The 57,671-nt window shown below is 70.5% G+C and carries 52 protein-coding genes (2 of these 52 cut by a window edge); 36 read left to right on the top strand and 16 right to left on the bottom strand.

The genetic code is table 11. From position 1 onward, the window contains the following. Together O6P37_RS05370 and O6P37_RS05365 are read left to right on the top strand one after the other, a co-directional pair. Positions 1 to 2,166, top strand: partial view of a TPR repeat region-containing protein gene (locus O6P37_RS05370; protein ID WP_269893056.1) — the 3' portion only. Its footprint begins 111 nt before the window's first position; 2,166 of the gene's 2,277 nt are visible here — the last part of the coding sequence; its start codon lies beyond the left edge, outside the window; it ends in the stop codon at positions 2,164 to 2,166. Between the two features lie 19 nt (positions 2,167 to 2,185). Then, complete coding sequence (locus tag O6P37_RS05365; RefSeq protein ID WP_269893055.1) at positions 2,186 to 2,965, top strand: hypothetical protein; 780 nt, start codon at positions 2,186 to 2,188, stop codon at positions 2,963 to 2,965. Positions 2,966 to 2,980: 15 nt separating this feature from the next. Here O6P37_RS05365 and O6P37_RS05360 read toward each other — a convergent pair whose 3' ends face one another. Both O6P37_RS05360 and galE read right to left on the bottom strand, forming a co-directional pair. Then, the gene (locus tag O6P37_RS05360) at positions 2,981 to 4,732 is read right to left on the bottom strand and encodes a hypothetical protein (protein WP_269893178.1); all 1,752 of its coding nucleotides are present in this window, start codon (positions 4,730 to 4,732) and stop codon (positions 2,981 to 2,983) included. Continuing rightward, complete coding sequence (galE, locus tag O6P37_RS05355) at positions 4,729 to 5,721, bottom strand: UDP-glucose 4-epimerase GalE (RefSeq protein WP_269893054.1); 993 nt, start codon at positions 5,719 to 5,721, stop codon at positions 4,729 to 4,731. The genes O6P37_RS05360 and galE overlap by 4 nt, the downstream gene beginning before the upstream one ends. 88 nt (positions 5,722 to 5,809) lie before the next feature. On the opposite strand from galE, the gene O6P37_RS05350 reads away from it, so the two are divergent. After that, the gene (locus tag O6P37_RS05350) at positions 5,810 to 7,597 is read left to right on the top strand and encodes an N-acyl-D-amino-acid deacylase family protein (protein ID WP_269893053.1); all 1,788 of its coding nucleotides are present in this window, start codon (positions 5,810 to 5,812) and stop codon (positions 7,595 to 7,597) included. 1 nt (position 7,598) lies between these two features. After that, positions 7,599 to 8,192 carry a TetR/AcrR family transcriptional regulator gene (locus tag O6P37_RS05345; protein ID WP_269893052.1) on the top strand — a complete coding sequence of 198 codons (594 nt, stop codon included), beginning with the start codon at positions 7,599 to 7,601 and terminating at the stop codon, positions 8,190 to 8,192. On the opposite strand, the gene O6P37_RS05340 is transcribed toward O6P37_RS05345, so the two are convergent. The 3 genes from O6P37_RS05340 to O6P37_RS05330 are packed head-to-tail and all read right to left on the bottom strand — an operon-like array spanning position 8,170 to position 14,677. Then, on the bottom strand, positions 8,170 to 9,435 hold the full coding sequence (locus tag O6P37_RS05340) for a hypothetical protein (protein ID WP_269893051.1): 1,266 nt from the start codon (positions 9,433 to 9,435) through the stop codon (positions 8,170 to 8,172). The genes O6P37_RS05345 and O6P37_RS05340 overlap by 23 nt on opposite strands. Then, positions 9,432 to 10,766 carry a M1 family metallopeptidase gene (locus O6P37_RS05335; RefSeq protein ID WP_269893050.1) on the bottom strand — a complete coding sequence of 445 codons (1,335 nt, stop codon included), beginning with the start codon at positions 10,764 to 10,766 and terminating at the stop codon, positions 9,432 to 9,434. Before O6P37_RS05335 ends, O6P37_RS05340 begins: the two co-directional genes overlap by 4 nt. Continuing rightward, positions 10,763 to 14,677, bottom strand: coding sequence for a Pls/PosA family non-ribosomal peptide synthetase (locus tag O6P37_RS05330; protein WP_269893049.1), 3,915 nt, complete (start codon positions 14,675 to 14,677; stop codon positions 10,763 to 10,765). Before O6P37_RS05330 ends, O6P37_RS05335 begins: the two co-directional genes overlap by 4 nt. Positions 14,678 to 14,968: 291 nt before the next feature. On the opposite strand from O6P37_RS05330, the gene O6P37_RS05325 reads away from it, so the two are divergent. From O6P37_RS05325 to O6P37_RS05300, 6 genes are all read left to right on the top strand, one after another. After that, the gene (locus O6P37_RS05325; RefSeq protein ID WP_269893048.1) at positions 14,969 to 16,045 is read left to right on the top strand and encodes a TerC family protein; all 1,077 of its coding nucleotides are present in this window, start codon (positions 14,969 to 14,971) and stop codon (positions 16,043 to 16,045) included. 36 nt (positions 16,046 to 16,081) lie between these two features. Continuing rightward, positions 16,082 to 16,486 (top strand): hypothetical protein, encoded by a 405-nt coding sequence (locus tag O6P37_RS05320; RefSeq protein ID WP_269893047.1) that lies wholly within the window; start codon positions 16,082 to 16,084, stop codon positions 16,484 to 16,486. Positions 16,487 to 16,662: 176 nt separating this feature from the next. Beyond that, the gene (locus tag O6P37_RS05315; RefSeq protein WP_269893046.1) at positions 16,663 to 18,258 is read left to right on the top strand and encodes an aldehyde dehydrogenase (NADP(+)); all 1,596 of its coding nucleotides are present in this window, start codon (positions 16,663 to 16,665) and stop codon (positions 18,256 to 18,258) included. A gap of 29 nt (positions 18,259 to 18,287) precedes the next feature. Beyond that, positions 18,288 to 19,223 (top strand): 5-dehydro-4-deoxyglucarate dehydratase, encoded by a 936-nt coding sequence (locus O6P37_RS05310; RefSeq protein WP_269893045.1) that lies wholly within the window; start codon positions 18,288 to 18,290, stop codon positions 19,221 to 19,223. After that, a complete protein-coding gene (locus tag O6P37_RS05305) occupies positions 19,223 to 20,488 on the top strand; it encodes a glucarate dehydratase family protein (protein ID WP_269893044.1) in 1,266 nt (421 codons plus the stop codon). The genes O6P37_RS05310 and O6P37_RS05305 overlap by 1 nt, the downstream gene beginning before the upstream one ends. A 67-nt stretch (positions 20,489 to 20,555) precedes the next feature. Beyond that, positions 20,556 to 21,485 (top strand): LysR substrate-binding domain-containing protein, encoded by a 930-nt coding sequence (locus tag O6P37_RS05300; RefSeq protein ID WP_264016168.1) that lies wholly within the window; start codon positions 20,556 to 20,558, stop codon positions 21,483 to 21,485. Positions 21,486 to 21,496: 11 nt separating this feature from the next. Here O6P37_RS05300 and O6P37_RS05295 read toward each other — a convergent pair whose 3' ends face one another. Both O6P37_RS05295 and O6P37_RS05290 read right to left on the bottom strand, forming a co-directional pair. Beyond that, positions 21,497 to 21,787: a CDGP domain-containing protein gene (locus O6P37_RS05295; RefSeq protein WP_269893043.1), complete on the bottom strand. Its 291-nt coding sequence runs from the start codon at positions 21,785 to 21,787 to the stop codon at positions 21,497 to 21,499. Positions 21,788 to 21,855: 68 nt separating this feature from the next. Beyond that, the gene (locus O6P37_RS05290) at positions 21,856 to 22,509 is read right to left on the bottom strand and encodes a TetR/AcrR family transcriptional regulator (protein WP_269893042.1); all 654 of its coding nucleotides are present in this window, start codon (positions 22,507 to 22,509) and stop codon (positions 21,856 to 21,858) included. 70 nt (positions 22,510 to 22,579) lie between these two features. Here O6P37_RS05290 and O6P37_RS05285 point away from each other — a divergent pair, with 70 nt between their 5' ends. Beyond that, the gene (locus tag O6P37_RS05285; RefSeq protein WP_269893041.1) at positions 22,580 to 24,022 is read left to right on the top strand and encodes a carotenoid oxygenase family protein; all 1,443 of its coding nucleotides are present in this window, start codon (positions 22,580 to 22,582) and stop codon (positions 24,020 to 24,022) included. Here O6P37_RS05285 and O6P37_RS05280 read toward each other — a convergent pair whose 3' ends face one another. Next, the gene (locus O6P37_RS05280) at positions 24,023 to 25,030 is read right to left on the bottom strand and encodes a 2-hydroxyacid dehydrogenase (protein WP_269893040.1); all 1,008 of its coding nucleotides are present in this window, start codon (positions 25,028 to 25,030) and stop codon (positions 24,023 to 24,025) included. It abuts the gene before it with no gap. A gap of 325 nt (positions 25,031 to 25,355) precedes the next feature. Here O6P37_RS05280 and O6P37_RS05275 point away from each other — a divergent pair, with 325 nt between their 5' ends. From O6P37_RS05275 to O6P37_RS05235, 9 genes are all read left to right on the top strand, one after another. Beyond that, positions 25,356 to 26,948 (top strand): ABC transporter substrate-binding protein, encoded by a 1,593-nt coding sequence (locus O6P37_RS05275; RefSeq protein ID WP_269893039.1) that lies wholly within the window; start codon positions 25,356 to 25,358, stop codon positions 26,946 to 26,948. A gap of 14 nt (positions 26,949 to 26,962) precedes the next feature. Continuing rightward, positions 26,963 to 27,892, top strand: a complete 930-nt coding sequence (locus tag O6P37_RS05270; RefSeq protein ID WP_269893038.1) for an ABC transporter permease — start codon at positions 26,963 to 26,965, stop codon at positions 27,890 to 27,892. Between the two features lie 10 nt (positions 27,893 to 27,902). Then, positions 27,903 to 28,892, top strand: a complete 990-nt coding sequence (locus tag O6P37_RS05265; RefSeq protein WP_269893037.1) for an ABC transporter permease — start codon at positions 27,903 to 27,905, stop codon at positions 28,890 to 28,892. After that, positions 28,889 to 29,908 carry an ABC transporter ATP-binding protein gene (locus tag O6P37_RS05260; RefSeq protein ID WP_269893036.1) on the top strand — a complete coding sequence of 340 codons (1,020 nt, stop codon included), beginning with the start codon at positions 28,889 to 28,891 and terminating at the stop codon, positions 29,906 to 29,908. The genes O6P37_RS05265 and O6P37_RS05260 overlap by 4 nt, the downstream gene beginning before the upstream one ends. Continuing rightward, on the top strand, positions 29,901 to 30,920 hold the full coding sequence (locus O6P37_RS05255) for an ABC transporter ATP-binding protein (RefSeq protein ID WP_269893035.1): 1,020 nt from the start codon (positions 29,901 to 29,903) through the stop codon (positions 30,918 to 30,920). Before O6P37_RS05260 ends, O6P37_RS05255 begins: the two co-directional genes overlap by 8 nt. Continuing rightward, positions 30,917 to 31,636: a sulfite exporter TauE/SafE family protein gene (locus O6P37_RS05250; RefSeq protein WP_264016176.1), complete on the top strand. Its 720-nt coding sequence runs from the start codon at positions 30,917 to 30,919 to the stop codon at positions 31,634 to 31,636. Before O6P37_RS05255 ends, O6P37_RS05250 begins: the two co-directional genes overlap by 4 nt. An 11-nt stretch (positions 31,637 to 31,647) precedes the next feature. After that, positions 31,648 to 32,454 carry an IclR family transcriptional regulator gene (locus tag O6P37_RS05245; RefSeq protein ID WP_269893034.1) on the top strand — a complete coding sequence of 269 codons (807 nt, stop codon included), beginning with the start codon at positions 31,648 to 31,650 and terminating at the stop codon, positions 32,452 to 32,454. Positions 32,455 to 32,541: 87 nt separating this feature from the next. Beyond that, positions 32,542 to 33,888, top strand: a complete 1,347-nt coding sequence (gene gudD, locus O6P37_RS05240) for a glucarate dehydratase (protein WP_269893033.1) — start codon at positions 32,542 to 32,544, stop codon at positions 33,886 to 33,888. A 7-nt stretch (positions 33,889 to 33,895) separates the two neighbouring features. Further along, on the top strand, positions 33,896 to 34,861 hold the full coding sequence (locus O6P37_RS05235; RefSeq protein WP_269893032.1) for a 2-hydroxyacid dehydrogenase: 966 nt from the start codon (positions 33,896 to 33,898) through the stop codon (positions 34,859 to 34,861). 83 nt (positions 34,862 to 34,944) lie between these two features. Here the strand turns inward: O6P37_RS05235 and alc are convergent, their stop codons facing one another. From alc to O6P37_RS05220, 3 genes are all read right to left on the bottom strand, one after another. Further along, positions 34,945 to 35,976, bottom strand: coding sequence for an allantoicase (alc, locus tag O6P37_RS05230; protein ID WP_408633102.1), 1,032 nt, complete (start codon positions 35,974 to 35,976; stop codon positions 34,945 to 34,947). Positions 35,977 to 35,998: 22 nt separating this feature from the next. Next, positions 35,999 to 36,520, bottom strand: coding sequence for a 2-oxo-4-hydroxy-4-carboxy-5-ureidoimidazoline decarboxylase (locus tag O6P37_RS05225; protein ID WP_269893031.1), 522 nt, complete (start codon positions 36,518 to 36,520; stop codon positions 35,999 to 36,001). A 76-nt stretch (positions 36,521 to 36,596) separates the two neighbouring features. Then, the gene (locus tag O6P37_RS05220; protein WP_264016181.1) at positions 36,597 to 37,085 is read right to left on the bottom strand and encodes an inorganic diphosphatase; all 489 of its coding nucleotides are present in this window, start codon (positions 37,083 to 37,085) and stop codon (positions 36,597 to 36,599) included. 160 nt (positions 37,086 to 37,245) lie between these two features. Here O6P37_RS05220 and dacB point away from each other — a divergent pair, with 160 nt between their 5' ends. From dacB to O6P37_RS05195, 5 genes are read left to right on the top strand one after another with little or no spacing between them, the layout of a single operon-like run. Continuing rightward, positions 37,246 to 38,634 carry a D-alanyl-D-alanine carboxypeptidase/D-alanyl-D-alanine endopeptidase gene (gene dacB, locus O6P37_RS05215; protein WP_269893176.1) on the top strand — a complete coding sequence of 463 codons (1,389 nt, stop codon included), beginning with the start codon at positions 37,246 to 37,248 and terminating at the stop codon, positions 38,632 to 38,634. After that, the gene (locus O6P37_RS05210; RefSeq protein ID WP_269893030.1) at positions 38,631 to 39,680 is read left to right on the top strand and encodes a zinc-dependent metalloprotease; all 1,050 of its coding nucleotides are present in this window, start codon (positions 38,631 to 38,633) and stop codon (positions 39,678 to 39,680) included. The genes dacB and O6P37_RS05210 overlap by 4 nt, the downstream gene beginning before the upstream one ends. Next, positions 39,659 to 40,630 (top strand): tRNA lysidine(34) synthetase TilS, encoded by a 972-nt coding sequence (tilS, locus tag O6P37_RS05205; RefSeq protein ID WP_269893029.1) that lies wholly within the window; start codon positions 39,659 to 39,661, stop codon positions 40,628 to 40,630. The genes O6P37_RS05210 and tilS overlap by 22 nt, the downstream gene beginning before the upstream one ends. Then, positions 40,605 to 41,258, top strand: a complete 654-nt coding sequence (gene hpt / locus O6P37_RS05200; protein ID WP_269893028.1) for a hypoxanthine phosphoribosyltransferase — start codon at positions 40,605 to 40,607, stop codon at positions 41,256 to 41,258. The genes tilS and hpt overlap by 26 nt, the downstream gene beginning before the upstream one ends. Positions 41,259 to 41,261: 3 nt before the next feature. Then, positions 41,262 to 43,481: a molybdopterin-dependent oxidoreductase gene (locus tag O6P37_RS05195; protein ID WP_269893027.1), complete on the top strand. Its 2,220-nt coding sequence runs from the start codon at positions 41,262 to 41,264 to the stop codon at positions 43,479 to 43,481. Here the strand turns inward: O6P37_RS05195 and O6P37_RS05190 are convergent. Genes O6P37_RS05190 through O6P37_RS05175 form a run of 4 tightly spaced genes read right to left on the bottom strand, consistent with a single transcriptional unit; the run spans position 43,478 to position 47,415 of the window. Beyond that, entirely contained in the window at positions 43,478 to 44,206 is a 729-nt protein-coding gene (locus O6P37_RS05190; protein WP_269893026.1) for an SIMPL domain-containing protein, read from the bottom strand. The genes O6P37_RS05195 and O6P37_RS05190 overlap by 4 nt on opposite strands. 16 nt (positions 44,207 to 44,222) lie before the next feature. Then, a complete protein-coding gene (locus O6P37_RS05185) occupies positions 44,223 to 45,239 on the bottom strand; it encodes a zinc-binding dehydrogenase (RefSeq protein ID WP_269893025.1) in 1,017 nt (338 codons plus the stop codon). Continuing rightward, positions 45,239 to 46,426 carry an LLM class flavin-dependent oxidoreductase gene (locus O6P37_RS05180; protein WP_269893024.1) on the bottom strand — a complete coding sequence of 396 codons (1,188 nt, stop codon included), beginning with the start codon at positions 46,424 to 46,426 and terminating at the stop codon, positions 45,239 to 45,241. Before O6P37_RS05180 ends, O6P37_RS05185 begins: the two co-directional genes overlap by 1 nt. Further along, positions 46,423 to 47,415, bottom strand: coding sequence for an alpha/beta fold hydrolase (locus O6P37_RS05175; RefSeq protein ID WP_408633101.1), 993 nt, complete (start codon positions 47,413 to 47,415; stop codon positions 46,423 to 46,425). Before O6P37_RS05175 ends, O6P37_RS05180 begins: the two co-directional genes overlap by 4 nt. 170 nt (positions 47,416 to 47,585) lie before the next feature. On the opposite strand from O6P37_RS05175, the gene ftsH reads away from it, so the two are divergent. The 11 genes from ftsH (at position 47,586) to O6P37_RS05120 (ending at position 57,560) form a co-directional block, all read left to right on the top strand. After that, positions 47,586 to 49,913: an ATP-dependent zinc metalloprotease FtsH gene (gene ftsH / locus O6P37_RS05170; RefSeq protein ID WP_269893022.1), complete on the top strand. Its 2,328-nt coding sequence runs from the start codon at positions 47,586 to 47,588 to the stop codon at positions 49,911 to 49,913. A gap of 26 nt (positions 49,914 to 49,939) precedes the next feature. Continuing rightward, entirely contained in the window at positions 49,940 to 50,542 is a 603-nt protein-coding gene (gene folE / locus O6P37_RS05165; protein WP_269893021.1) for a GTP cyclohydrolase I FolE, read from the top strand. Positions 50,543 to 50,592: 50 nt separating this feature from the next. Continuing rightward, the gene (gene folP, locus O6P37_RS05160; protein ID WP_269893175.1) at positions 50,593 to 51,396 is read left to right on the top strand and encodes a dihydropteroate synthase; all 804 of its coding nucleotides are present in this window, start codon (positions 50,593 to 50,595) and stop codon (positions 51,394 to 51,396) included. Beyond that, complete coding sequence (gene folB, locus O6P37_RS05155; RefSeq protein ID WP_269893020.1) at positions 51,389 to 51,769, top strand: dihydroneopterin aldolase; 381 nt, start codon at positions 51,389 to 51,391, stop codon at positions 51,767 to 51,769. Before folP ends, folB begins: the two co-directional genes overlap by 8 nt. Then, entirely contained in the window at positions 51,766 to 52,290 is a 525-nt protein-coding gene (gene folK, locus O6P37_RS05150; protein WP_269893019.1) for a 2-amino-4-hydroxy-6-hydroxymethyldihydropteridine diphosphokinase, read from the top strand. Before folB ends, folK begins: the two co-directional genes overlap by 4 nt. After that, positions 52,290 to 52,769, top strand: a complete 480-nt coding sequence (locus O6P37_RS05145; RefSeq protein ID WP_269893018.1) for a DUF3180 domain-containing protein — start codon at positions 52,290 to 52,292, stop codon at positions 52,767 to 52,769. Before folK ends, O6P37_RS05145 begins: the two co-directional genes overlap by 1 nt. A gap of 77 nt (positions 52,770 to 52,846) precedes the next feature. After that, positions 52,847 to 54,370, top strand: a complete 1,524-nt coding sequence (locus O6P37_RS05140; protein ID WP_269893017.1) for a DUF6779 domain-containing protein — start codon at positions 52,847 to 52,849, stop codon at positions 54,368 to 54,370. A gap of 82 nt (positions 54,371 to 54,452) precedes the next feature. Next, on the top strand, positions 54,453 to 55,400 hold the full coding sequence (locus O6P37_RS05135) for a Rossmann-like and DUF2520 domain-containing protein (RefSeq protein WP_269893016.1): 948 nt from the start codon (positions 54,453 to 54,455) through the stop codon (positions 55,398 to 55,400). Continuing rightward, entirely contained in the window at positions 55,397 to 56,344 is a 948-nt protein-coding gene (panC, locus tag O6P37_RS05130; RefSeq protein ID WP_269893015.1) for a pantoate--beta-alanine ligase, read from the top strand. The genes O6P37_RS05135 and panC overlap by 4 nt, the downstream gene beginning before the upstream one ends. After that, positions 56,344 to 56,751: an aspartate 1-decarboxylase gene (gene panD, locus O6P37_RS05125; RefSeq protein ID WP_269893014.1), complete on the top strand. Its 408-nt coding sequence runs from the start codon at positions 56,344 to 56,346 to the stop codon at positions 56,749 to 56,751. The genes panC and panD overlap by 1 nt, the downstream gene beginning before the upstream one ends. Positions 56,752 to 56,756: 5 nt before the next feature. Continuing rightward, entirely contained in the window at positions 56,757 to 57,560 is an 804-nt protein-coding gene (locus O6P37_RS05120) for a type III pantothenate kinase (RefSeq protein ID WP_264014204.1), read from the top strand. Positions 57,561 to 57,565: 5 nt separating this feature from the next. Here the strand turns inward: O6P37_RS05120 and O6P37_RS05115 are convergent, their stop codons facing one another. Further along, on the bottom strand, positions 57,566 to 57,671 hold the final stretch of the coding sequence (locus tag O6P37_RS05115; RefSeq protein WP_269893013.1) for an alanine racemase. The gene runs 1,139 nt beyond the window's last position; the window shows 106 of its 1,245 coding nt (coding positions 1,140–1,245); its start codon lies beyond the right edge, outside the window; its stop codon occupies positions 57,566 to 57,568.

Below are 57,671 nucleotides of genomic sequence, written 5' to 3'. Positions count from 1 at the left end.
TCGCAGGCGAGCACACAGTCCGCCAAGCCGGGATCGCAGTGGACCGGCACTGCCTCGGACGCGTACTCAGCGGCCAACGACAAGCAGGCTCAAGCGCTCGGCCGATACGCCGAGCTCGACCAGCGGTTGAAGAGCGAGATCGACCGATCCGCTGCCGTGGTCAATGTCGGACGCGAGAACCTCGACGCCGTTCGGCAGTGGGTTTACGACGCGGCATCGTCGCTTCCCCCCTCTGCCAACAAAGACCAATTGATGTACCAGATCGTCAGCCAAGGTTCCGGTCAGATCGCGGAGATCATCCAACAGTCCAACGGCGACATGAATGAGATTTCCGCTCGACTGACGGCGCTCGGAACTGAGTGGCAAGCGGCCGGCGGGCAAGGCGAGTTGCCCGAGGGGACACCCGAGGATGGGGAGGAGATCCCCGAGGACATCGCGGCGCAGGCTGAGGCCGACGTTCAGGCCGCGCTGAGCGGCGACCAAGCGGCGGCCGAACGTGTGCAGCTTGTGTTCAACGGCATCTCTGATCCACAGCTTGCGGGCACCGAGCCACTCGACGCCACTGAGCAGGCTTACTTGAGTCAGATGCAGGCCCAGCAGCACGGGATGTCGGTCGACGATCTGCAGACAGCGGAGAACAACGGCATCAAGGGTCTGCTCTCCGATTCCTGGCAGCTGATGAGCAATCCGAAGCTGCAGTACCCGCAGACCCCGTACGAGGTCAATGCCCTTCAGAGCGACAAGATGACACAGGGCGGTTTCGACAAACTTCCCCAGAGCATGCAGTCCGCCATCACGTCGGGCGGTATCGAGAACTCAGGCGAGATCGCGAAGATTGCCGACATGGTCAACAACGGCAATCCGCACTTCCAGACCAATACGGATCTCGATCGCGGTCTGGTGCACAAGGTGTCGGACATGATGGCCTCACCGGACTGGCGTGAGAACGCAAGTCACTTTAGCCACGATGCCGTTCAACAGGCAGCCGCCGATACTCTCGAGGCGGTGTCGCACGACCACCAGGTGTTGCACGATGCGCTGACGGGCAAAGTCGAGGACGGCAACCAATACCGCGAACAGTTCAAGGTCAACAATCACGACTTCATGTACAACCTGACTCACGAAGAGTGGAACGACAACGGCGCGGCGGCGGCGTCTGTATTCGACTGGACCGAGCAAGCCGCAGTGCCCGGTAGCGGTGAAGAGGAGATCGCGGGTGCGGCGGCTCATGCCTACGCCGACTTCATCGGTAACCCCGAGATGCGCGAGGACCTGTTGCACCTGAAGGGCGACACGATGCCCGGTCTAGCGGGCGAGCATACGCTGGGTGCAGTCAATCCACTGCTGGTCCAGGGTATGTCAACTGGCCTAACGCCGTACGTGACCGATCTGGCGGGTCTGTCCGGTGACAATCCGTTCTTCGAACCCATCGACACGGTCGGCTCCCAGCAGGATGGAACCATGCCTGGGGCGAAAGGTGTGTTTGCGGTGCTCAACACAGACGACATCGCCGGCCAGACAATAAACGCAGAGGCCTACGAACAGGCAGTGCTGCGCGAAGCGGCATTCGCGCAGGACCCGAAAGCCGCAGGCGCCGAGGGGCATCTGTTCTCGTCGGCGACATTGCGCGGCTTGGTCGATGTCGGTGTTCACGAGGCGTTCCAATCCGCCGCGGAGAACGACTACAAGATTGCACAGACCGAATACGATTGGAAGAAGGCCGGTTACAGCCTTGGCGTGGACGCTGCCTCGACCGCCGGCGGTTTCGTTCCGGGTGTCGGCCAGGTTGCCGGGCCAGTCATCGGACAGGTCGGCAACGCAATGGAAAGTCAGCTTCTCGGTGAAGCTCCCGATGCGCCCGTCGAGAATCCGCTCACGGACATGACGACCGTCAACTCGGGCGAGTACATTCTCAATGCAATGCTTGCCGCCGGTCAAACTCCCGAACTGCCGCAGGGATACATCAACGATAAAGACCCGAATCACCGGTTCATCGAGCAACCTGCCGGAGTCGGCAGCGATGAGTACTACAGGGCGGTCGTCGGAGCTGTCACCCAGGCGACTGGTCCGTCGGAAACCGGAATCGCGCCGACAGAGACCTACTCAGATAGATACGACAACGTCACGGATGATCCAGATCCTCCGCCTCCACCGGGGCAGGGATAGCGTGACACGCTCACGCGCCATGAAGGTGATCACGACGGTGTGGATCGCCTGCGCCCTCCTTCTGACAAGTTGCACACCTGACGAGCAGGGTCGGAGCGTAGCGGCCTCGCCGCCGGCGGGTTGGCCACCCGAGCTAAACGAGCTGACCTTTGTATGGGATGCCGAGAAGGACATTGATCTGACTGCCGGTGCGGCAGTGGTGGCCCGTGCCTACACGGAGTCGTACTACCTCGCCTATCTGACCGGGAATCAGAAGTATCTCTATCCCGGGTTTTCGGAGTCGGTCGATGCGGAAAACAGGCAACTATGGCCTGCGTCCGATAAGACGCGGACATGGGTCGGCACAGCCCGCCACCACATCATCGGGATCACTCGCGCTGACCGGAACGTCACGGCGACCGCCTGCGCATACTTGTACGGCACGGGTGAATTCGTCGCTGAAGGTGCGGGTTATGCGGCCAACGTCGGCGGGAACCCCGAGGCGAGCACGGGGATCTACCCTCTGCGGATCTCATTGCGTGCTCCAGAGGATGCGGGCGAACCGTTACCCCCACAGGCAGGGACGGGCCGCACGCCGCAGGAGGATGTGTTCGACGGGTGGCGTGTCACCGGCTTTCAATTCGAGTACCTGGCCAAGCCCTCCCGCTGGGAGGGTTATGCCCGCGACCTGCAAGTCTGTCGAGACGCGGGTGATAAGGTCACGAACCGCAGCTTCACACCGATGGGCAGGTACCCGCGGTCGGACTTCCCGACATTACCCGCCGCGCCGGGCTGGCCCCTTCCCGCCGACCGGTCTTAGCTCCCGTACCCCCGGCTACCTCGGTGCCACGAATCCGACGGGCCCGGGGGAGATGCACACCGACAGCGCCGCGGTGTTCGCCCGCACCTCGATCGCGTCGCCGGCACCGGGCAGCCGCACGAACACCCGGTTCAATCCGGGCCGCACCGGCACCCTGGCCTCGCGTCCCTCCGGCAGCGACATCGTCAACGACCCGTCGCTGTTGGCGAGGTAGTTGATCTCCGCGGTCCAGTCCGCCGGCAGCAGCGGCCCGTCCAGCGGGATGCGCACCGGGGCGTCGGGCTGCACCAGGTATCCGCACTGCGGTTCCGGCCCGGGCCGGATCGCCCGCACCCACGTCACCAGCGCGTCGACCACCCGTCCCGTCCGGTCCAGCATCCGCAAGTCCGTTGCGGCGTCGGCGAACTCGGGACGGTCCCGAACCAGCGCGAACATGTGGCTGGCCAGGTTCTCCGGCCACGCCACCCGCTGCAGGATCAGCGGATCGACCTCCTGGTCCAGCATCGTCTCGCCCGGACCCACCGCCGCGAGGCCCGACCTGGCGTTCGCCACATACGCCGGCACCGGGCTGTCACGCCACACCGTGAGGAACGTCGCCGTCGAATACAGGCTGCTGCCAACGAAAGCCGCCACCGCGCCGACCACCACCACCGACCGCATCCGCGACGCGTCCAGCCACGCCGACACCCGGTTCGGCGCACACAGCGCCACCGCCATCAGCATCGCCAGCACCACCACCAGGTCCGGGAAGTACCGCAGCGTCTGCGCCAGTTCCAGCGCCGTGAACTGCGACGAACGCATCAGGTAGATCGGCACCTGGCACGCGACGGCGTAACCGGCCGCCACCAACCAGACCGGTCCGATCCGCTTTTTGCGCGCCAGCGACACCGACACCACTGTGGCCAGCGCCACCCAGCCCAGCACCATCACCGCCACCGGGGGCGTCCCCCACGGCGACGCGGGCGCCCACCGCTGCCACTCCCACGGCCCGCCCACCAGGCCCGGCACGATGCCGTGAGTGATCGAGCGCACCAACAGGTCCCACGTCATCGCCAGGTCGGTACTCCACCGCTGCTGGTCGACCACCAGCACGTAGAGCGCGATCCACGCCGCCACCAGCGCCAGCGACGCGATCCACAACCGCTGTGCCCGTCGCCAGACCGCCGCTACCGGCTCGCCGCGCACATGCGCCAGCAGTGCCGTCACCGCGAACGCGACGAACGGGATCACCGCCGCCTTCTCGAAGAACAGCAGCCCGCCGAAGAACACCAGCACACCCGACACCGCGTAGCGCGCGCGTCCGGTACGCACCAGCAGCACCGCGTCGGCGCTCACCCAGGCCAGCGCCGCCAGCATCGGCAGCGAGTTCAGCGCCGCCGCCCACCATGCGAAGCCGGGCACCGCCAACGGTGTGAACAAGGCGAATGTCAACGGCAGCAACAACACCGGTCGCCAACCCAGGATCACGTGCAGCACCCGCAGCAGCGCCAGCGACGCCAGCGCCTGCAACACCACCAGGCTCAGTGCCGGTAACACCCAGCTCCACGGCGCCACTCGCGTGATCGCCCCGGACAGCAGGAACGCCGCGGGCATCACGTGCCCGTCGTGATCGTCGAACAGGAACGACGGCGACAGCAGCCCCGACGTCCCGGCCCGCCCGATCAGGATCAGGTCGTCCCAGTAGAAGTAGCCGCCGAACGCCAGCACTCCGCGGAGCACCAGGTGCACCGCGATCAGCGCGGCGGCCAGACGCGCGACCCGGTTCAGCCGGCCCACTCCGCACCCGGCGCGGCCGCCCGCGCCGCAAGGCTCGCCCGCCACGCCGACGACACCATGTCCTGCAGGGAGTGCCGCATCTGCCAGTCCAGGTCGCGGCGCGCCAGGTCACCGGTCGCGACGATGCGGGCCGGGTCGCCGGGACGCCGCGGCATGATGTCGGGTTCGAACTCGATGCCGGTCACCTCGCGGATCGCGGTCATGATCTCGCGCACCGAGGTGCCCGCCCCGCTGCCGAGGTTGTACACCGGTTCGACGGGCAGGCCGTCGGCCAGTCGCCGTGCCGCCGCGACGTGCGCCAGCGCCAGATCGGTGACGTGGATGTAGTCGCGGATGCAGGTGCCGTCGGGCGTCGGGTAGTCGTCGCCGTTGATCCGCGGGATGCGGCCCTGGTGCAGCATCTCGAACACGACGGGGAACAGGTTGTGCGGGCTGGCGTCGTAGAGCGCGTCGGAACCCGACCCCACCACGTTGAAGTACCTCAGGCTGGTGTGCCGCAGGCCGGTGGCCCGGCCGAGGTCGCGCAGGATCCACTCGCCGATCAGCTTCGTCTCGCCGTAGGGCGACTCCGGCCGGGTCGGCGTCTGCTCGTCGACGACGTCGGTGTCCGGCGTGCCGATGGTCGCCGCGCTCGACGAGAACACCACCTTGTCCACGCCCGCACTGTCGGCGGCCTTGAGCAGCGTCACCATCGCCGACACGTTCTGCTCGTAGGTGTGCAGCGGACGCGTCACCGACACCCCGGCGTACTTAAAGCCCGCGATGTGGATCACCCCGCTGACCTCGTGGCGGCTCAGCGTGTCGAACACCAGGTCCTCGTCGAGGAGATTGCCGCGCACGAACGGCACCGCGTCGGGCACGAAGTGCTCGATTCCGGAGGAGAGATCGTCGATGACCACCACCGGCATGTCGGCGTCCAGCAGCGCGTGCACGACGTGCGAGCCGATGTATCCGGCCCCACCCGTCACCAGCCAGGTCATCGGCCCTCCTTCTTCCGTCGATCGGTCGGGCGCCAGGATATCCGGCAGAAAAGATTGCAAGTGCTCACTAACTGATCTACGGTGAGCCATGCCCTACGACGTGATCATCCGCGACGGTCTCTGGTTCGACGGGACGGGCGCCGCCCCCCGGGTGCGCACCCTGGGCATCCGCGACGGCGTGGTGGCCGCGGTGTCCGTCGGGCAGCTCGACGAGACCGGCTGCACCGACGTGATCGACGCCAGGGGCAAATGGGTCGTCCCCGGCTTCATCGACGTGCACACCCACTACGACGCCGAGGTGCTGCTCGACCCCGGCCTGCGCGAGTCGGTGCGCCACGGCGTGACGACCGTGCTGCTCGGCAACTGCTCGCTGTCGACGGTCTACGCCGACTCCGAAGACGCCGCCGACCTGTTCAGCCGGGTGGAGGCGGTGCCGCGCAAGTACGTGCTCGGCGCCCTGCAGGCCCACAAGACCTGGTCGACGCCTGCGGAGTACGTCGCCGCGATCGACGACCTGCCGCTGGGGCCCAACATCGCCTCGATGCTCGGGCACTCGGACCTGCGCACCGCGGTGCTCGGACTGGACCGCGCCACCGATGAGCGGACCCGGCCCACCCGGGCCGAGATGCGCACGATGGTCCAGAAGCTCGACGACGCCCTCGACGCAGGTCTGCTCGGCATGTCCGGGATGGACGCCGCCATCGACAAACTCGACGGCGAGCGCTTCCGCTCCCGGGCGCTGCCCTCGACCTTCGCCACGTGGAAGGAGCGTCGCAAGCTGATCGGGGCGCTGCGCCGCCGCCGCCGGATCCTGCAGAGCGCCCCGGACGTCAAGAACCCGCTGACCGCGCTGCTGTTCTTCCTGGCCAGCAGCCGCATGTTCGGCCGCCGCGCCGGGGTGCGGATGAGTCTGCTGGTCTCGGCCGACGCGAAGTCCGCCCCGGGAGCGGCCCGCGTGTTCGGGCCCGGCACCCGGCTGCTCAACGCCGTCCTCGGCGCCAGCGTGCGCTTCCAGCACCTGCCGGTGCCGTTCGAGTTGTACTCCGACGGAATCGATCTGCCGGTCTTCGAGGAGTTCGGCGCAGGCACCGCCGCATTGCACCTGCGGGAACAGTTGGAGCGCAACGAGTTGCTCGCCGACCCGGACTACCGGCGCCGGTTCCGCACCGAGTTCGACCGCCGCATCCTCGGACCGACGCTGTGGCACCGCGACTTCCACGACGCCAGGATCGTCGCCTGCCCCGACGCGTCGCTCGTCGGCAAGAGCTTCGGCGACATCGCCGACGAACGCGACTGCCATCCGCTCGACGCGTTCCTCGACGTGCTCGTGGAGAACGGTGAGCGCAACGTGCGGTGGACGACCACCGTCGCCAACCACCGGCCGCGCGAGCTCGACCGCCTCGCCGCCGAACCCTCTGTGCACATGGGCTTCTCCGACGCCGGAGCGCACCTGCGCAACATGGCGTTCTACAACTACGCGCTGCGGCTGCTCAAGCGCACCCTCGAGGCAGACCGGGCAGGCAGGCCGTTCCTATCGGTGCAGCGGGCGGTGTACCGGCTCACCGCCGAGGTCGCCGACTGGTTCGGCGTCCCGGCGGGCACCCTGCGCGACGGCGACCGCGCCGACTTCGTGGTGATCGACCCGGCCGGACTCGACGACGCCGTCGACCGCTACCACGAGGCCGAGGTCGACTTCTACGGCGGGCTGAGCCGCATGGTCAACCGCAACGACGCCGCGGTGGCCGCCACCGGCGTCAACGGCGTGGTCGTGTTCCGCGACGGCGAGTTCTGCGACGGCTACGGCACCACGGTGCGGGCAGGCCGATTCCTGCGCGCCGGCGCCGAACCGGTCAGCCGCGTGAAAACGCCTGTCTGACATGCCCAGAACGCAGCAGCAGCGACGGGCGGAGACCGTCAGCCGGCTCCTCGACGCCAGCATCGAGACGATCATCGAGGTCGGCTACGCGCGGGCGTCGGCCAAGGTGATCGCCGGCCGGGCGCAGGTCTCCGACGGCGCCCTGTTCCGGCACTTCCCGACCATGGGCGACTTCATGGCGGCCACGGCCTACGAGGTGATGCGGCGCCAACTCGACCTGTTCACCAAACAGGTCGCCGAGATCCCCGCCGACCAGCCCGCGCTCGAGGCCGTGCTGACGATCCTGCGCGACGTCACCGGCAACGACACCAACACGGTGATGTACGAGCTCCTGGTCGCCGCCCGCACCGACGACAAGCTGCGGGCCACCCTGCGCGACGTGCTCACCGAGTACGCCACCAACATCGGCGACATCGCCCGCTCGCTGCCCGGCGCCGACGAGTGGCCGCACGACACGTTCGGCGCGCTCGTGGCCATGCTCACCAACACGTTCGACGGGGCGGCGCTGGTGCGGCCGGTGCTGCCGCAGCCCGAGATCGAGGCGCAACGCATCCGGCTGCTGGCCGCCCTGCTCAGTCCACAGCCACCGGTCTGACGTCGGCACGGGCCAGCGCCACCAGGTGGACGGCGATGCCCACCACCGGACCGCACAGCAGCGCCACCACCGTCCGGGTCTCCAGGTCCATGGGCAGCAGCAGCAACAGCACCGATGCGACCGTGGCGCCCACCCAGCCCACCGCGTACGCCCGGTGCAGTGCCGCCGCGACGGTGGCCGCACCGGACAGCGTGAGCAGCGCGATCGCCACCGCCGCCGCGGTGAGCCACGCCAGCAGTGCCCCGTCGGCCCGGTACTCCGCCCCGAATGCGTTCTGCAGCAGCCACGGTCCCAGCAGGCCTGCGGCAATCACGCCGACCGTGCCGAGCGCGAGCACCGCGACCGCGGGCGTGACGAGGGCCCGCAGCCGCCGGTCCTGCTGATCGACGAAGTGGGCGATCAGATTGCCCTGCATGGCCGTCAGCGGCACCAGCAGCGGCGCCCGCGTCAGCGTCACCGCGAGGATCACCACGCCACCGGCCGCGCCGAGGTCCTCCGAGGTGGCCTTCAGCAGGACCGGAAAACCCATCACCAGGATCGCGCTCGCGCCGGCGGCCGTCACCGAATGTGCCGCACCCCGAAGGAAAGTGATGATTCCGCCGGGGGTGAGCAGCCGGGCCGCCGCCTGGGTCGACGGCGACGCCGCCAGCATGATCAGCCACGCCACCGCGCCGGCCACCGTCGCCCACAGGAATCCGACCAGGCCCCAGCCGAGCACGAACGTCGCCACCGCGACCACCACCCGGATCACGGCGTCGGTCACCATCAGAGACCCGTACTGCGTCCAGCGGTTCACCCCGGCGAGCATCCCGAGCAGCGTTGCGTGCAGGCAGAATCCGGCAAGGCCGACGCTGAGCAGCGCCACGCTCAGCCCGCCCGACTCGACGAACACGTGCGCCGACCACGACGGCGAACTGCCTGCGATCAGCAGCGCCGTCACCACCCCCACCATCGCGGCCACCCGCATCGGCGGTGTGCGCGCACCGGTCGTCACCGCGAGGTGCCGCGACGAGCGGACTTCGCGGGTGGCCTCCTGCAGCAGGCCGTTCGCCGCGCCGGTCACCAATCCGAACGCGCCCCAGAACACTCCGAACACCGAGAAGCCCTCGGGTTCGAGGGCACGCGCGGCCAGGTACAGCACGGTGTAGCCGCACAGGGCGGTCAGTGCCGTCGCCACCCCGACCCGGGCCACACTGCCCCGGGTGACGGGCCCGGTCGCGGGCGCCCCGCCGACGTCGGTCACAGCTTCGGCAGGTCCTTGGAGTACAGCCACGCGTCCCACAGCGGCCGCAGCGAGTCCCGCGCGTAATTCGCGGCCAGGCCGGTGAAGTCGTCGGTGAAGGCGGTGCTGTGGCGGTGCCGGGCCGTCCAGTCCCGCAGCAGGGCGAAGAAGTCGTCGTCGCCGAGATGGCGGCGCAGCACGTGCAGGGTCAGCGCGCCGCGCTTGTAGACCCGGTCGTCGAACATGTCCCGCGGGCCCGGGTCGGCCAGCAGTAGGTTCTCCGGCGAATCCGCCAGCCGGTGGTGGTAGTGCCGGGCCCACTCGTCGGCCGAACGACCGCCGGAGTTCTCCGACCACAACCACTCCGCATAGCAGGCGAAGCCCTCGTGCAGCCAGATGTCGCGCCACCGCCGCACGGTCACCGAGTTGCCGAACCACTGGTGGGCCAGCTCGTGGGCGATCAGCCGTTCCGAATTGCGGTGCCCGTCGCAGTGATTGGCGCCGAAGATCGACATGCCCTGCGCCTCGAGCGGGATCTCGAGGTCGTCGTCGGTGACCACCACCGTGTAGCCCGACGACAACGGATACGGGCCGAACAGCTTCACGAACAGCTTCATCATCTGCGGCTGATGGTGGAAGTCGTGGTCGAAGTGGTGGCGCAGCCGCGGCGGCAGCGCGGCGTGGATGGGAACCGGCGACTTGGCCAGCCGGTGCCGCTCGTACATGCCGATCTGCAGCGTCACGAGGTAGGTCGACGTCGGCTCGGCCAGCTCGTAGGTCCACACCGTGTGCGCGGCACGGGTGCGCCGGGAGACCAGCTCGCCGTTGGCCAGCACCCGGTAGGGGCTGTCGGCGCTGACCTGGATGCGGTAGCTGGCCTTGGCGGCGGGATGGTCGTCGCAGGGGAACCACGACGCGGCGCCGTTGGGTTGCCCCGCGACCAGTGCGCCGTTGGACAGTTCCTCGAAACCGACGTCGCCCCAATGAGACCGGATCGGCCGCGGGTTGCCGCCGTAGCGGATCTCGACGGTCATCGCCGCGCCGGCGGGCAGCGCCGCCGACAGCACGATGCGCAGCTTCCCGTGCGCACTGCCGAACTGCGCCGGCCGCTTCCCGTTCACCGACACCTTGGCCACCGACAGCGCGTCGGACAGGTCGAGGGTGAAGTCGCGCAGCGCCGCGAGCGTCACCGCGGTGATGGTCACCGTGCCGGACAGCCGGTTGATCGCGACCTTGTACTCCAGGTCGAGCTCGTAGCGCGACACCCGGTAGCCGAAGTTGCCGTTGCGCGGCAGGTACGGGTCGATCACCGGCGCCGACGGCTTCTTGGCGGCCTTCTTAGCACGCGTCACGCGGCGCTGTCCTGTCGGCCCTCGGTGGCGTCCCGGCGCTTCTTGCGCGAAAGAATCCACGGCGCAATGGGATTGCCCTGCCAGCGGCTCGACGCAGGCACCTCGTCGCCGCGCATCACCAGTGAGCCGGGTCCCACCGTCGAGCCGGCGCCCAGCCGGGCCGCGGGCAGTGCCACGCAGTGGGTGCCCAGCGTCGCACCCCGCTCCAGCACGACGGTGTCCATCCGCATGATGCGGTCGTGGAACAGGTGCGTCTGCACCACGCAGCCGCGGTTCACCGTCGCGCCGTCGGCCAGCGTCACCAGGTCGGCCTCCGGCAGCCAGTACGTCTCGCACCACACGCCGCGGCCGATCGTCGCGCCCAGGCCGCGCAGCCACAGGTTCATCACCGGTGTCCCGCTGGCCGCCCGCGCGAACCACGGCGCCGCCACCGTCTCCACGAACGTGTCGGCCACCTCGTTACGCCACACAAACGACGACCACAGCGGGTGTTCGATGGCAGTGATTCGGCCCACCACAAGCCACTTCGCGATCACGGCGATCGCCCCGGCCACCGCGCCCGCGACCAGCAGCACCACGCCGGAGGCCAGCGCGGTCCACAGATGGCCGAACCGGATCGCCAGCGCCTGCAGCGCGAAGAGCACCGCCACGCCGATCGAGAACGACACCAGCACCGGGATCAGCCGGCAGGTCTCCACCGCCGCCCGCGTCAGCTTCAGCTTCAGCGGCGGGTCGAAGGTCCGCAGCGCGTCGGCCGCAGTCGGCTTGCGCCGCAACCGCACCGGCGGACTGCCCAGCCACGACGAGCCCGCCTTGGCCTTGTGCGGGGTGGCCGACAGCACCGCCACCAGCCCGTCGTCGGGGACCTTGCGGCCGGGCTGGGTGATCCCGGAGTTCCCGAGGAACGCCCGCTTGCCGATGGTCGCCTTCGCGACGTGGATCCAGCCGCCGCCGAGTTCGTAGGACGCCACCATGGTGTCGTCGGCAAGGAACGCGCCGTCCTGCACCTCGGTGAACTTCGGCGTGAACAGTGCTGTCGAGATCTCGGTGCCGCGGCCGACCTTCGCGCCGAGGATGCGCAGCCACGACGGCGTCAGCAGGCTGGCGTACAGCGGGAACAGGTAGGTGCGGGCGGCGTCCATCAGCCGCTCGGTGGCCCACACCTGCCAGCCTGTGCGGCTGCGCACCGGGTGGTAACCCTCGCGCAGACCCAGCGACAGCAGCCGCACCCCGGCGACGGTCAGCGCGGCGTGGATGACCAGGGCGGCGAGCATCGCCACCGGCGTCCACAGCGCCGCCACCGGCAGCGCATCGGCCAGCGAATCGGTGTGCCGCACCGCCCAACCCAGCACGGCGAGGCCCACCGTGAGAGCGGCCAGCGGCAGCGCGCCGAGCAGCATGGACGTCACGCCGTAGATCGCCACCCACAGCGGCGCGCGGCGCGGCCGGTGATCGGGCCAGGGGTGGCGGGCCTTACCCGACTTCACCGCGGGCGAACCCTTCCAGTACTGGCCGTTCTTCACCTTGCCGACCACCGCGGATCCCGGGGCGACGTCGGCGTTCTTGCCCACCACGGCACCCGGCAGCAGGGTGGTGCGGGCGCCGATCGTGGCGTCGTTGCCGACGGTGATCCGGCCGACGTGGAAGTGGTCGCCGTCCACCCAGTGGCCGGACAGGTCGACCTCCGGCTCGATCGAACAGCGGTGGCCGAGTCGCAGCATGCCTGTCACCGGCGGCGAGGAGTGCAGGTCGACGCCCTTGCCGACGGTGTTGCCCAGCGCGCGGGCGTAGTAGACCAGCCACGGCGCCCCGGCGAGATTCTCCGCGCCGCTGGCCTCGGCGAGCCGCTCGGCCAGCCACACCCGCATGTGCACCGGTCCGCCGCGGCGGTAGGTGCCCGGTTCGAGGCTGCCGATCAGCATCCGCGCGCACAGCACCGCGATGCCCATCCGTCCCGGCGGCGACACGAACAGCACGAAGCCGGCCAGCACCCACCACCAGTTCACCGGCGTCGCCCACGGCACCAGGTCCGACGCGGCGGCGACATTGTTGACCAGGGCCAGCCACACCACCCACTGCAACCCGGTCAGCGTGGCCAGCGGCAACGACAGCGCCACCTGCGCGAGCTGCGTCAGCCGGGGTGTCGGCGCGACGTCGCGGGTGACGACGGCAGGCGGCGGGTCGAGCTCGTCGAGATAGCCGGCCAGCGACCCGAGCCGCGGATGGTCGTACAGGTCGGCGACGGTGACGTGCGGGTAGCGCTGCCGCAGCGCGGCCACCAGCTGCGCCGCCGACAGCGACCCGCCACCGAGGGCGAAGAAGTCGGCCTCCGGCCCGTCCACCGGTGCGCCGAGCACGTCGCGCCACAGTCCGGCCAGCCATCCGGTGGTGCCGCCCAGCTCGGCCGCCACGTCCTCGGGTTCACCGGGAGGCGGCCAGGGCAACGCGTCGCGATCGACCTTGCCCGACGTCCGGGTGGGCAGCTCGTCGAGCAGCACCAGCCGAGGTACCAGCGCCGCGGGCAGCGACTCGGCCAGCGCGGCGCGGGCCGCCGAGACGTCGAACGCGGGGTTGGCGCTCGCGATGTAGCCGACCAGCAGGGGAGTGCCGCTGGTGGTCCTGCGCACGGCCGCCGCGCCGCCGCTGACACCGGGCAGGTTGACCAGCGCCGAGTCCACCTCACCGAGTTCGATGCGGCGCCCACCCACCTTGACCTGGTCGTCGGCCCGGCCGACGAAGTAGAGGCCGTCGGCTTGCAGCCGCACCAGGTCGCCACTGCGGTACGCCCGCGACCAGCCCAGCGTCGGCATCGGCGCGTACTTCTCGGCGTCCTTGTCCGGATCGAGGTAGCGGGCCAGACCGACGCCGCCGATCACCAGTTCGCCGATCTCCCCGTCGGTGACCGGGACACCGTTCTTGTCCACGACGGCCAGATCCCACCCGGCCAGCGGGAGACCGATGCTGACCGGCCCGCGGCCGTCCAGCCGCGCCGCGCAGGCCACGACGGTGGCCTCAGTCGGGCCGTAGGTGTTCCACACCTCGCGGCCGTCGACCGCCAGCCGCTCGGCGAGCTCCGGCGGGCACGCCTCGCCGCCGAAGATCAGCAGCCGCACCGCCTCTAACGCCTCGGCCGGCCACAGCGCAGCCAGGGTCGGCACCGTCGACACCACGGTGATGTCCCGCGACACCAGCCACGGGCCGAGGTCCATGCCGCTGCGCACCAGCGACCGCGGGGCCGGCACCAGGCACGCGCCGTGCCGCCAGGCCAGCCACATCTCCTCACACGACGCGTCGAACGCCACCGACAGTCCGGCCAGCACCCGGTCACCGGGCCCGAGCGGATTGTCCTGCAGGAACATCCGCGCCTCCGCGTCGACGAACGCCGCCGCGTTGCGGTGGGTCACCGCGACACCCTTCGGTGTGCCGGTCGATCCGGAGGTGAAGATGATCCAGGCGTCGTCGCGGCTGAGCGGGGCGGCCGCGCGCCACCCCCGCGACGAGCCGGTGGCGCGCACCAGTCCCTTCTCGGTGATCACGGCCACCACCCCGGCCTCGCCGAACACCAGGGCGGCGCGCTCGTCGGGATCGTCGGCGTCGACCGGCACGTAGGCGGCGCCGGTGGCCAGCGTCGCGAGGATCGCCACGTACAGCGCATAGCTGCCCGACGGCATCCGGATGCCGATCCGGTCACCGCGGCCGATCCCTCGGGCCGCCAGCCACGCGACGCTCTCCTCGATGTCCGCGACCAGCTCGGCGTACGTGAGCTGCACGGTGCCGTCGTCGAGCGCGGGCGAGTCCGGGAACCGGCCCGCCGTCTCGTGCAGGATGTCGATGAGCGTGCGCGGTTCCGGAGCGAACGGCGACAACGCATATTGAGCGGGTATTTCGTGCCCCGGGTCCGCTGCTGTCACGGGTACAAACTACTCAGCGCGGCCGCCTCCGGTCGGCGGCGCGGCGGCGTGTGGTGACTATTGCGCGTTGCGGGGTATCCCCCCTCGGATCGCGACAGCGATCGACCTGCAGGACCCCGATTAGCCACGACCGTCTAGGCCAGGCACAATCGGTTCCGGAGGGGAGTATTCCTTCGCCGCGGTGTCGTCATTACGTCGGCCGTCATCGGCCGACCGGTGCTGCGGGCCCCGCGTGTCATGCGCGGTGGCGGAAGAGACCTCCGGCGCATTGGACGACCGGAGGTATGCCGAGTGAACGTTTCCGCCCTGGAATGGGGCATCACCATCGCCGTGACGGTGGCGGTGCTGCTGTTCGACGTGGTGGCCATTGCCCGCAACCCGCACGAGCCGAGCATGAAGGAATGCTCGATCGCGCTGTCGGTCTACGTCTCGCTGGCGGTGGTCTTCGGGGTGTGGGTGTGGTTCTTCCACGGCAGTGACTTCGGGATCGAGTTCTATGCCGGCTGGCTGACCGAGTACAGCCTCTCGGTGGACAACCTGTTCATCTTCCTGATCATCATGGCCAGCTTCAACGTGCCGAAGAAGTACCAGCAGGAAGCGCTGATGGTGGGCATCATCCTGGCGCTGATCTTCCGCGGCATCTTCATCGCCCTCGGCGCGGTGGCCATCAACAACTTCTCGTGGGTGTTCTACATCTTCGGCGCGTTCCTGGTGTACACGGCGATTCAGCTGACCCGCGACAGCGACCACGAGGACGACGGCGACAACGCCGTGGTGAAGTTCGCGCGCAACCACCTCACGCTCACCGACAAGTGGGACGGGCTCAAGCTGTGGGTCAAGGAGGACGGCAAGCGGCTGATGACGCCGATGTTCCTGGTGATCGTCTCGCTGGGCACCACCGACCTCATCTTCGCGCTCGACTCGATCCCGGCGATCTACGGCCTGACCCAGGAGCCGTACCTGGTGTTCACCGCCAACGTGTTCGCGCTGATGGGTCTGCGGCAGCTGTACTTCCTGCTCGGCGGCCTGGTCAAGCGGCTGGTGTACCTGTCGTATGGCCTGGCGTTCATCCTCGCCTTCATCGGCGTGAAGCTCGTCCTGCACGCCCTGCACGAGAACGAGCTGCCGTTCATCAACGGCGGCGAGCACGTGCCGGTGCCTGAGATCCCGACGCTGCTCAGCCTGGGTGTCATCATCGTCACGCTGATCATCACGACGATCGCCAGCCTCTACCGGACGCGTGGGAAGAGCGCCGACGAAGTCGAGGGGATGCAGGATTCCAAGCTCGCCACCACGGACGAGCCCGCGGCCGACACCTCAGGCGACAACTCCGGTGACAGCGGGTCGAAGAGCTTCGATTCGCGCTGAGCGCAAGCCTCGACGCGGGGCCCGGCTGCTCGTACGTTGGCTGCCGTGCGGCTTTATGTGGCAGACGGTGACTGGCAGGAACTGACGACCGGCGAGCAGCGGGCCGTGCGCGTGGCCGCGACCGATCTGCAGCAGGCGCGCCGCGCCAGGACCCGGATCAGGGCCGACCGGGCGGACGTCGCGGTGATCCTCGACGTCACCGTCGCGGTGGCCGCCGACTACCGGGCCGCGCGCGTCGCGCTGGAACCCGCCGAGGCCGCGACGACGCTGCAGTACGCAGGCACCGTCGACGGGCTGGCCGGGCTGGTGGCCGACATCGAGACCGCCGGCGTGGCGGACGGCGTCACCCTCATCGCCGCGTCGGCGGATCAGGACGTCCGAGCCGTGGGGCGTGACGTGCTGCGCCGGCTCGCCGCGCGCGACGAGCTCAGGGCGTCGTAGCGGCGCAGTCGTGGCGTCGTTCTTGCGTCCAGGGTCGTGATTCCGCCCGCGCAACGACCGTGGGTGCAAAAAGCAGCGCGATAGCAGGCGCACACGCCACCCGCGATTCAATACCGGTATGAATCGACCCTGAAACGGACTTAGACAAGCATTTATCCGCGTTCTACCGTGGGACCATGACATCCACAGTGACGTCTAGTGAACTCACCGGCCAGCTGCTGATCGCGGGGCAGGCGGTGGACGGCTCCGGCGCCGAGATCCGCGGCTTCGATCCCAACACGGGCGCCGAGCTCCAGCCGGCCTACCGCTACGGCGACGCGTCGCACGTCGACGCCGCCTGCGCCGCGGCCGCCGACGCCTTCGCCGAGTACCGCAGCGCCCCCGCCGAGAAGCGGGCCCAGTTCCTGGAGGCGATCGCCGAGCGCATCGAGGCCGTCAAGGACAGCCTCGTGGCGCGTGCGCACGCCGAATCCGGGCTGCCCGAGGCGCGGCTCACCGGCGAGGTCGGCCGCACCACCGGACAGTTGCGGCTGTTCGCCGCGGTGGTCCGCGAGGGCAGCTGGAACGGCGCCCGCATCGACCCGCCGCTGCCCGACCGCGCGGTGCCGCGACCCGACATCCGCCAGCGCTTCGTCCCGCTCGGACCGGTGGCCGTGTTCGGCGCGAGCAACTTCCCGCTGGCCTTCTCCGTCGCCGGCGGCGACACCGCCTCGGCGCTGGCCGCCGGCTGCCCCGTGGTCGTCAAGGGCCACGACGCCCACCCGGGCACCTCAGAACTCGTCGGCCGGGCGATCACCGCCGCCGTCGCCGACGCCGGCTTCCCGCCGGGCACCTTCTCGCTGCTGTTCGGCGACGGCCCCGAACTCGGCGGTGCGCTCGTCAAAGACCCGCGCATCAAGGCCGTCGGCTTCACCGGCTCCCGCACCGGCGGCCTGGCCCTGGTGGCCGCCGCCGCAGCCCGGCCCGAACCCATCCCGGTCTACGCCGAGATGAGCTCGATCAACCCGGTGTTCCTGCTCGAGGGCGCACTGGCGACCCGCGCCGCCGACCTCGGCCGCGAGTACGTCGGTTCGCTCACCCTGGGCGCCGGTCAGTTCTGCACCAATCCGGGCCTGGTCATCGCGATCGACGGACCCGACCTCGACACGTTCATCGCCGCCGCGCGCGACGCCCTCAGCGCGAGCGCGCCCGCCGCGATGCTCACGCCGCGGATCGCCGACACGTACCGCCAGGGCGTCGACGCGCTGGCCGCCGAGGCCGACCTGATCGCCCGCGGGTCGGCGGACAACGCACCGAGCGTGTCCTGCCGTTCGGCGCTGTTCTCCACCGACGCCGCCAGCCTGCTGGGCTCGGAGGCGTTGCAGGCGGAGGTGTTCGGCGCCTCGGGGCTCATCGTCCGGTGTGCCGACATCGCCGAGATGCAGCGCGTCGCCGCCGGGATCGAGGGCCAGCTGACCGCGACGGTGCAGGCCGACGACTCCGACGTCGAGCAGGCGGGCGCACTGCTGCCCACGCTCGAGCTGAAGGTCGGCCGGATCCTGTTCAACGGCTGGCCCACCGGCGTCGACGTCGGCCACGCGATGGTGCACGGCGGACCGTTCCCCGCCACCTCGGACTCCCGGACCACCTCGGTGGGATCCCGGGCGATCGAGCGCTTCCTGCGCCCGGTCTGCTATCAGAACGCACCGAAGTCGTTGCTTCCCAGTGTGATCGCCGACAGCAACCCCGACCGGCTCTGGCGCCGCATCGACGGCGAACTCACCCGCGACTGACCCCCTCACGATCGATCTAGGAGCAACCCATGCTTGACGGCGTCCTGTTCTTCCCCGTCACCCCGTTCACCGCGGCAGGCGAGGTGGACACCGAGCGCTTGGCGCAGCACATCGCGACCGGCGTCGACGCCGGGCCCGGTGGCGTCTTCGCCGCCTGCGGCACCGGCGAATTCCATGCGCTCGACACCGACGAGGTGCGCACGGTGGTTCGCACCACGGTGGACGTGGTCGGCGGCCGGGTGCCGGTGTACGCCGGTGCCGGCGGCTCACTCGCGCAGGCCAAGTCGTTCGCCAGGGCCGCCGCGGAGGCCGGCGCCGACGGACTGCTGCTGCTGCCGCCCTACCTGGTGGAGATGCCGCAGGCCGGGCTGGTGGCCTACACCCGCGCCGTCGCCGCGGTCACCGACCTGCCGCTGATCGTGTACAACCGCAACAACGCCCGGTACACCGAGGACTCTGCCGTCGAGGTCGCGAAGATCCCGAACGTCGTCGGATTCAAGGACGGCACCGGCGATTTCGACCGCGTCGGCCGCATCGTGCGCGCCGTCTACGATGCGCTGGCGCCGTCGGGCAAGCCGTTCCAGTTCTTCAACGGACTACCCACGGCGGAGGTCTCGCAGCAGGCGTTCCGCGCCATCGGCGTGACGCTGTACTCGTCGGCCACCTTCGCGTTCGCGCCCGACCTGGCACTCGCCTTCTACCAGGCACTCGAGACGGGCAACGAGCAACTCAGCGAGGCGCTGTCGCGCGCGTTCTTCCACCCGCTGGTGCGGTTGCGCGACAAGGTGCCCGGTTACCCCGTCGCGCTGATCAAGGCCGGCGTCGCACTCGAGGGTCTCGACGCCGGACCGGTGCGGCCGCCGCTGATCGACGCCGCTCCCGAGGACGTCGAGGAGCTCCGCACCATCATCGCCGCGGGCCGCGCGGTGCTGGCCGAGGCACTGGCCGCACCCTCGGTGCGCTGATGTCGAGCCGCCCGATCCGGATCACCCGCGCACGCATCACCCCGGTCGCCTTCGCCGACCCGCCGCTGCTGAACACCGTCGGTGTGCACCAGCCCTATGCGCTGCGGGCGATCGTCCAGCTGGACACCGATGCCGGCCTGACCGGGTTGGGCGAGACGTACGCCGACACCAGGCATCTGGAGCGGCTGACCGCTGCGGCGGACGCCATCGTCGGGCAGGACGTGTTCGCGCTCAACGCCATTCGCGCCGCGATCGCCGACCGGTTGCACGGTGACGACGCCGCGGTGGGCACGGCCGGGATGATCACCTCGGCCAGTGCGGTCGACCAGGTGCTGTCGCCTTTCGAGGTGGCCTGCCTCGACGTGCAGGGCCATGCCACGGGCCGGCCGGTGTCGGACCTGCTCGGCGGGGCGGTGCGCGACGCCGTGCCGTTCTCGGCATACCTGTTCTACAAGTGGGCGGCCCATCCCGGCGGCGAGGCCGACGTTTGGGGCGAGGCGCTGTATCCGGATCAGCTGGTGGCGCAGGCGCAGCGGATGATCACCGAGTACGGCTTCACCGCCATCAAGCTCAAGGGCGGCGTCCGGCCACCCGAGGAGGAGATGGCCGCCATCGAGGCGTTGCGGACGGCCTTCCCGGACCACCCGCTGCGGCTCGACCCGAACGCCGCGTGGACACCCGAGACGTCGGTGAAGGTCGCGACGGGACTGGCCGGCGTGCTGGAGTACCTCGAGGACCCCACGCCCGGCCTGGACGGTATGGCCGAGGTTGCGCGGCAGTCGCCGATGCCGCTGGCCACCAACATGTGCGTGGTGGCGTTCGACCAGCTGGCGCCCGCGGTGGCGAAACAGTCTGTCGGCGTTGTGCTCTCCGATCATCACTACTGGGGTGGCCTGCAGCGGTCGCGGCTGCTCGCCGGAATCTGCGACACCTTCGGACTCGGCATGTCCATGCACTCGAATTCGCACCTCGGTATCAGCCTCGCGGCCATGGTGCAGCTGGCCGCCGCGACACCGAACCTCACCTACGCCTGCGACACGCACTGGCCGTGGAAGACCGAGGACGTCGTCGAGCCCGGCGTGCTGCGCTTCGTCGACGGCGCGGTGCCGGTTCCCACCTCACCCGGCCTCGGGGTCCGGATCGACGAGGAACGCCTCGCCGGCCTGCACGAGCAGTATCTGCGCTGCGGCATCCGGGATCGTGACGACACCGGCTACATGCGCAGCATCGATCCGACGTTCCGGGCGGGCAGCCCGCGCTGGTGACCCGCGCGGGTCTACGCTGATGCACTGACGCCTCCATGGCGGCGGCGGTGATTCAAGGAGTGCATCGGTGTTCTCGCTCGCGCGGTTGTCGTGCTTCATCGCGGTGGCCGAGGAACTGCACTTCGGGCGTGCCGCGGAACGGCTGCACATGACCCAGCCGCCGCTGAGCAGGCAGATCCAGCAGCTGGAGAGCGAGCTCGGCGTCCACCTCATCGACCGCACCACGCGGTCGGTGACCCTGACCCCCGCCGGTGTCGCGTTCCTGCCCGATGCCCGCCGCATCCTGCAGCTCGCGGAGGGTGCCGCGCAGACCGTGAAGCGCATCCCCGCAGGCGATCTCGGGACCGTCGTGGTCGGCTTCACCGCCGCGTCGGCGCACGCGGTGCTGCCGCGGCTGCTGGACCGCACCAGGGAGCGACTGCCGGACGTGAAGCTCGACCTGCGGGAGATGGTCACCGCCGCACAGGTCGAGGGCTTGATGACCGGCGAGCTCGATCTGGGCATGGCCCGGCCGCCGCTGAAACGACCCGGCCTGGTGTCGCGGCCGCTGCTGCACGAGCAGCTGGTCGCCGCGCTGCCCAGCGGCCACGACCTCGTGGGCCTGGGCCGTCAGCTCACCCTCAACGACCTCGACGGCCAGGACGTGGTGATGTACTCGCCGGTGCAGGCCAGGTACTTCAACGAGCTGCTGATCAGCACGTTCACCATCGCGGGCGCGACGCCGCGGTACGTGCAGTACGTGACGCAGGTGCACACGATGCTGGTGCTGGTGCGTTCGGGCATCGGGATCGCGCTGGTGCCCGCGTCGGCGGCGACGCTGCATCCTGAGGGTGTGGTGTTCCGGTCGATCGGCGCGTTCCGGGAGCGACCCGTGGAGCTCGACGCGGTGTGGCGTGGCGACAGCTCCAACCCCGCGCTGCTGCGGTTGCTCAAAGATGTCCTGCCGCAACGCGAGTGGACCACCGATGACCTGCTGGAGACCTGGTCGACGGCGTAGCCGGGAACAACTCAGGGCGCGATGCGCGCAGGCGGGTCGGCGAAGTTGAGGTCGCGGGCAGGCTGACCGGGACCCATCGGATTGCAGTGCTTGACGGGCACCAGGTGGGAACTGAAGCCGCTGGGAACCCACTGGGCGACCGCCACGCAGCGCTGCCAGGTGCCGTCGGGCTGCACGGGTCCGTCGCACTTGCTCAGGACGGGTCCGCCGTACAGGCAACCGGCGGCGGCCGGGGGAGCGGCGGTGAGCAGCGTTGCGGCCATCAGCAGGGCGGCCGATCCTCCGGCGATGCAGCGCTTCATGGTTGCCTCCCGTCACGATGCCCGACCACTGTCGACGCTACCGACTCGGCCGCCCGGATTCGGCGGTACTAGGAGATCGCCTCGATCGCCGCGGCCAACGACCGGTCCAGGCGCTCGCGATCGTCACCGAGGCCGACGAGTGTGTCGATGGTGAGCGGCGCGAGTATCTGCGTGAGGCCGTGGTCCTCGTGGCCGAAGAAGCCGGCCATCTCGAGCAGCACCGTGCCGTGGGTGATGCTCCAGAGCCGCCCTGCGACCACCGACACCCCGTCGTCCCGGATCCGGCCCGCCGCGATCATCCGGCGCACCACGGTCAGGAGCGCCTCGAACGACACGGCGAAATCAGGCCTGTTGCTGGAGTTTCCGGTGACGGTGAGGTCGGCGTGGTGGCGGTTGAGTGACTGCGCCGAGGTGCCGAACATCATCTGGTAGCGCTGCGGGTGGGCGAGCGCGAATTCGCGGTAGCGCACGCCCATCACGAAGAAGTCGGCCACCGGGTCGTCGGTCTGCGCGATGTCGGTGAGCGCCCGGGTGAAGCGGGCGAACGTCTCGGCGGCGATGGCCTCGACCAGTCCGGGCATGCCCTCGAAGTGCGTGTACACCGCCATGGTCGACGTGCCGGTCTCGGTTGCGACGCGGCGGGCGCTCAGGGCGGGCAGGCCGTCGCGCTCGAGGATCAGGATCCCTGCCTCGACCATCTGGCGTTTCGGGTCGGCGTTCATCATTGCCATCGTCTCATAACGGTGTTATACATAGGTCGACCGCGAAATAACACTGTTATAGGGGCATGGCATGGGGAATCGATATCTCGAGGGCGCTCTCGCACCGATCGACGAGGAGTACACGCTGACCGACCTCGAGGTGCAGGGCACGATCCCGGGCCACCTCGACGGGCGGTACCTGCGCAACGGGCCGAACCCGATCGGGGAGATCGACCCGGCGCTCTACCACTGGTTCATCGGGGACGGAATGGTGCACGGCATCCGGCTGCGCGACGGGAAGGCCGAGTGGTACCGCAACAGGTGGGTGCGCGGACCGCACGCCAGCCGGATGCTCGGTGACACCCCGCCGACCGGAAACCCCGGGGTCTCGGAGATCGGGGCGAACACCAACGTGATCGGGCACGCCGGCAGGACGCTCGCATTGATCGAGGGTGGCGTGGCGAACTACGAACTCACCGAGGAACTCGACACCGTCGGCGTCTGCGACTTCGACGGCACTCTACGCGGCGGGTACGCGGCGCATCCCAAGCGCGATCCCGACACCGGCGAACTGCACGCCGTCACCTACGGCATGCATCGCGGGAACACCGTGCGGTACTCGGTGATCGGCGTCGACGGCCGGGCCCGCCGCACCGTCCACGTCGAGGTGAACGGCAGCCCGATGATGCACGACTTCTCGCTCACCGAGCGGTACGTGGTGTTCTACGACCTGCCGGTGACGTTCGACAACCGCCAGGCCGCGGAGATGACGGTGCCACGTGGACTGCGGCTGCCCGCTCGACTTCTGTTGTCCGCGCTGATCGGCCGCGTCCGCATCCCCGATCCGATCGCCGCCCGGCAGGTCGGGGCGATGGGCGCCGACCGGCGCTTCCCGTACTCGTGGAACCCGCGCTATCCCGCACGGGTCGGGGTGATGCCGCGCGACGGCGACAGCGCCGACGTGCGGTGGTTCGACGTCGAGCCGTGCTACGTGTTCCACCCGATGAACGCCTACGAGGACGGTGACACGATCGTGCTCGACGTGGTGCGCCACCCGAAGATGTTCGACACCGACCATCTCGGGCCGAACGAGGGACCGCCCACGCTCGACCGCTGGACCGTCGACCTCGCCGACGGGAAGGTTCGCGAGTCCCGGATCGACGACCGCGCGCAGGAGTTCCCGCGGATCGACGAACGGCTGGTGGGCAAGCGGCACCGCTACGGCTATGCGCCCGCCGTCGGCGACGCCACCGCACCCGAGGGCACGCTGTTCAAGCACGACCTGATCGGCGGCGACAGCCGGGCGCGGTCGTTCGGTGAGGGGAAGTCCTTGGGCGAGTTCGTGTTCGAGCCGACGTCAGCTGACGCCGACGAGGACGACGGCGTGTTGATGGGGTACCTCTACGACCGGGTGACCGACCGCAGCGAGCTGGCGATCCTGGACGCGCAGACCCTCGAGGACGTGGCCAGGGTGAAGCTGCCGCACCGGGTGCCCGCGGGCTTCCACGGCAACTGGGTGCCCGCGGGAACGTAGTCAGCCCGCGGCGGGCACCGGCATCGGCACCGGCGTGACGAGCGTGCCGTCGGCGAGGAACGCGTCGAGATTGCGCAGCGTCAGCGCCTCCATGGCGGCCCGCGTCTCGACGGTCCCGCTCGCCACGTGCGGCAGCAGCACCACGTTCTCGAGGGCGATGAGCGCCTCGGGCACATGGGGCTCGTCGGCGAACACGTCGAGACCGGCACCGGCCAGGCGGCCCTGGGTGAGGGCCTCGACCAGGACGTCCTCGTCGACGACACTGCCACGGGCGATGTTGATCAGGTAGCCGTCGGCGCCCAGAGCGTCGAGCACGTCGCGGCCGACCAGCTGCCGGGTGCCCGAACCGCCGGCCGCCGCCACCACCAGCACGTCGACGGCGCCGGCGAGTTCGACGGGCGACGCGGCGTAGGTGTACGGCGAGCCCTCGACCCGGTTGCGGTTGTGGTAGGAGATGGTGCAGCCGAATGCGCTGAGCCGCTTGGCGATCGCGCCGCCGATGCGGCCCATGCCGAGGATGCCCACCCGGGTGTTGCTGACCTGCCGGGTGAGCGGGTAGTTGCCGTCGACCGGCCAGCGGCCGTCGCGCAGGTAGCGGTCGGCGGCCGAGAAGCGGCGCAGCGTGTCGATCATCAACCCGACGGCGGTGTCGGCGACGCAGTCGGTCAGGACGTCGGGTGTGTTGCTCACCTGCACACCGTGTTCGGCCGCGGCGTCGACGTCGGTGGTGTCGTAGCCGACGCCGAAGTTGATCACTGCGCCCAAGCGTGGCAACGCCGCCATCAGTGCGGCGTCCACACCGGTGCGGCCCGAGGTCACCACGACGGTGACGTCTGCCGCCTCGGCGCCGAGGAACCGCTCACGTTCGCCCGCGTCCTCGGGCAGCACGCGGGCGTCGTACTCGGTGCGCAGTGTCTCGGCGAGAGAGGGCTTCAGCGGCCCCACCTGCAGCACACCCGGACGGCGGGAAGGATCACGGCGGGTGGCGGTGTCGTCGGTGCTGGGCACGGTTCTCCTCTGTCGGGGCTGTTGTCACCGTAGGCCGGGCCGCGGATACCCGTCCAACTCGGAATTGGCATGGGTTTATACGGAACCTGCATGGATCGACGGCTGACGTAACCGGCGGCGCATCGCCGAAGCCGCCGACACCATCATCCCGCAGCTCAGGCCCATAATTACCGTCACCTAACCTGCCGCGGCGCCGTGTGCCGCGCGTCACTTCCACGCCGCTCCGGGCCGTTCACGGCGGTTGACCCGCATTCCGCCCATCCCTAGCGTGTGGTTGCGATCACACAAGTCATCCACATACGTGGACGCCACTTTCGGAGGATTCATGAGGTCCACAACCCCGACCACGCGGCGGGCGCGCCGCGTGCTGGCCCTCACCGCCGCCGCTGCGGCGACCTGTGTGACAGCCGCCGGCTGCACGGTGGCCAACAGCGGACACGGCGGCTACGACCCGAACACCCTGCGCATCGTGCTGCAGCAGGAACCGCCCACGCTCGAACCCTGTGAGAGCTCGCTGACCTCCACCGGCGTCGTGGTCCGCTCCAACATCAGCGAGCCGCTGATCGAGCGCGATCCGGGTACCGGCGACCTCGAACCGCTGCTGGCCACCGGCTGGCGCCAGGACTCGCCGAACGTCTGGAGCTTCGACATCCGGTCCGGGGTGACGTTCTCCGACGGGGCGCCGTTCACCGCCACCGACGCCGCCTTCTCGATCGACCGCGCGGTGAACTCCGACCTGCAGTGCAACGTCGACGGCTACGTGTTCGGCGACGAGAAGCTGGTACTGGACACCCCGAGTGACACGAAGCTGACAGTCACCACCGAGACGCCCGATCCGATTCTCCCGCTGCGGCTGTCGTTCGTGGAGATCGTGCCGCGCACCACGAGCATGACGGAGAAGGTGCGCGAGCCGATCGGCACCGGCCCCTACGTCATCGGTGACTGGGACTACGGGCAGAAGCTGGTGCTCGAGCGCAACGAGACCTACTGGGCGGAGAAGCCGTCGTTCGCCCGCGCCGAATACCAGTGGCGCAGCGAGGGCAGCGTCCGCGCCGCGATGATCACCGGCGACGAGACCGACATCGCGACGGGCCTCGGCCTCGAGGACGGCGCGGGCGATCTCGGCGTGGAGTTCCCCAACAACGAGACCACCGCGCTACGCATCACCTGTACCGACGCCCCGCTCAATGACATCCGCGTGCGGCAGGCGATCAACTACACCGTCAACCGCAGCGGAATCGTCAAGGCGCTGTTCCGCGACATGGGCGAACCCGCCGCACAACTGATTCCCGACGGCGTCGTCGGCCACAACGGCGAACTGGCCGCGTGGCCGCACGATCCGGACAAGGCGAAGCAACTCGTCGACGAGGCCAGGGCCGACGGTGTTCCGGTGGACCGCCAGATCCGACTGATCGGCCGCACCGCGCAGTTCCCGAAGGTCGTCGAGACCGTCGAGGTGATCCAGAGCGAGCTCGCCGACGTCGGCCTCAACGCCAAGATCGAGATGATGGACACCGCCGGTCAGCTGCAGTTCCAGCTGCGGCCCTTCCCGGAGAACGCCGGCCCGTTCGTGGCGCTGATCATGCACGGCAACCAGGCCGGTGACGCCGCGTTCAGCGTCGATCAGTACATGCGCACCGACGGCGCCCAGAACGGCTGCGGCACGCCGGAGTTCGACAAGAAGATCGACGCGGCGGGCCAGCTCACCGGCCAGCAGCGCCAGGACGCCTACGCCGAACTGTTCGCCGAGGAACCCGACGAGGTCGCCCAGTTCGCCTACATCGCGCACATGACCGGCATCCTCGGCAAGTCGCCGCGCGTGGACTACACCCCCAACTCCGCCACCGGCGACGAGATGCGGCTCGCCGAGATGACACCGGCCCGCGACGGCGCCACCGACCGCACCGACGCCCAGTAAGGAAGGCCGACACCATGTTCCCCTTCGTCCGGCGCCGGATGTACACCAGCGCCCTGCCCCTGATCATCGTGCTGCTGGGCGTGTTCCTGCTGGCCCGGCTCACCGGCGATCCGACCAACCTGTACCTGCCCGAGTCGGCGACACCCGAACAGCGCGCGGAGTTCGCCGCCGCCAACGGCTTCGACAAGCCCTGGCTCACCCAGCTCGGCGACTACTTCACCGGCGTACTGCATCTCGACTTCGGGTCCTCGCTGCGCACCGGTGAACCCGCCGCGGAGATGGCGCTGCGGGCCTTTCCCGCGACACTGCAGCTCGCCCTGGTCACCATGCTGCTGGCGATGGTCGGCGCCGTCGTCATCGGCTGCTGGGCGGCCTACCGGCCCAACTCGCTGGCCGACCGGTTCTCCAGCCTGCTGTCCATGACCGCCGCCAGCATCCCGGACTTCTGGTTCGCGATCACCGGCGTGTGGCTGTTCGCGGTGCTGCTCGGCGTGCTGCCCACCTCGGGCACCGACGCGGGGATGCTGTCGTGGATCCTGCCGATCGCCACGCTGATGATCCGCCCGCTCGGCGTGCTCACCCAGGTGGTGCGCGGCGCCATGGTGTCCGCACTGTCGGCGCCCTACATCCGGCTGGCGCGCAGCAAGGGCGCAGGCGACTTCCGCGTCGTCACCCACCACGCGCTGCGCAACGCCGCCGCTCCCGCGCTGACCGTGGCCGGCGACCTGGCCGTCGGCCTCATCAACGGTGCCGTCGTGGTGGAGGCGATCTTCGGCTGGCCCGGCATCGGCAAGCTGATGATCGACGCGATCCTGCAACGGGACTTCGCGGTGCTGCAGGCCGCCGTGCTGCTGACGGCGGTGAGCATCTTCCTGCTCAACATCATCATCGACGCCTGCTACGCCCTGCTCGACGCCCGCGTCCGCGAACCCGCGAAGGTCTAAGGAGCTCACCATGACTCAGATCGATATGGTGCCGGTCAAACCGACCACCGCGATCGTCGGCGAGGCCGACACCGACCTGTCGAAGGGCCGAAACCGGTCGACGTGGTTCCGGCTGCTGGTCAACGACCGCGTCGCCGCAGTTGCGGCCTGCGTGCTCGGCCTGGTGTTCCTCACCGCCGCGTTCGGGCCGATGCTCGTGGGCGACCTCGCCACCGACATCGACCTGGACAACTCAAACCAGGCACCCTTCACCCTGTCCCACGGCTGGGCGAACATCCTCGGCACCGACCCGCTGGGCCGCAGCATGCTGGCCCGGCTCATCGTCGCCAGCCAGACCACGCTCTCGGTGGCGATCCCCGCGGTGGTGATCTCGGCGGTGATCGGCTCGGCCGTCGGCATGTGGGCCGGCTACCACCGCGGCTGGCGCGAGACCATCGCGATGCGCGTCGCCGACGTCATCATGAGCTTTCCGTCCCTGCTGCTCGCCGTCGTGGTGCTCTACGTGTTCTCCCCGAGCGCCGCGAACATCGTGCTGGTGCTGGCGATCACCCGCATCCCCGTCTACCTGCGCACCGCCCGCGCCGAGTCGGCCGAGCTGCAGAGCCGGCTCTTCGTCGACGCCGCAAGGACATTCGGGGCCAGCGCGCACTCCATCATCTGGCGCCACGTGCTGCCCATCGTGCTGCCGACACTGCTGACGGTCGCGACGCTCGACTTCTGCTACGTGATGCTCGCCGAGAGCTCGCTGAGCTTCCTGGGCATCGGCATCCAGCCGCCCGACATCAGCTGGGGCCTGATGGTGTCGCAGGGCCGCACCTACCTGCACACCGCGTGGTGGCTGTCGTTCTTCCCCGGCCTCGCCATCGTCATCACCACGGTGTCGGCCACCATCCTGGCCGCCTGGGCGCGCATCGCCACCGATCCCGCCCAGCGGTGGCGGCTGACCGTCCCGCAGAAGAAACTGTCCGGCTTCACCAAGCGTGCAAAGGCACTTTCATGACCGCTGTCGCAGACCATCCTCCGCTCGACAAGGTCGACGCCGACCCGGCGCTCGAAGTCGACGGCCTCACGGTCGACATCCGCACCATCACCGGCACCGTCCGCGCCGTCGACGACGTGACGTTCTCCGCCCACCGCGGCGAGACGCTGGCGCTGCTCGGTGAATCCGGCTGCGGCAAGTCGATGACCGCCACCGCGCTCGTCGGCCTGCTCGAACCCGTCGCCGAGGTGGTGGCCGGCTCCGCCCGCCTCGGCGACGACGACCTGCTTGCCGTTGACCGCAAGACGCGGCGCAGGCTGGCGGGCACCGAGCTGGCGATCGTCTTCCAGGACGCACTGACCGCGCTGAACCCGCTCTACACCGTGGGCACTCAGCTGTCCGAGCCCTTCCGTATCCACGAGGGCATGAGCGCCAAGGACGCCAGGCGCAAGGCGGTGGAGCTGATGGCGCGGGTCGGCATCCCGCAGCCGGAGTCGCGGCTGAACTCCTACCCGCACCAGTTCTCCGGCGGCATGCGGCAGCGGCTGCTCATCGCGATGGCCGTGGCGCTCAACCCGACCGTACTGATCGCCGACGAACCCACCACCGCCCTGGACGTCACCGTGCAGGCGCAGATCATGGCGCTGCTGCGGGACCTGCGCGCCGAGTTCCACATGGCGGTCGTCCTGATCACCCACGACCTCGCGCTGGTGGCCGAGGAGGCCGACCGGGTGGCGGTGATGTACGCCGGCAACATCGTCGAGACCGGGCCCGTCGCCGAGGTGTTCGCCGACCCGCGGCACCCCTACACCAAGGGGCTGCTCGACTCGGTGCCCGTCAACGCGGTCCGCGGCGAGGCGCTCAAGTCGATCGGCGGGTCGCCGCCGGACCTGCACTCCATCCCCGAGGGCTGCGTGTACCAGGCGCGCTGCCCGATCGCCCGCGACGTCTGCGTCACCACCCGCCCGGCACTCGCAGCCACCGGCAGCGGCCGCGCCGCAGCGTGCCACTTCCCGGAGGAGGTCCGAAATGCCTGACACCGCAACGGACGGCCAGCTGCTGACCGTCCGCGATCTCCGCAAGACCTTCCGCGTGCCCGGCGGCGGCAAGAACCGGCTGTGCGCGCTTGACGGGATCAACCTCGACCTCGCTCGCGGCGAGACGCACGGCCTGGTCGGCGAATCCGGTTGCGGGAAGTCGACTCTCGCGCGCACGCTGATGATGCTCGAGCGCCCCGACTCGGGCACCGTGACGTTCGACGGCGTCGATCCGTTCGGGCTGCGCGGCAAGGACCTGCTGAAGTTCCGCCGCCGCGTGCAGATGGTGTTCCAGGATCCCTACGCGTCGCTGAACTCCCGCATGTCGGCGGGCGACATCATCGCCGAGCCGTGGCGCACCCACAAGTCGCTGCACCCGAACCGCAAGGACCGCGACATGCGGGTGCGCGGCCTGCTCGACCTCGTCGGGCTGGGCGCCAAGGCCGCGGGCAAGTTCCCGCAGGAGTTCTCCGGCGGGCAGCGCCAGCGCATCGGCATCGCCAGGGCGCTCGCACTCGACCCGGACGTGATCATCTGCGACGAACCGGTGTCCGCGCTCGACCTGTCGGTGCAGGCGCAGGTGCTCAACCTGCTCAACGATCTGCAGGATCAGCTCGGCATCTCCTACGTGTTCATCAGCCACGACCTGTCGGTGGTGCGGCACGTAGCGGACCGGGTCGCGGTGATGTACCTCGGCCGCATCGTCGAGAATGGCCCCACCGAGGCGGTTTTCGACCGGCCCAGCCACCCGTACACCGCCGCGCTGATGTCCGCGGCGCCGAAGCTCGACGCCGCGCAGCGCGGCGAGCGGATCCTGCTCAGCGGTGAGGTGCCCTCGCCACTGAACCCGCCGTCGGGCTGCCGTTTCCGCACCAGGTGCTGGCGCGCCACCGACATCTGCGCCGAGCAGACGCCGCCGGTCGCCGCCGACCCGCGGGCCGACGGCCACACCGCGCTGTGCCACCACCCGCTGCAGTCCGAACAGAGCGGGTTGGCGACGATGTCGGCGTGAGTGTCGCCGCGTACTGCGTGATCGCCGCGGCGATCCTGTTGGCCTCCTGCATGCAGGGGTCGATCGGCTTCGGCATGGGGATGCTGGCCGCGCCGTTCGTGGCGCTCGTCGATCCGAGCCTGATCCCCGGGACGCTGATCATGCTCGCCACCCTCGTCACCATCCTGGTGGTGGCGCGCGAGCACCAGCAGATCGATCTGCAGGGCACCGGCTGGGCGCTGGCCGGCCGGGTCCCGGGAACGGTCGCCGGGGCGCTGCTGCTGGTGATGTTGCCGGACAAGGCGCTCGCGCTCGTGCTCGCGGGCGTGGTCCTCGGCGGTGTGCTGCTGACCAGTGTCGGATGGGCGCCGGTGCCACACCGGCGCAACCTGGTGCTCGCCGGTGCGGCGTCCGGCGTGCTCGGCACCGCCACCGCCATCGGCGGCCCTCCGATGGCCCTGGTCTGGCAGAAGGTGACCGGCGCCAGGCTGCGCGGCACGATGAGCGGCTTCTTCCTGGTCGGCTCGGTGCTCTCCCTCGTGGTGCTCGCCATCGGCGGGGAGATCGACCGGCATTCGGTGGTGTCCTTCCTGCTGCTGAGCCCCGCGGTGGTGATCGGCTACCTGCTGTCCCGGCTGATGAACCGGGTGCTCGACCGGCAGCGGCAGCGCTGGCTGGCGATATCCGTCTCCGCGGTGGGCGCCGTCGTGCTGATCGTCCGGCAGATCACGGGATGAAGGAGGGCGTCATGGGCGAGCCTGCCGAGCCGGCGGCCGACCGCAGGGTGAAGTCCGCGGTGCGCACCGTCGAACTGCTCGAATACCTGGCCGCCCGCCCGGACCGGCCGGCCCGCATCCGCGACATCTGCGGAGCGCTGGACATGCCGCGCAGCAGCGCCCACGCCCTGCTGCGCACGCTGGTGGCGCAGGGCTGGGTGCGGTCGGACCCGACCGGCAGCCAGTACGGCATCGGCGTCCGCGCGCTGCTCGTCGGCACGAGCTACCTCGACGCCGACCCGTACCTGCCCGTGATCGCGCCGTTCCTCGACGACCTGCGCAGCGACCTCGACGAGACGTTCCACATCGGCAGGCTCGACGGCGGTGACGTCGTGTACCTCGCGACCCGCGAATCCCGCCAGTACGTCCGAACGTCGAACAAGGTCGGCAGGAGGCTGCCGGCCTACACGTGTGCGCTCGGCAAGGCGCTGCTGGCCGAGCGGTTCGGCGCCGAACGCGACGCCCACATCCCGGCGTCGCTCTCGCCACTCACCCAGCACACCATCACCGACCGGGCGGTGCTCGACGCGTCGCTGGAGGAGGCGCGGGTGCGCGGCTACGCTACCGAGTACGAGGAGAACACCCCGGGCGTGCGGTGTTTCGCGGTGCCGCTGCGCTACGTCACGCCCGCCCAGGACGCCATCAGCGCGTCGGTGCCGCTGGAGCGTCTCACCGGCGAGCGGGAACGCGAGATCGTCGACGCGCTGCGGATGGTCTGCGACAAGGTGTCCCGGGTGGTCCGGCCGCTGGTCAACGGCGATCGATGGTTCGCAGGATGAGCGTCAAGACTGATTCGATGCCGGTATTGGTCCATGCCCCATTGGTGTTGGACACGCATAGAACGGCGATTCTAGGGTGAGGACATCATGAGCGCGCAGACCCGTACTCCCGTCGTCAATGAGATGAAGGTCGTGCCCATCGCCGGACACGACAGCATGCTGCTCAACCTCAGCGGCGCGCACGGGCCGTTCTTCACCCGGAACCTGGTGCTGCTCACCGACTCCGACGGCAACACCGGTGTCGGTGAGGTGCCCGGCGGCGAGCAGATCCGCCGCACGCTCGAAGACGCCGCCCCGCTGGTGGTCGGCTCGGCGCTGGGCGCCTACCACGCGACACTCGCCGCGATCCGGACCCGGTTCGCCGACCGGGACAGCGGCGGCCGCGGCGCGCAGACGTTCGACCTGCGGGTCACCGTGCACGCGGTCACCGCGGTCGAGTCGGCGCTGCTCGACCTGCTCGGCCAGTACCTCGACGTGCCGGTCGCGGCGCTGCTCGGCGACGGGCAGCAGCGCGATCGGGTGCAGGCGCTCGGCTACCTGTTCTTCGTGGGCGACCGTACCCGCACCGACCTCGCCTACCGGTCGGCCGCCGACGAGGACGCCGGCGCCGACGAGTGGCTGCGCATCCGCCACGACGAGGCGCTGACGCCCGAGGCGGTGGTCCGCCTGGCCGAGGCCGCCCGCGAGCGCTACGGCTTCCGCGACTTCAAGCTCAAGGGCGGCGTGCTGCCCGCACCGGATGAGGCCAAGGCCGTCATCGCCCTCGCCGACCGCTTCCCCGACGCGCGAATCACCCTCGACCCCAACGGCGGCTGGCTGCTCCAGGACGCCATCCGCACCTGCCGCGAACTGACCGACGTGCTGGCCTACGCCGAGGACCCCGTCGGACCCGAGGGCACGTTCTCCGGCCGCGAGGTGATGGCGGAGTTCAAACGCGCCACCGGTCTGCCCACCGCCACCAACATGATCGCCACCGACTGGCGCGAGATGGGGCATGCGATCCGCACCGGCGCCGTGGACATCCCGCTGGCCGACCCGCACTTCTGGACCATGAACGGCTCGGTGCGCGTCGCGCAGCTGTGCGATGCCTGGGGCCTGACGTGGGGGTCGCACTCCAACAACCACTTCGACGTGTCGCTGGCGATGTTCACCCACGTCGCTGCCGCCGCGCCCGGCGAGATCACCGCGATCGACACGCACTGGATCTGGCAGGACGGCCAGCGGATCACCAAGGCGCCGTTCACGATCGCCGACGGCTACCTCACCGTGCCGGACCGCCCCGGGCTCGGCGTCGACATCGACCACGACGCCGTGGCCGCCGCCCACGAGCTGTACCTTAGCGAAGGCCTCGGCGCCCGCGACGACGCGGCGGCCATGCAGTTCCTCCTCCCGGGCTGGACCTTCGACAGCAAGCGCCCAGCGCTCGACCGATGAGGCGCGGATGAAGGTCGTCGTCGGCGACACCAACCTCGCCCCGCACCGCGACCGGTTCGAAGCCGCACTGCCCGACGGTGTCAGCGTGTGCTGGCCCGACGGTGCGGTCGCCGGCGAGCTGGTCGATGCCGAGGTCTTCGTCGGCGGCCGGTTCAGCGCGGAGCTGGCCGCCGCTGCCCCGAAACTGCGGCTGGTGCACGCCGCGGGTGCGGGCACCGACAAGATCGACTTCGATGCCCTGTCGCCGGAAACGTTGGTGGCGAACACGTTCCACCACGAACAGTCGATGGCAGAGTTCGTCGTCGCCGCATCGGTGATGCTGCGGCGGCACTTCCTCGAGCAGGACCGGGCCCTGCGCACCGGCCGATGGGCGACCTCGGTGTACGACCGCTCGATCGCTCAGCCCTCCTCGCTGCGGGGCGCCAGGATCGGCTTCGTCGGCTTCGGCCACATCGGCCGCCGAAGCTGGGAGCTGTTCCGCGCGTTCGGCGCCGACGGCGCTGCCATCACCGGCCGCGGCAATCTCGACGCGGCCGCCGAGGGACTCCGATGGGCGGCGGGCACCGACCGGCTCACCGACCTGATGGCCGAGTCCGACGTCGTCGTCGTCTCGGCCCCGCTGACCGAACAGACCGTGGGCATGGTCGGCGCCGCCGAACTCGCCGCGCTCGGGCCGCACGGTGTGCTCATCAACGTCGGACGCGGGCCGCTCGTCGTCGAACACGATCTGTACGAGGCGCTCTCGTCTCAGGCCATCGCCGCCGCCGCCGTCGATGTCTGGTACCGGTACCCCGATGCCACGGGTTACGGCGCCCCCAGCGCGCTGCCGTTCGCCGACCTGCCCAATGTGCTGATGACGCCGCACTCCTCGGGCGTCACCCGCGACACCTTCACCGGCCGGGCCGACGACATCGCCGACAACATCGGCAGGCTGCACCGCGGCGAGCCGCTGCACAACCTCGTCGCCCGCTGAGAGGCGGCCTGGTTTTTGCGTCCAGGGTCGTTGTGTCGGCGAATCAACAGCCCTGGACGCAATAACCGCGTCCACAACCCCCGTCAGCCGGACAGGCTCCACTTCTCGGCGACCCGCCGCAGGCCCTGCTCGGTGAGGCGGCCGAACAGCCGCAACCGGGCCATCCCGCCGTCGGGGAAGATGTCCAGCCGGGCCTGGGTGACCGGCCGGTCGTCGCCGATGACGAAGCGGTGCCGGGTGTCGGGCTGCAACTCGGTGCGCGGCAGCAGTTCGAACCACTCGCCGTCGGGATCGTCGCGGCCACGCAGCGTCGCGGCCCCCGGCGCGTTGCCGAGGAAGTAGGACGTGTCGAGTTCGGCGAAGTCGAGCACCCCGTGGCCGCCGAGCTGGACCTCCACCCAGTCGTTGCCTGCGTCGCGGCGGCGCGAGGTCTCCCAGCCGTCGCCCATGTGCCGGGCGGTGCCCGGTAGCAGCAGGTTGTTCGGCGAGCTGTAGAACATGTTGGAACACGCAGTGATCCGGCCGCCGTTCTCCAATGCGGCGAGGTCCAGCGGCAACTCCGCGTACTGCGGGTCGAGCAGTCCCTCGCCGTGCACCCGCAGCCGCGCCACCCCGCCGTCGGGATAGATGGTCAGCCGCACGTGGGTCCACCGCCGGGATGTGGCGACCGGGAACAGGTTCCGGGTGTCGCCGTCGACGCCGGTGCGTTCCACGATCGTGGTCCAGTGCGTGTTGTCGACGAGCTCGGACACCGACGGATGGCCGTAGACGAACGCCGCCTCGACCGAGACCTCCGGCGGATAATTGCCGGTGAAGCATGCCGTGTCGACCACCACACCGCGCACGATCCCGGGCACCCCGAGCCGCACGATCGCCGCGTCGTGCGCCTCCGGGCCGGCGTCGCGCCGCCTGCGGGTCTCCCACCCGTCGTAGACCTGCCCCTTATGGCCGAACGTGGCGGGCCGGTACGTCGCCGGGCCCGGCGTGATCAGGTTCTCCTTCTCGGCGAACAGATCGTCGTTGGCCCACACCACCGCCCCGCCCGCCGAGCGCACGGCCAGATCGGGCAGCGAGAGGAAGTGCGACTGCGACACGGGGCCGGACGGGGTGCTCACGCACCGAGACTAGGGCAGTGGCCTACCAGTTGTGGTAGCCGCCTTCGGGTCCCAGCATGCGTTCCAGGCGGCTGCGGTTGATGCGGGCGAGCTCGTTGCGCACCACCTTGCGCTCGGTGTCGACGTCGTTGTGCAGCCGGTCGGCCATCGCGGCGAGCACGTCCGCCGTGTCGAAGCCGTTGACGTACATCACGAAGCCGAAGCCGAACTGCTGCTCGTAGTCGCGCGCCTGCGCGTCCAGTTGCGCCATCACCTCGGGCCGCTCGTCCCAGATCGCGCACTGCTCACACTGTGACCGTGCGCTGCGCGGCCGCCGGCCAATGCTCGGATACGCCTGCAGGATCGAGTCGATGGACACCTCGGCCATCGCGAACAGCAGCGCGTCGGCCTGCCGGAACAGTGCGTCGTGGTTGCGATAGGGCCGGTCGCGCGCCAGGTCGGCGGCCAGCGACACGCTGCCGCAGCACTCGTAGACCGCGTGCACCGCCCGGCGCTGCGGCATCGCGTTGTAGGCGTCGAGTCCGATGCCCTGGTGCATCAGCATGTGCCCCATGGTCCAGCGGCGATGGGACGGTGGCGTTACGCCGTGTTACGCGCAGGCAAATTCCGCGGCGCCTCGGTCAGTGGCCCTGGGCCTTGAAGCGCTCCACCGAACGCTGCACCTCGGCCTCGGCCTCCTCGCGGCCCACCCAGTTGGAGGCCTTCACGAACTTGCCCGGCTCGAGGTCCTTGTAGTGCACGAAGAAGTGCTCGATCGCCTTGAGCTCGAAGTCGTCGATGTCACCGAGGTCGCGGATGTGCTCCCAGCGCGGATCGCCCGCCGGCACGCACAGCACCTTGTCGTCGCCGCCTGCCTCGTCGGTCATCTGGAACATGGCGACCGGCCGCGCGTCCAGCGCCGCGCCGGGGAACAGCGACTCGGGCAGCAGCACCAGCGCGTCGAGCGGGTCGCCGTCCTCACCGAGGGTGTCCTCGATGAATCCGTAGTCGGTGGGGTAGCCGAACGCGGTGTAGAGGTAGCGGTCGAGCTTGACCTTCCCGGTCTCGTGGTCGACCTCGTACTTGTTGCGCGATCCCTTGGGGATCTCGATGACGACCTCGAACTCCACGGCCCGGCTCCTTCTCACGTCGTTTGCGATGCGGGGCGTCGTGACGACGACGCGGGACAACCCTAATGGAGCGGATACCCTCGTTGATGAGGTGCCCGGGGGGTGCCTGCCGGTGAGCTCACCGGGGCGAGTAGTGGCGAAGGCAGGAACCACGGACGTGATGCGGCCCGCGCGGTGGAAGCGCTCCACCCATGTGGTGATCGGGGCGGCGGTGCTGTTGCTGGTCGCCGCCGTCGTCGCCGTGGCCGGCGTGCTCACCGCGGGCCGCGGCGGTGAGGCCCAGGCCGCCAAACCGCTGCCCACCCCCGTCACCGCCGACCCGGCGATCAAGCCGGTCGCCGACGACGCACCCCGGCCCACGGCACGCGGGATGGCCGCCGCACTGGCCCGCGCGCTGGCCAACCCGGACCTCGGGAACTTCACCGGCCGCATCACCGACGCCCTCACCGGCGAAGAGGTGTGGGCCAGGGGCGCCGACATCCCGATGCAGCCCGCCTCGACGAACAAGACGCTGACCGCGGCCGCCGCGCTGCTGACCCTGGACCGCGAGGCCCGCCTGACCACCACCGTGGTCGCGGGCGACCAGCAGCGCGACCGGGGGCTGGTGGTGCTCAAAGGCGGCGGCGACCCGACCCTCTCGGCGGCGCCCGAGGGCACCGACACCTGGTACAAGGACGCCGCCCGCATCACCGACCTGGCCGCGCAGGTGCGCCGCAGCGGCATCAACATCACCGCCGTCCAGGTCGACGTCAGCGCCTACAGCGGACCCGACATGGCGGTCGGCTGGGACCCGCTCGACATCCCCGGCGGCGACATCGCGCCGATGGCGCCGGTGATGCTCGACGCCGGCCGCACCCAGCCGGTCAGCGTCGAGTCGCGGCGGTCGATTACACCGGCGCTGGACGCAGGCCGGGCCCTGGCGACCGCGCTCGACATCGACCCGGCCATGGTGAGCGTGCGGCCGACGCCCTACACCGGCGGCAAGCAGATCGCCGCCGTGCAGTCCCCGCCGCTGATGGAGAGGCTGCGCACCATGATGAACGCGTCGGACAACGTGATGGCCGAGGCCATCGGGCGCGAGGTCGCCGCCCAGGTCGACGAGCCGCAGAGCTTCGACGGCGCCGCGCGGGCCGTCCTGAACCAGCTGGAGGAGGCCGGTGTCGACACCCGGCGCGCCGTGCTCGAGGACTCCAGCGGGCTGTCCGTCGACGACCGGCTCACCGCGCTGACCCTCGACGACGTCGTCGCCGTCGCGACCGGCGACGACCAGCCGAAACTGCGGCCGCTGGTCGACCTGCTGCCGATCGCCGGCGGCAGCGGCACCCTGTCCAACCGCTACCTCGACACCGTCGAGGGCCGCGCCGCCGCGGGCTGGCTGCGCGCCAAGACGGGCTCGCTCACCGGAACCAACTCACTCGCCGGCATCGTCACCGACGCCAGCGGCCGCGTCCTGACGTTCGCGCTGATGTCCAACAACGCAGGCCCGACCGGCCGCACCGCGCTCGACGCGTTCGCGGCCACCCTGCGCACCTGCGGGTGCACGAGATGAGCGGCGCCGAACTCACCGTCGGCCGCGCCGTCGACTGGCAGTTCGCCGCGACCGTCGGCGCGAAGCTCGCCCGGCCCGGCCCGGTCACCACCGACTACACCCGCCGCCAGGCCGTCGACCAGCTGGCCGCCGCCGCCCGCGAGGCCGAACTGCCGGTGCGGGAGGTGACCGGACTGAACGAGGGGCAGGCCGTCACCGAGGCCCGCATCGTCGACCGCGCGCAGTGGGTCCGCGCGGCCACCGGCTCCATGCGGGTGATGACCGGCGGCGGCGACGCACCACGCGGATTCGTCTCCGGACACGTGACGGGCGCGCAGACCGGGGCGGTGCTGGCGTTCATCTCCTCCGGGATCCTGGGTCAGTACGACCCCTTCGCGTCCGGCGGTGGCGAGCTCCTGCTGGTGTGGCCGAACGTGATCGCCGTCGAGCGGCAGCTGCGGGTATCGCCCAACGACTTCCGGTTGTGGGTGTGTCTGCACGAGGTCACCCACCGGGTGCAGTTCCGGGCCAACCCCTGGCTGGCCGACCACATGTCGCAGTCCCTGGCCGTGCTCACCCAGGACGCCGGCGAGGACGTCACCGAGGTGGTCGGCCGGCTCGCCGAGTTCGTCCGGGCCAGGCGCAACGGGGCCGACGACGGGCAGGACCCGAACTCCACCGGGGTGATCGGCCTGATGCGCGCGATGCAGGGCGAGCCGCAGCGCGAGGCGATGGACCGGCTGCTGGTGCTCGGCACGCTGCTCGAAGGGCACGCCGACCACGTGATGGACGCCGTCGGCCCGAAGGTGGTGCCCTCGGTGGCCACCATCAGGCGCCGGTTCGACGAGCGGCGCACCCGCAGACAGCCGCCACTGCAGCGGGTGGTGCGCGCGCTGCTCGGGGTCGACGCGAAGATGAGCCAGTACACCCGCGGCAAGGCGTTCGTCGACCACGTCGTCGGCCGCGTCGGCATGGCGCGCTTCAATACCGTCTGGTCCGGACCCGACACGCTGCCGCTGCCCGCCGAGATCGACGAACCGCAACGATGGATCGATCGGGTGCTGTAGCCGCCTTGCGGGCGGCGGTCGCGGCCTTCGCGGCCACGTACGCCACCGGCGACGAGCGGTGGTGCGTCGCACTGTCGGGCGGTCCCGACTCGCTGGCGCTGACGGCGGCGGCCGCCACGCTGAAGCCGACCACGGCGCTGATCGTCGATCACGGGCTCCAACCCGATTCCGCGCGGATCGCCGACACCGCCGGCGAACAGGCGCTGCGCCTGGGATGCGTTGACGCACAAGTGCTTCGCGTCGACGTCGGCTCCGCGGGCGGGCCGGAAGCGGCGGCACGGTCAGCGCGCTACACAGCGCTGGAGTCGGCTCGTGACGCGAAGCCGGTGCTGCTCGGCCACACCCTCGACGACCAGGCCGAGACGGTGCTGCTCGGTCTCGGCAGAGGCTCCGGCGCCCGTTCGATCGCCGGGATAAGGCCGTATGACCCACCGTGGTATCGCCCGCTGCTCGCGGTCCGCCGGGCCACCACCGTGGCGGCGTGCGCCGAACTGGGGCTCACCCCGTGGCACGACCCGCACAACATCGATCCGCGCTTCACCCGCAGCCGTCTGCGCGCCGAGGTGCTGCCGCTGCTGGAGGACATCCTGAACGGCGGCGTCGCCGAAGCGCTGGCACGCACCGCCACCGCGCTCCGCGAGGACAACGACGCGCTGGACGACCTGGCCCGCGACGGCCTCGATGCGGTGGTCACCGAGGACGGACTGAGCACCGACGGACTGGCCGCCCTCCCGGAGGCGATCAGACGCCGGGTGATCCGGCTGTGGCTGCTGGCCGGCGGCGCCTGCGGGCTCACCGACAAACAGATCCGTGGTGTCGACGCCCTGGTCACCGGCTGGCGGGGGCAGGGCGGCGTGGCGGTCGGATCGTCGCTATCGGCGCAACGGCTGGTCGCGGGGCGTCACGACGGTGCGCTGACCCTGCGTGCCGAACCGCTGCACCCCGGCTGACCCCCTTGCGCTGGTCGGCGGCCGCGGCTTCTGGCACGCTGTGGACGTGTCTTCGCAATCAGCCGAGTTGTATCCAGGGGACATCAAGTCGGTGCTGCTGTCCGAACAGCAGATCCAGGAGCGCACGGCCGAACTCGGCGCGCTGATCGCCGAGAAGTACCGCGACCACATCGGCCCCGACGGGCAGGACCTCCTGCTGGTGACGGTGCTCAAGGGCGCGGTCATGTTCGTCACCGACCTGGCCCGGTCGATCCCGCTGCCCACCCAGCTGGAATTCATGGCCGTCAGCTCCTACGGCTCGTCGACGTCGTCGTCGGGCGTGGTCCGCATCCTCAAGGACCTCGACCGCGACATCAACGACCGCGACGTGCTGATCGTCGAGGACATCGTCGACTCCGGGCTGACGCTGTCGTGGCTGCTGCGCAACCTGGCCCAGCGCAGGCCGCGGTCCCTGAACGTGTGCACGCTGCTGCGCAAACCCGACGCCGTGCGCGCCGACGTCGAGATGGCCTACGTCGGCTTCGACATCCCGAACGAGTTCGTTGTCGGCTACGGCCTCGACTACGCGGAGCGATACCGCGACCTGCCCTACATCGGCACGCTGGACCCGAAGGTCTACGAGGGGTAGACGATGACCGGCACCGCGCTCCGGATCTGCCCGCTGTGCGAGGCCACCTGTGGTCTGACACTGACCGTCGACGACGGCGCCGTCACCGCCGCCCGCGGCGACCGCGCCGACGTGTTCAGCGCCGGCTACCTGTGCCCGAAGGGCGCCGGCTTCCCCGAACTCGACAACGATCCCGACCGGCTCACCGCACCGCTGGTGCGACGCGACGGCGACCTGGTGGAGACCACCTGGGCCGAGGCGTTCGCGGTGGTCGCCGACCGGCTGAGCGAGGTGCTGCGTGAGCACGGCGGCCCGTCGGTGGCGGTGTACTTCGGCAACCCGAGCGCGCACAGCATCGCGGGCGCGCTCTACGTCCCGCTGCTCGTCAAGGCGCTCGGCACCCGGCAGGTGTACTCGGCGAGCACGCTCGACCAGATGCCCAAGCACGTCTCGGTCGGCCATCTGTTCGGCAATCCGATCGCCTTCCCGGTGCCCGACCTCGACCGCACCGACCACCTGGTGATCATCGGCGCGAACCCGTTGGTCTCCAATGGAAGTGTCACCACCGCAGCCGATTTCGGCGGCAAGCTGAAGGCGCTGCGCAAACGCGGCGGAACGCTGACCGTCATCGACCCGGCGCGCACCCGCACCGCCGAACTCGCCGACCGCCACCTCGCCCCGCGGCCGGGCACCGACGCCGCGCTGCTGATGGCCGTCGTGCACGTGCTGTTCGACGAGGAGCTGACCACGCCCGAACCCGCCGGCCTCGTCGCCGGCGTCGACCAGGTCCGTGCGCTGGCCGCCGACTTCGCACCGGAGGCCGTCGCCGCGCATTGCGGTGTGGCCGCCGACGAGATCCGCGCGCTGGCCCGCGACATCGCCGCCGCGCCGAGCGCCGCCGTGTACGGCCGCCTCGGCACCTCGACCGTCGAATTCGGCACCCTCGCCAGCTGGCTCGTCGACGTGATCAACATCCTCACCGGCAACCTCGACCGGCCCGGCGGCGTGATGTTCCCGCAGTCGCCGGTGTCCTCGGCGCCGCGGCCGCACCGGCCGGGCCGCGGCTTCCGCACCGGCCGCTGGCACAGCCGGGTGTCCGGGCATCCCGAGGCGCTGTCCGAACTGCCCGCCACCGCGCTGGCCGAGGAGATCGAGACGCCCGGCGACGGCCAGGTGCGGGCGCTGATCACCGTGGCGGGCAATCCCGTGCTGTCCGCACCCGACGGCGACCGGCTGAGCCGCGCCCTCGACGGCGTCGGCTTCATGCTGAGCGTCGACCCGTACCTCAACGAGACCACCCGGCACGCCGACGTGATCCTGCCGCCACCGCCGCCGTCGCGGACCGCCCACTTCGACGTCGCGCTGAACAACCTGGCGGTCCGCAACACCGCGCGGTACTCGCCGCCCGCGCTGCCGCTGCCCGACGGCAGGCCCGGCGAAGTCGAGATCATCGCCCGGCTCGCGCTGATCCTGTACGGGCTCGCGCCCGACGGCGACCCCGCACTCGTCGACGAGCAGGTGATCGCGACCACGCTGGGCAGAGAGACCGCCGACCCCGACTCACCGGTCGCCGGCCGCGACGCCGCCGAGCTGACGGCCATGCTGACAGCCGGCCCGGGTTACGAACGCCGCCTCGACATGATGCTGCGGCTCGGCCCCTACGGCGACGCGTTCGGCGCCCGCCCCGACGGGCTGACGCTCGACCGGCTCAGGGCCAACCCGCACGGCATCGACCTCGGGCCGCTGCGGCCGCGGCTGACCGAGGTGCTGCGCACCCCGTCGGGCAAGGTCGAACTCGCACCCGAGCCCTTCGCCGCCGACGTCGGCCGGCTGCTGCACTCGCTGCAACGCCGCGACGCGGACTTCGTCCTGATCGGCCGCAGGCACCTGCGCTCCAACAACAGCTGGATGCACAACCTGCCCGCGCTCGCCGGCGGCACCAACCGCTGCACGCTGCAGATCCACCCGGCCGACGCCGCCGAACTCGGGCTCACCGGCTCCGCGGTGATCAAGGGGCCCGGCGGCGAGGTGGAGGCGCCGGTCGAGATGTTCGACGGTCTGCGCCGCGGCGTGGTGTCGCTACCGCACGGCTGGGGTCACGACGTGCTCGGCACCCGGCTGACCGTCGCCGCCGTGCGCCCGGGCGTCAACGTCAACCGACTGAACGACGGTGCGGTGCTCGACCCACTCTCGGGCACCGCGGTGCTCAACGGCATCCCCGTCGACATCAGTCCTGCGGGTTAGGACAGCTCCCACACCACGGTCACCGTGAAGCCGACGGACTGCTGACCCGGCTCCAGCGGCACCGACTCCATGGCCGCGCGCGGCGCCTGCATCGGCACCGGTGGTGTCTCGCCGGCCACCTCGGAGATCGAGACGACGTCGCCGAGATCGAGTCCGGAGAGGTCGGCGTACTGCTCGGCGCGGCTCCTTGCGTCCTCGAACGCCCGCGCCCGCGCGTCGCGGATGAACTGCGAGTCGTCCTCGATCGAGTAGTTCACCGAGTTGATCCGCGCGGCGTCGCCGCCGGTGCTGACGATCAGCGCCAGCGCCTGCGACGCCGCGCCGAGGTCGCGGATCTTGACGTCGAGCGAGTTGCTGGCCCGGTAGCCGGCGATGTCGACGCTGTCCGGGCCGAACTGCGGCTGCAGGCTGACCTGCGTGGTGTTGATGTCCTTGCGCTCGATGCCCGCGTCGACGAGGGCGTTGATGACGGCCTGCTGCCGGTCACTGGACTGGTTCATCGCACTGGTGACGTCGGGCGCGATGAACTCCATGGAGACGTTGGCGGTCAACAGGTCCGGGGTGCCCTGCACCTGCCCGGCGCCGACCACGGTGACCTGACGGGAGTCGGTGTTCGCCGGCGCGGCGGGGCCCGCCGTGGCGTCGCAGGCCGACAGCGCTCCGACGGTCAGCGCGGCGGCGGCGAGGGTGGTCAACAGGGTCTTCGCGCGCACGGCGATCGGCATGCCTGGCACCCTACCGTCAGGGTGTCACGAGGATCTTGCAGTGCTCGTCGGGGTGCGCCAGGTCGTCGAACGCGGCGCCGACCGCGTCGAGCGGCACCTCGCCGGTGATCAGCGGGGCCACGTCGATGGCGCCTTCGGCGATGGCGCGCAGGGATTCCGCGAACTCGGCGGGGTCGTAGGCGAACACGAACTGGATGGCGATCTCCTTGGCGGCGGCGAAGAACGGCAGCACGGTGTCGGCCTCCATGCACACCCCGGCGACCACCAGCCGTGTCCGGGCCGGGGCGCGGCGCAGCACGTCGTTGATGATGCCCGGGGCGCCGACGGCCTCGAACACCACCGCGGGTGCGACGGTGTCGAACGGCGACTCCTGCGCCGGGTCCACCGTCCGGTGCGCCCCGACGGTCGAGGCGAGTTCGCGGCGCTTCGCCGAGAAGTCCGATGCAACAATGTGTTCCACGCCGCGATGGCGCAGGGCCGCGATGATCGCCACGCCGATCGGGCCGCAGCCCACCACCAGCGCGGCCTCGCCCGGGGTGATCGCCGACCTGTTCACCGCGTGCAGCCCGACCGCCACCGGCTCGGTGAGCGCGGCGTGCCGCGGGTCGAGTCCGTTGGGCACCGGGAGCAGCAGCGGCGCCGAAAGCAGCATGCGTTCGGCGTATCCGCCGATCGTGTTGTTGGAGTAGACGATCGGCTCTACACCTGTACCCGACAGCAGCACCGGGATGGACGTGACCACCGTGCCGGGGGCAGGCGCGTCAGTGTTCGGACCGGCCTCGAGGACCTCGGCGCTGAACTCGTGGCCCATGTAGATGTCGGCGGCCAGATCGAGTGGCGCGCCGCCCAGCGGTGAGCCCTGCATCTGGGCGCCCAGCTCCAGCACGGTGGAGCCGTGCTGCGCGAAATGCAGGTCGGAGCCGCAGATCCCGCAGGCCTTGACCGCGACGAGCACCTGTCCGGGGCCGGGCACCGGGTCGGCGACGTCGTCGCGCAGCACCATGCGGCCGTCGCGCAGCACCGACGCCCGCATCAGCTCTTGGCCTGCATCTCGTCGGTGTGCGCGGTGATGGCGTTCACGATGGCCTGCCCGGCGCTGCCGAGCAGTTGGTCGCGCATGCCCTTCGCCCACTCGTGCGATGCCTGCGGCGCGGTCAGCTGACCCTTGAAGTGCGGCATCACCTTGCGGGCGAACAACTCGTAGGAGTGGTGGGTCGCCTGCGGGTCGGCCCAGTCGTGGCCCAGCAGCAGCAATGTGCCGAAGCCGCCGGACTGTTCGAGCAGGCCGGTGATGTAGGCGATGGCGTCGTCGGGGGTGCCGATGCAGCAGTTGCCTCCCGCGGCGTACTCGGCGACGAACTCCCGCGGTGTCTGCTGCTCGCCCTCGACGGTGTTGGAGAGCGGGACGAAGCCCGCGGCGCCGAAGTAGTTCGCGAAGTCCTGCAGCCCGTAGGTGCAGTCCTCGATGGCCTGCTCGCGGGTGTCGGCGAGGTGGAAGATGCCCAGCACCCGCCAACCCGACCGGTCGGGGGTCTCGCGGCCTGCCTTGGCCGCCTGCTCGGTGACCACCTGCCAGGTGTTCTCGAGCGCGGCGAAACCGCCCGGCACCGACATCGACAGCGACAGCAGCGATGTGCCGTGCTGGCCCGCCAGCCGCGGACCCGACGGCGACACCATCGCCGCGGTGGAGATCTCGGGGTAGGGCCAGGTGTAGGGCCGGATGTGCAACTGGGCGTCGCGCAGCGTGAACCAGTCGGTCTCGCGGGTGACGCGCTCGTCGGGCCCGGCGCGGAACAGCGCGAGGATCGCCTCGAGTGACTCCTGCATCATCCGGCGCTGATCCACCGGGTCGATGCCCATCATGTAGGCGTCCGACGGCAGAGCGCCCGGTCCGGTGCCGAACACCACCCGGCCGCGGGTCATGTGGTCGAGCAGCACCCAGCGGTCGGCGACCATCAGCGGGTGGTGGTAGGGCAGCGACACCACGCCGGTGCCGAGCCGGATGTGCTTGGTGCGCTCGGCCGCCGCGGCGATGAACACCTCCGGGCAGGCGATCAGCTCGTAGCCGCCGGAGTGGTGCTCGCCGAACCACACCTCGTCGTAGCCGAGCCGGTCCAGCGCGACCGTGCGCTCGAGGTCGTACTCGAGGGCCACGGTGGGGGACTGGCCGACCGGGTGGAACGGCGTGATGAAGACGCCGAAGTTCAGGGGACGGTTCACGGCAGACCTCCGAGGAATTCGAGCAGGGCGGCGTTGACCTCGTCGGCGCGTTCCTGCTGCAGCCAGTGGCCTGCGCCGTCGATGAGGATCTCGCGGAACGGACCGGTGACCACGTCACCGATGCGATCGCGGGGGGTGAAGGACAGCACCGGGTCGGCGGTGCCCGCGATGAACAGCGTCGGCACCCCGATCGTGGTCGCCGGGGTGTCGGCGGTCAGTTCCCAGTTGCGGTCGAAGTTGCGGTACCAATTCAGGCCGCCGGTGAATCCGGTGCGGGTGAACTCCGCGACGTAGTGCTCGATCTCCTCCTCGCTGATCCACGCCGGGATGCCGTCCGGTTCGGGGATGCGGTCGAGAAAGCCCCGCTGGTCGGGCGTCGCCATGTCGACCAGTGCGGTCCCCTCGGCCGGGTTCTTCAGCCCGCCCAGCATGCGCCGTATCGTCCGGTCCGGGTCCTCGTTCAACTCGGTGTCCGCCGGGCCGACGTCCTGGAAGTACAGGATGTAGAAGAAGTTGTCGGCGAAGATGCGGCGCCAGATCTGGGTGGGCGGCCCCGAGGAGCGCGGCACCGGCGGCGCGCTCATGGCCACCACGGCGGACACCCGGTCGGGGTGCAGCAGCGCGGTGTTGCTCACCACCGGGGAGCCCCAGTCGTGGCCGACGAACACCGCGGTGTCGGCGCCGACGTCGTCGAGCAGTCCGATCAGGTCGCCGCTGAGATGGACGACGTCGTAGTCCTGCACGTCCGACGGCCGCGACGACCCGCCGTACCCGCGTTGATCGGGCGCCAGCACGTGGTAGCCGGCGGCGGCCAGCACCGGGATCTGACGGCGCCAGGAGTAGGCCAGTTCCGGGAAGCCGTGCGCCAGCACCACCACCGGGGCGCCGCGCTCACCGGCCTCCGTCACCCGCAGCCGGACTCCGTTGGTGTCGACGAGACGTTCGGCCGGGGTGGTTGCGTCGGTGCCCACCGGCTCACCCAAGCACACGGGCGGCGGGCAGCGGAAGGCTTCTGGCGACGTGTGTAGCCAGAACTGCCGCGAAGTCACCCCTCGGCCGTCGGGAACTTCCGCACGTTGGTCTAGCGGTAGCCTGAAGTGATCCCAGCTGCGCGTATCGGAAGGACCTGGCCGACAGACTCATCGCTGGCCGAAAAATGATGAACCGGAAAAATGTGATCCGCACGCTGACCGTGATAGCGGTCGTGCTGCTGCTGGGCTGGTCGTTCTTCTACTTCAGCGACGACACCCGCGGCTACAAACCCGTCGACACGTCGGTGGCGATCGCCCAGATCAACGAGGGCAACGTCAACAGCGCGCAGATCGACGACCGCGAACAGCAGCTGCGACTCGACCTCAAGAGCGGCAAGGGCGACACCGAGGACAGCGACAAGATCATCACCAAGTACCCCACCGGGTACGGGGTGACGGTCTTCGAGGCGCTGCAGGGCAAGAACGTCAAGATCAACACGGTGGTGAACCAGGGCAGCGTGCTCGGCTCGCTGCTCATCTACATGCTGCCGCTGCTGCTGCTCGTCGGCCTGTTCGTGATGTTCTCCCGCATGCAGAGCGGCGGCCGGATGGGCTTCGGGTTCGGCAAGTCGAAGGCCAAACAGCTCGGCAAGGACATGCCGACCACCACGTTCGCCGACGTCGCCGGTGTCGACGAGGCGGTCGAGGAGCTCTACGAGATCAAGGACTTCCTGCAGAATCCCAGCCGCTACCAGGCGCTCGGCGCCAAGATCCCCAAGGGCGTGCTGCTCTACGGCCCGCCGGGCACCGGCAAGACGCTGCTGGCCCGCGCCGTCGCCGGCGAGGCCGGGGTGCCGTTCTTCACGATCTCCGGCTCGGACTTCGTCGAGATGTTCGTCGGTGTCGGCGCCTCCCGCGTGCGCGACATGTTCGAGCAGGCCAAGCAGAACAGCCCGTGCATCATCTTCGTCGACGAGATCGACGCGGTCGGCCGCCAGCGCGGCGCCGGCATGGGTGGCGGCCACGACGAGCGCGAGCAGACGCTGAACCAGCTGCTGGTCGAGATGGACGGCTTCGGCGAACGCGCAGGGGTGATCCTGATCGCCGCCACCAACCGGCCCGACATCCTCGACCCTGCGCTGCTGCGGCCCGGTCGCTTCGACCGCCAGATCCCGGTGTCCAACCCCGACATCGCCGGGCGACGTGCGGTGCTCAAGGTGCACTCGGCGGGCAAGCCGATCGCCCCCGACGCCGACCTCGACGGGCTGGCCAAGCGGACCGTCGGGATGTCCGGCGCCGACCTGGCCAACGTGATCAACGAGGCGGCGCTGCTGACCGCGCGCGAGAACGGCACCGTCATCACCGGCGCCGCGCTCGAGGAGGCCGTCGACCGCGTCGTCGGCGGGCCGCGCCGCAAGGGCCGCATCATCAGCGAGCACGAGAAGAAGATCACCGCCTACCACGAGGGCGGACACACCCTCGCGGCGTGGGCGATGCCCGACATCGAGCCGATCTACAAGGTCACGATCCTCGCCCGCGGGCGCACCGGCGGACACGCCGTTGCGGTCCCCGAGGACGACAAGGGCCTGATGACGCGGTCGGAGATGATCGCCCGCCTGGTGTTCGCGATGGGCGGACGTGCCGCGGAGGAACTGGTGTTCCGCGAGCCGACCACCGGCGCGGTCTCCGACATCGAGCAGGCCACCAAGATCGCCCGCGCGATGGTCACCGAGTACGGCATGAGCTCCAAGCTGGGCGCCGTGCGCTACGGCACCGAGCACGGCGACCCGTTCCTCGGCCGCACGATGGGCACCCAGGCCGACTACAGCCACGAGGTGGCGCAGATCATCGACGACGAGGTGCGCAAGCTCATCGAGGCCGCGCACACCGAGGCGTGGGAGATCCTCACCGAGTACCGCGACGTGCTCGACACCCTCGCCGGCGAGCTGCTGGAGAAGGAGACGCTGCACCGGGCCGAGCTCGAGGCGATCTTCGGCGACGTCAAGAAGCGGCCGCGGCTGACCATGTTCGACGACTTCGGGGGCCGGGTGCCGTCCGACAAGCCGCCGATCAAGACCCCCGGCGAACTCGCGATCGAACGGGGCGAGCCATGGCCCCCGCCGGTCAAGGAGCCGGCCTTCAAGGCGGCGATCGCCGCGGCGTCCAAGGCCGCCGACGAGGCGGCCGCGAAGAACGGCGGCAACGCGGCGGGCACCAACGGCGTCGGTGGCAACGGCGTACCGGCGAACGGTGCTGCGACGCAACCGAATTACGGCGCGCCCGCCGGCTGGCACGCACCCGGCTGGCCGCCGGGTGGTCCGCCGGGAAGCCAGCCGCAGGGCCACTGGTATCCGCCGCCGCCCCACCCGTCCGGCTGGCCGGAGGCCTATCCGCCCGCGTACCCGCCGCCGTACCCGAACTACCCGCCGCCCGGGCAGGCCGGCCCACAGGCGAGTGGCCCCGAGGACCAGCAGGCGCGTGACGCCGGCCGGCCCAATCCACCGACCCAGAACTGACGACAACTTCACAACGGGAGGCCCCGATGACGCGGTCGCACAACTCGACGGCCACCGGCGTCGACTTCGACGAGGAGCGCGCCGTAGCCGCGGTCCGGGAACTGCTGATCGCGATCGGGGAGGACCCCGACCGGCACGGCCTGGCCGACACCCCGGCTCGGGTGGCGCGCGCGTACCGGGAGATGTTCGCCGGATTGCACACCAACCCCGACGACGTGCTGAACACCACGTTCGATGAGCAGCACGACGAGATGGTGCTGGTCAAGGACATTCCGATGTACTCGACGTGCGAGCACCACCTGGTGGCCTTCCACGGGGTGGCCCACGTCGGTTACATCCCCGGTGAGGACGGCCGGGTCACCGGGCTGTCGAAGCTGGCCCGCGTCGTCGACCTGTACGCCAAGCGGCCGCAGGTGCAGGAACGGCTGACCACTCAGATCGCCGACGCCCTGATGCGCAAGCTCGACCCGCGCGGCGCCATCGTGGTGATCGAGGCCGAGCACCTCTGCATGGCGATGCGGGGCATCCGCAAGCCCGGCGCCGTCACCACCACCTCGGCGGTGCGCGGACAGTTCAAAACCGACAAGGCATCTCGCGCCGAGGCGCTGGATCTCATCCTGCGCAAGTGAATTCACCCGGCCTTCCGGTCCCGGTCCCCGGCGGGACGCACGTGCAGGTGATGGGTGTCGTCAACGTCACCGACGACTCCTTCTCCGACGGCGGCCTGTTCCTCGACCGCGAGCGGGCCGTCGAGCACGGGCTGGCGCTGGCTACCGAGGGCGCGGCGATCGTCGACGTCGGGGGTGAGTCGACCCGCCCGGGCGCCACCCGCATCGACCCGCAGGTCGAGGCGGGCCGGGTGCTGCCGGTGATCGACGGCCTTGTCGCCCATGGCATCACGGTCAGCATCGACACCATGCACGCGAAGGTGGCCGAGCTCGCGCTGGAGCACGGAGCGCGGATCGTCAACGACGTGTCCGGCGGCCGGGCCGACCCGGACATGGCCCCGCTGATCGCCGAGGCCGGGGTGCCGTGGGTGTTGATGCACTGGCGGTCGGTGCACGCGGAGCGGCCACACGAGGTGCCGCCGTACGGCGACGTGGTCGCCGCGGTCCGCGCCGAGCTGCTCTCCGCCGTCGACGCCGCCGTCGCCGCCGGGGTGGACCCCGCGAAGCTGGTCATCGACCCGGGCCTCGGGTTCGCCAAGACCGCGCAACACAATTGGGCGCTGCTGCGCGCGCTGCCCGAGTTCGTCGCGACCGGGATCCCGGTGCTGGTCGGCGCGTCGCGCAAGCGGTTCCTGGGCACCCTGTTGGCCGGTGCCGACGGGGAACCGCGACCGCCGGACGGGCGGGAGACCGCCACCGCCGTGGTGTCCGCACTGGCCGGGCTGCACGGCGCGTGGGGGGTACGGGTGCACGACGTGCGTGCCTCGGTCGATGCGTTGAAGGTGCTGCAGGCCTGGACGGAGCGGGATGACTGATCGAATCGAACTGCGCGGCTTGACCATTCGCGGGAACCACGGCGTGTACGACCACGAACGGCGGGACGGCCAGGACTTCGTGGTCGACATCACCGTCTGGATGGATCTGGCGGCCGCCGCGGCGAGCGACGACCTCGCCGACACCCTGGACTACGGCGGCCTGGCGCAGCGCGCCGCCGACATCGTCTCCGGGCCGCCCCGCAACCTGATCGAGACGGTGGCCGCCGAGATCGCCGACGACGTGATGGCCGACGAGCGCATCCATGCCGTCGAGGTGGTGGTGCACAAGCCGTCGGCGCCGATCCCGCTGACGTTCGGCGACGTGGCGGTGGTGGCCAGGCGGTCGCGGCGGGCGGGAAGGGGCGCGCCGTGACTCGTGTCGTCTTGTCCATCGGGTCGAATCTCGGCGACCGGCTCGGGCGGCTGCAGTCGGTGGTCGACGGCCTCGGCGACGCGGTCCGCGCGGTGTCGCCGGTGTACGAGACCGAGGCGTGGGGCGGCGTCGAGCAGGGGCCGTTCCTCAACGCGGTGCTGGTCGCCGACGACCCCGCGCTCGACGGCCACGGCTGGCTGCGCCGCGGCCAGCAGCTCGAAGAGGCGGCAGGCCGCGTCCGCGGTCAGCGCTGGGGGCCGCGCACCCTCGACGTGGACCTGGTCACCTGCCATGACGGTGACACCGAGGTGACGTCGCGCGACGACGGGCTGACATTGCCGCATCCGCTGGCGCATCTGCGGGCGTTCGTGCTGATTCCCTGGTTGGCGGTGGATCCGGAGGCGACGCTGACGGTGTCCGGCGAGAAGCGGCCGGTGGCGCGGCTGCTCGCGGAGATCGACCCGGCCGAGCGCGACGGGGTGGCGCTGACGGCGTTCGTGCTGCGCACCGGTACCGCCTGATGGGGCCGACCCGGCTACGGGATCTCGCCGTCGCCGCGCTGGTGGCCGCGGTGGCCGGTTACCTCGCGGCCGTGCTCGGTTATCCCCGGTATTTCCCTCCGGTCACCGTCTGGAGCGGGCTGTCGTTGCTCGCTGTGGCCATCGCCGTCGGGGCATGGGCGTTCTACGTGCGGGCCAAGATCGGCGACGGCGAGATCGGCGACGGGCCGGGCTGGCTGCACCCGCTGGCCGTCGCCCGCTCGGTGACCATCGCCAAGGCGTCGGCCTGGGTGGGAGCCCTGGTCACGGGATGGTGGGTCGGCATCCTGGTGAATGTGCTCCCACAACGCGGAGTGCTGCGGGCGGCGGACGACGACACCGCCGGAATCGCGGTCGCCGCGGTGAGCGCGCTGGCACTCGCCGTCGCCGGGTTGTGGCTGCAGCATTGCTGCAAGTCTCCGCAGGAGCCACCGGACAACGGCGACAACGCAGCCGGCTGACATCTCGCCCACGACGACGCGCCGAATCGCCGCAGAGGTCGACACGCTGAGTGACCTGTGGCGGGTACAGTCGCCCCATGACCGTTCTGTCCCGCGGCGCGCGCACCCGGCGCGGCGGCCGCAGGCCGGGGTGGGTGCTGTTGACGGTGTTGCTGGTGCTCGCCATTCTGGCGAGTTCGGCGCTGGTTTTCACCAATCGGGTCGAGCTGCTGAAGCTCGCCGTCATCCTCGCGCTCTGGGCGGCCGTCGCGGCCGCATTCGTCTCGGTCATCTACCGCAGGCAGAGCGACGCCGACCAGGCGAAGGCCCGTGACCTCAAACTGGTCTACGACCTGCAGCTGGATCGGGAGATCTCGGCACGCCGCGAATACGAGCTGACGGTCGAGACGCAGCTGCGCCGCGAGCTCGCGTCGGAGCTGCGCGCGCAGTCCGCCGACGAGGTCGCCGCGCTGCGCGCCGAACTGGCGGCGCTGCGGACCAATCTGGAGATCCTGTTCGACACCGACCTCAACCACCGGCCCGCGATCGAGGGCGAGCGCACCACCGTGCGCGCCTTCGCGGACTGGGCCCGCGATTCGGAGACCACCGGGCGGGTCTCCGACTTCCCGCTCTCCTTCGACGACGACACAGACGACCGCGACCCGCGCACCGAGGAGAGCCCGATCATCGACGTGCCGGCCGAGCCGCAGCCGCCCGAGCCGGACTGGGCACCGCCGCCGCCGGGAGGCGCGCACCGTCGGCCCTCGGAGACCGAGTCGGTCAACGGCCGCCGCCATCGGCCGGACGAGACCCGTGGACCGCGTCGTCGCGCCGAGGGGACGCCACCGCCGCCGCCCCCGCAGAGCCCGCGCGAGGCGGCGCAGCGGTGGGCGTCGCCGCCACCGCCACCGCCGCAGACCCCGGCCCCGCCGCCACCACCTGCACCGGCGCCCGTCGCGCAGGCGGTGCCCGAGGCCGAGCCGGTTCCCGAGGTCCAGCCGGTCGCCCAGCCGGAAGCCGTTCCGGTGTCCCAGCCCGAGGCCGAGCCGCAGATGCCGTGGCTGCCGGCGCAGGAGCCGCCCCAGCCGCCCCGCCGGCCCGTGCAGCAGCCGGAACCGCCCCGGGCCGCCGAACCGCCGCAGCCACCCCGCGTCACGGCGCCGGAACCGCCGCCACGCCGGGACTCCGGAGATCCGCAGTGGCAGCCCGCGCCGGCCGAGGGGCAGTGGATCCCGGCGGGCGTTCCTGGCAGCAACTGGACCGCCCCGGAGCCCGCGAGCAGCGACGACGCCGCGTCGTCGGAGTACGTCGGCCGCCGGCGCGCGCCGGAACCGACGATGTCCAGCCCGGCGCCGGAACCGCGGCGCGGTAAGCACTCGGCCGGGTCGGACGGGCCCGAATCCACCCGCTCCGGGCCGGCACTGGCCGCCGAACCCGCGCAGCCGCCGCCACCCCCCGAGCCGGCGCCGGCGCCGGCGCCGGAGCCCGAGTCCGCGGAGGAGACCGCCGCCCGCCGGCACCGCAGCCTCGAGGACACCGGCGGGCAGTCGGTGGCCGACCTGCTCGCCCGGATGGGCACCGCCCCCTCCGGAGGCGGCAGGCGCAGGCGCCGCGAAGAGTGAGCTAGTCTGCTATCGACCGTCCGGTACCCGCAGCGCGGGACCGGAACGTAGGAATCCACGACAAGTTGCGAGGTCGTCTGCGATGGAGCAGCCCCCTGCGCGTGCGTCGGCCGTCCCCGACGGGCTGCGTCCGGCCCGGCTCACGGTCGGCCTGATCTCGGCCGGCCGGGTCGGCACCGCGCTCGGCGTGGCACTGGAGCGCGCCGAACACGTGGTCGTCGCCTGCAGCGCCATCTCGCAGGCCTCACGCAGGCGGGCCGAGCGCCGCCTCCCCGACACCGCCGTGCTGCCCGTGCAGGACGTGGCAGCCCGGGTGGAGTTGCTGCTGCTCGCGGTGCCCGACGCGGAACTGCACGGACTGGTGGCGGGCCTGGCGGCCACCGGGGCGGTACGCCCGGGCACGATCGTCGCGCACACCTCGGGAGCCAACGGGGTGGCGATCCTGTCGCCGCTGACCGAGCAGGGCTGCATACCGCTGGCCATCCATCCGGCGATGACCTTCACCGGGTCCGACGAGGACATCGCCCGGCTGTCCGAGGCGTGCTTCGGGGTGACCGCAGCCGACGAGGTCGGCTACGCGATCGCGCAGTCGCTGGTGCTCGAGATCGGCGGCGAGCCGTTCCGGGTCCGCGAAGATGCCCGCACGCTGTACCACGCCGCCCTGGCACACGGCAGCAATCACCTGGTCACCGTGCTGCTCGACGCCGTCGAGGCGCTGCGGTCGGCGCTGTGGGGGCAGGAACTACTCGGACAGGAACTGGTCGGCGGGGCGCCCGGCGGCATCGCCGAACGCGTCGTCGGTCCCCTCGCCCGCGCGGCGCTGGAGAACGCGCTGCAGCGCGGCCAGTCGGCGCTGACGGGTCCGGTGGCCCGCGGGGACGCCGCCGCCGTCGCCGGCCACCTGCGGGCACTCGGCGAGGTCGACCCTGCACTGGCCGCGGCCTACCGGGCCGACTCGCTGCGCACCGCGCAGCGGGCACACGCTCCCGAGGAGGTCTTCGCGGTGCTGGCCGAGGTGAACAAATCGTGATCGTGCGCAAGCCGCCGAAGTTCGCGGCCAATCAGCTCAACGTCTACGCCCGCCCGGCTGACGTCGCCGACGTCAGCCGCGCGCTGCGCACCACCGGCCGGCGGGTGATGCTGGTGCCCACGATGGGCGCCCTGCACGAGGGTCACCTGACACTGATCCGGCAGGCGAAGCGGGTGCAGGGCGCCGTCGTGGTGGTCTCGATCTTCGTAAACCCGTTGCAGTTCGGCGCCGGTGAGGATCTCGACGCCTATCCGCGCACCCTGGACGACGACTTGGAGGCATTGCGCGCCGAGGGGGTCGAGGTGGCGTTCACGCCGACCGCCGCCGACATGTACCCCGCCGGACCGCGCACCTCCGTGCATCCCGGGCCGCTCGGCGCGGAGCTCGAAGGCGCCTCGCGGCCCGGGCATTTCGCGGGTGTGCTGACCGTGGTGCTCAAACTGCTGCAGATCGTCCGGCCCGACCGGGCCTTCTTCGGTGAGAAGGACTACCAGCAGCTGGTGCTGATCCGCCAGATGACCGACGACCTCGACGTCGACACCCGGATCGTCGGCGTGCCGATCGTGCGTGAAGGCGACGGCCTGGCGCTGTCGTCGCGCAACCGGTACCTCGACGGCGTGGAACGTGAACATTCGCTGGCACTCTCGGCGGCGCTGCTGGCGGGCATGTACGCCGCGTCCGGGGGAGCGGCCGCCGTGCTCGACGCCGCCAGGGCGGTGCTCGACGAGGTGCCCGCCATCGACGTCGACTACCTCGAGCTACGCGACAACTGGCTGGGCCCCGCGCCCGCCCAGGGGCCGGCCCGACTGCTGGTGGCCGCCCGGCTGGGCCGCACCAGGCTGCTGGACAACATCGCCGTCGACCTCGGCGCGAGCGCAGGCATCAACGGCCACCCGGGGGTGGCCGGACCGGACGACAACCACGAATTGCCCTGGAGGAATTGATGTTACGCACGATGCTGAAGTCGAAAATCCACCGCGCCACCGTCACCCAGGCCGATCTGCACTACGTCGGCTCGGTGACCATCGACGCCGACCTGATGGACGCCGCAGACCTGCTCGAGGGCGAGCAGGTGACCATCGTCGACATCGACAACGGCAACCGGCTCGTCACCTATGCGATCACCGGTGAGCGCGGCACCGGGATCATCGGGATCAACGGCGCCGCAGCGCATCTCGTTCATCCCGGCGACCTGGTGATCCTGATCGCCTACGGCACGATGGAGGACGCCGAGGCCCGCCGGTACCGCCCGCGGGTGGTGTTCGTCGACGCCGACAACAGGCAGGTCGACCTGTCGGACGACCCCGCATTCGTGCCGGACACCGCGGCCGACCTGCTGTCGCCACGGTAGACAACGTGCTCCTGGCGATCGACGTCCGCAACACCCACACCATCGTCGGCCTGGTCTCGGGCGCGGGTGAGCACGCGAAGGTGGCGCAGCACTGGCGGATCCGCACCGAGTCGGAGATCACCGCCGACGAGCTGGCGCTGACGATCGACGGGCTGATCGGCGACGACTCCGAACGCCTCACCGGGGCGGCAGGCCTGTCGACGGTGCCCTCGGTGCTGCACGAGGTGCGGGTGATGCTCGAGCAGTACTGGCCGTCGGTGCCCCACGTGCTGATCGAGCCCGGCGTGCGCACCGGGATACCGCTGCTGGTGGACAACCCGAAGGAGGTCGGCGCCGACCGGATCGTCAACTGCCTCGCGGCCTATCACAAGTACGGCGGCGCGGCGATCGTCGTCGACTTCGGCTCGTCGATCTGCGTCGACGTGGTGTCCGCCAAGGGCGAGTTCCTCGGCGGCGCTATCGCACCGGGCGTGCAGGTGTCCTCGGACGCCGCGGCGGCCCGGTCGGCCGCGCTGCGCCGGGTCGAGCTCACCCGGCCGCGGTCGGTGGTCGGCAAGAACACCGTCGAGTGCATGCAGGCCGGTGCGGTGTTCGGCTTCGCCGGCCTGGTCGACGGGCTGGTCAGCCGCATCCGCGCCGACGTCGACGGGTTCGCGGGCAACGACGTCACGGTGGTCGCCACCGGTCACACCGCCCCGCTGGTGCTGCCCGACGTGCGAACCGTCGGCACCTACGATCGGCATCTCACCCTCGACGGTCTGCGGCTGGTGTTCGAGCGCAACCGCGACAATCACCGCGGCCGCCGCTAGACCGCTCAGAAGAACGTGCGGATCAGGTCGACCACCCGGTTCTGCTCGTCGACCACAGGGATCACCTGCCACTTGTCGAACACCGTGCACGGGTGGGAGATGCCGAACTGC

The organism is Mycobacterium hippophais (genome assembly GCF_027529605.1).
Taxonomy (GTDB): domain Bacteria; phylum Actinomycetota; class Actinomycetes; order Mycobacteriales; family Mycobacteriaceae; genus Mycobacterium; species Mycobacterium arseniciresistens.
This window is presented reverse-complemented; position numbering and strand designations above follow the sequence as displayed.

Bases quoted from the DNA above. Each gene is read 5' to 3' on its own strand.
- O6P37_RS05135 (WP_269893016.1), top strand. From the start codon at position 54,453: ATGGAGCAGCCCCCTGCGCGTGCGTCGGCCGTCCCCGACGGGCTGCGT.
- O6P37_RS05350 (WP_269893053.1), top strand. From the start codon at position 5,810: ATGCCCTACGACGTGATCATCCGCGACGGTCTCTGGTTCGACGGGACG.
- O6P37_RS05285 (WP_269893041.1), top strand. From the start codon at position 22,580: ATGGGGAATCGATATCTCGAGGGCGCTCTCGCACCGATCGACGAGGAG.
- panD (WP_269893014.1), top strand. From the start codon at position 56,344: ATGTTACGCACGATGCTGAAGTCGAAAATCCACCGCGCCACCGTCACC.
- O6P37_RS05315 (WP_269893046.1), top strand. From the start codon at position 16,663: ATGACATCCACAGTGACGTCTAGTGAACTCACCGGCCAGCTGCTGATC.
- O6P37_RS05270 (WP_269893038.1), top strand. From the start codon at position 26,963: ATGTTCCCCTTCGTCCGGCGCCGGATGTACACCAGCGCCCTGCCCCTG.
- O6P37_RS05365 (WP_269893055.1), top strand. From the start codon at position 2,186: ATGAAGGTGATCACGACGGTGTGGATCGCCTGCGCCCTCCTTCTGACA.
- O6P37_RS05275 (WP_269893039.1), top strand. From the start codon at position 25,356: ATGAGGTCCACAACCCCGACCACGCGGCGGGCGCGCCGCGTGCTGGCC.
- O6P37_RS05195 (WP_269893027.1), top strand. From the start codon at position 41,262: ATGACCGGCACCGCGCTCCGGATCTGCCCGCTGTGCGAGGCCACCTGT.
- O6P37_RS05260 (WP_269893036.1), top strand. From the start codon at position 28,889: ATGACCGCTGTCGCAGACCATCCTCCGCTCGACAAGGTCGACGCCGAC.
- O6P37_RS05295 (WP_269893043.1), bottom strand. From the start codon at position 21,787: ATGAAGCGCTGCATCGCCGGAGGATCGGCCGCCCTGCTGATGGCCGCA.
- folE (WP_269893021.1), top strand. From the start codon at position 49,940: ATGACGCGGTCGCACAACTCGACGGCCACCGGCGTCGACTTCGACGAG.
- O6P37_RS05225 (WP_269893031.1), bottom strand. From the start codon at position 36,520: ATGCTGATGCACCAGGGCATCGGACTCGACGCCTACAACGCGATGCCG.
- folP (WP_269893175.1), top strand. From the start codon at position 50,593: ATGGGTGTCGTCAACGTCACCGACGACTCCTTCTCCGACGGCGGCCTG.
- ftsH (WP_269893022.1), top strand. From the start codon at position 47,586: ATGAACCGGAAAAATGTGATCCGCACGCTGACCGTGATAGCGGTCGTG.
- tilS (WP_269893029.1), top strand. From the start codon at position 39,659: ATGGATCGATCGGGTGCTGTAGCCGCCTTGCGGGCGGCGGTCGCGGCC.
- O6P37_RS05235 (WP_269893032.1), top strand. From the start codon at position 33,896: ATGAAGGTCGTCGTCGGCGACACCAACCTCGCCCCGCACCGCGACCGG.
- dacB (WP_269893176.1), top strand. From the start codon at position 37,246: ATGCGGCCCGCGCGGTGGAAGCGCTCCACCCATGTGGTGATCGGGGCG.
- O6P37_RS05255 (WP_269893035.1), top strand. From the start codon at position 29,901: ATGCCTGACACCGCAACGGACGGCCAGCTGCTGACCGTCCGCGATCTC.
- O6P37_RS05190 (WP_269893026.1), bottom strand. From the start codon at position 44,206: ATGCCGATCGCCGTGCGCGCGAAGACCCTGTTGACCACCCTCGCCGCC.
- O6P37_RS05140 (WP_269893017.1), top strand. From the start codon at position 52,847: ATGACCGTTCTGTCCCGCGGCGCGCGCACCCGGCGCGGCGGCCGCAGG.
- gudD (WP_269893033.1), top strand. From the start codon at position 32,542: ATGAGCGCGCAGACCCGTACTCCCGTCGTCAATGAGATGAAGGTCGTG.
- O6P37_RS05265 (WP_269893037.1), top strand. From the start codon at position 27,903: ATGACTCAGATCGATATGGTGCCGGTCAAACCGACCACCGCGATCGTC.
- O6P37_RS05305 (WP_269893044.1), top strand. From the start codon at position 19,223: ATGTCGAGCCGCCCGATCCGGATCACCCGCGCACGCATCACCCCGGTC.
- folB (WP_269893020.1), top strand. From the start codon at position 51,389: ATGACTGATCGAATCGAACTGCGCGGCTTGACCATTCGCGGGAACCAC.
- O6P37_RS05145 (WP_269893018.1), top strand. From the start codon at position 52,290: ATGGGGCCGACCCGGCTACGGGATCTCGCCGTCGCCGCGCTGGTGGCC.
- O6P37_RS05245 (WP_269893034.1), top strand. From the start codon at position 31,648: ATGGGCGAGCCTGCCGAGCCGGCGGCCGACCGCAGGGTGAAGTCCGCG.
- galE (WP_269893054.1), bottom strand. From the start codon at position 5,721: ATGACCTGGCTGGTGACGGGTGGGGCCGGATACATCGGCTCGCACGTC.
- O6P37_RS05290 (WP_269893042.1), bottom strand. From the start codon at position 22,509: ATGAACGCCGACCCGAAACGCCAGATGGTCGAGGCAGGGATCCTGATC.
- O6P37_RS05185 (WP_269893025.1), bottom strand. From the start codon at position 45,239: ATGCGGGCGTCGGTGCTGCGCGACGGCCGCATGGTGCTGCGCGACGAC.
- O6P37_RS05310 (WP_269893045.1), top strand. From the start codon at position 18,288: ATGCTTGACGGCGTCCTGTTCTTCCCCGTCACCCCGTTCACCGCGGCA.
- O6P37_RS05210 (WP_269893030.1), top strand. From the start codon at position 38,631: ATGAGCGGCGCCGAACTCACCGTCGGCCGCGCCGTCGACTGGCAGTTC.
- O6P37_RS05345 (WP_269893052.1), top strand. From the start codon at position 7,599: ATGCCCAGAACGCAGCAGCAGCGACGGGCGGAGACCGTCAGCCGGCTC.